A 53,746-nucleotide genomic window follows, 5' to 3' on the forward strand; every position below is an offset into this window, starting at 1 on the left:
CTAACTTGTTGCCAAGGCCGGCGATCTTTGTATATTCCTGGTGCAGGAAATAATCCTCAAACCCGCCCATATTTTTTCTTTCGATGTACTAAGATAAAAATCTAAGCCGGGTTTTTCGCTATTCTCTATAGTATCTCTCAAACCGAATTGCTGTAGCACAACCCGGTTTGGATTCCCGGGTACGGACACGGGGCCGGAATTGAGGCTGAAGGGAACCTTGTATAAAAAAACAGGGTATCATCGGGGATTTGCAGTTCCGGAAAAAATAACATTCCGGGAATTCACCAGCCGGATGACATTACCATCCCTGAAGGTATCCGGCAGGACGACATTCGTGAGATCAATCCGTATATGATCCCCGAGATCAAAGGTCCGGCTGCCGGTCTTCCCGTCATCGTCGACGAGCGAGAACGCCTCAATGTCGCTGGGTCTGATGGTAGTAGTATTTTTTCCCTGGATGATCAGGACCTGAAGACCGGACGTTTCCACCCAGTCCCCGCCTTTATGCCAGAGGAATATCCCGTCAGCACTCTCGTTATGTGTAATATCGATCGCTGAATCCCTGCCGGAAGGAAGGAGCCCGGCAAGCGAGAGCGAGAAGAGCGAGACCAGCAGCAGTGCAAGGACGATCATCATCATCTCTCCGATAACCGGTGAGAGGGCATCGTCATTGGTCATGCCGGAACGGTGACCCCCGGTTCGCCTGCAACACATAGTCCAGTCAATATAGGCGATTGCCCGTATTTTGTTCTTACGATGCGTACTGGGCCGGGGGGAGCCTGTATCCATGACTGCCATCAAGGGAATGGTATCTTCCTGTCCCGGGACAACGATCACCGGTATGATACACGGGAGAAGGATCTGCCGGGAATTGCCCGGGGAGGTTGAGAAGCGCAGGGCGGCAGGAGAAAATCGCCGGCAACATTTTATAATTTGATTTACAAAACCGGATAATAATAACCAGTACTCCAGGTACGTTCAGGAAAGATGACCATACACACTTCCGGTATAAGGACTGCCCATCGCACGGTAAGGGACCCCCGGTTATTCGAGATCGCATTCGGCACATTCCTGCTGGGGTTCCTGTTCTTATGCGATATCCTCTCTACCGAATACATCCTTTTTCTGGGTGGCCATGAACTCAACCAGTTCATGGCATTTTTTGTCGCAGACCCGGTCCTGCACGGCATGGTCAAATTCTTTGTTCTGTGCTTCATCGCTCTTGCTGCCATCTGCTGCAACAGGGCGGTTACCGGCTCCGGGAGTTATCTCCTCGTCCTCGTAATATTCCTGTACTCGGGTGTCCTCTTCTTCAACCTGCGGATGATCGTCCAGATGATGCTCTTTGGATCAGCGGGGTAAAGCCCGGTTTTTTCTCCGGGTTCCCACGCCGTTCCTGCAAGCCCTGTCGTATTGCAGGGGCATCCGGGTCTCTCCGGCCCCATTAAACAAATAGACTTGATATAACAAAAGTTAAGTTTACAAAACTGCAACAATAGTATTGAATGACGGGCAGAACCGGGCAGGATCCCGGGATACGGGAGGAGGCGGTCTCCCCGGTCATCGGTGTAATGCTGATGCTCTCGGCGACCATCATCATTGCAGCAACGCTCTCCGCGTATGTAGGAGGTTCGACCGGCGAACTGAAAACAAGTCCTCAGGTCAACCTCATGGTGAAAAGCGGAGGTGAGGGTGACGATTTCAATATCCTCTTCGAACATCACGGGGGAGATGCCCTCCGTACGCAAGATCTGGAGATCCATACCTGGGTGAAGGACAGCCAGGGTGCGGTCATCAAGCATGTGCAGGATGCACAGTCCACCCCTTCCACCATCAACGGGCAGGAAGTCAGGGTACCGTATATCTACGAATCCCAGTCCGGGATCAATGCGGACAACTCATTTGGTTCCGGGATATGGAAAACCGGTGCTGTTGCCGGTACAGGAACCCGGGAGGCAACGGCACAGTTTCTCGGGGTAAGCACAACTGAACTTGACGAACTCATCGCGAAAAACGCGGTTGCCGAGATCGATATTGTTTACCGACCTGCCGGGAATGTGCTGTACAAGGCCGATATTGTTCTGGAGGAGTAACGCCATGAAACCGGAACAAAGGGATCCTGACATTACAAGAGGCATATCCGAAGTCTTCGGCGTCATGCTCATCCTTGCCATCACCATCATTGTTGCCGGGATCATTGCAGCCTTTGCCGGGGGGTTCTCATTCGATTCATCGGAAGAAGCCCTGAGTGCCAATATCGTTGTCTCGGGTTTTGTCGTGAAGTCCGATCACGGCCATAACTATGCCTACATAATCTTTGATCACATGAGCGGCGATCCGGTCAATCTCAACGGTGTCGAGTTCGCGCTCGGGTCACGTTCGTCATCAACGAAACGAACCGTTATCAGTAACCGCCTTGAACCAACCGGGTGGAACGAGACCGGTTCCTCCTTGACACAATACATCCAGGGATATGGTGCGGGCTCCGTAACACGAATCGGCACCGGGGACCGGTTCGTGCTCTATGCCGATGGGTGGACTGATGAGGATGAGGACGGGGTCGTCACCTGGCAGAGCCACGGGTCATCCGGTGAGTTCTCAGTAAAGTTCAACGATCACCTCACCTACCAGATCATCGATACCCGGTCCAAAAGAGTGTTAAGCTCTGGCATGATTGCAGTACCGGAACCTTCGTAAGACATACCAGTACACGGGAGGGAATTTTAGCAGCACGAGAACGAACGCACAGCCCATTTTTTTGACAATCCTCCCGTAACGGGAGTGACGGAATCCCCGGTAAACCATTCGCATATTGTCTGGGGAAGAGCCATCCTTCTGCCGGGGAGATACACGATCCGGTGCCATTGAGGCGGGTGAATTACACGATTCCATTCCTGTAAACAAGTATGAGCCGGAAAAAATTATGGGGGTGGGTACCCCTCTCTGATGCCGGGCAATGATCTTCACGGCGCGATCAGGTCGTGGATCACGTACGCGAGTTCCTTGCTCTCCAACCGCTTCAGGAAATCCGTGAACTCCTCGTCCACGATCACGATCGCGCAGTCGATCCCGTGGAACGCCGCCTCAATCACCCCTTCCCGTGCGCCAAAGAACAGGTCCGGTTTCCTCCCTGCGGATTTCAATGCGACATAGGCTTCGAGCCCGACCGCCGCCACCATCCCGGCCGGTGAGACGATCTCCCTGAGCCGGTCCTTATGCACCTTCCGCGAACCGCCGTTCTGGATCCGGGGCACCTTGCAGATGTGGATAGTGCCCTCGTGATGGTCGATGATCCCGCTCAGGTCCGTAATACCGACATCCGCGCCGGTCTGTGCGTCTGTAAGGACCGAGCCGGTCGCAGCAGCCGGCTTCTTCGCTGCATACAGGAACCCGTTCTTCATGTATACCCCGACTTCATCTCCGGCTTTAAGATTCCCGGCAGCAATCGCCGTCCAGACCGAGACCTGCTGGATGATGTCGCGCCGTATGTGACGGGCATAGGTTTCAAGCGATTCGGCATTCGCCAAAACCCATTCGATGCCCTTCTTCGTCACTTCATAATTGCTCCGGCTGCTTGCTGATACCATGCCCTCATCGACGAGCTCGCGCATATATTCCGATATCGCCTGAGCGGTCACGCCGATCTTATCGGCAATTTCCTGCTGGCGGATGCCCGGCTGGTGTTCCGTGATCTCTACAAGGATCTGGAAGCGCGAGACCTCCCGCTTGCTCCGCAGGATAGAGTTGATAGGATCCCTTGCATCCTGTGTCAAATCGCATCAGCTCCGGTTCCTTTCATGATAAGAAAGACAATGGCAACCAGACAGTGATTACCTTTTCGACTTATCGCAGCTGTTGCCGGGATCTTTTTACTTCGGCTCTGCCTGCAAATTCTTCTGTTTTCAGGTTATCGGTACATCCGGTTTCCTGCCACTCACGGATTCTTTATTCAGGTGCTGGATAATGATCTTCAGGGTACGATCAGATCATGGATCACGTATGTCAGCTTCACACCGTCCAGACGCGTTGTAATATCCGTGAACTCCTCGTCTACGATCACAATCGCGCAGTCGATTCCGTGGAACGCTGCTTCGATCACGCCTTCCCGGGCTCCAAAGAACATGTCCGGTTCCCTGCCTGCAGATTTCAGTGCAACATAGGCTTCGAGCCCGACTGCTGCCACCATCCCGGCCTTTGCAACGATCTCCTTCAGCTGGTCCGATTGTACCTTCCGTGAACCTCCATGCATGATCCGGGGCACCTTACAGAGATGGACAGCACCTTCGTGATGCTCGATGATCCCGATCAGGCTCTCGATCCCGACATCCTCATCTTTCTTTGCATCCGCGATAACCGAACCTGTTGCCCTCATTGGCTTTTTTGCTGCATACAGGAATCCATCCTGCATGTACACCCCGACGCCGTCTCCGGTTTTGAGGTCCCCGGCAGCGATCGCTGTCCAGACCGAGACCTGCTGGACGATGTCCTCCCGGATATGCCGGGCATAGGATTCAAGGGACCCGGCGTTCGCCAGCATCCATTCGATGCCGGACCTGGTTACTTCGTAATTGCCCCGGTAACTTGCCGAGACCATGCCCTCCCCAACAAGCTCACGGATATATTCCGAGACCGCCTGCGGAGTGATGCCGAGGTTCGCGGCAATTTCCAGCTGGCGCACGGCGGGCTGGTGTTCAGCAATTTCTGCGAGGATCTGGAGGCGTGAGACAGCCCGCTTGTTCCGCAGGATAGACTTGAGAGGATTCTTGCTGCTCCGTGTCAAGCAGCACCAACACCGGATCGTTCCATGATGTGCATGATAATACAGGATCAACCTTATTTGTTTTAACTAAATAAAATTTGCTTATTTGTTGCACAAATAAAAATTGGAATGCCCGTTGGCGTGACAATCCCCGACGTTATGCCGTGGTTTACACCCCCATCCCTCTAATCACCCCGACAATCTGCTGCGCTGTCACCGGGTCCACGATCCGTGCCAGGACCAGCCCGGCCAGTGCAAGGAAGATGATCCAGAAGACTTTCTTCACTTGCTTGTTCTTCCCAAATATACCGATGAGCACATCCGCGTCCGTTTTCATTGCCCGCCGGATCAGTTTTTGCAGGAATACGAAGAGCGACCGACACACTCTGCGAATTTAAAATGTTTTTACAGGATCATTTTTGATAGTGAATAAACGTGACTGGTTGATTTCAATCGCTGGTATTCGGTTACACCGGGAGCCCGGGTAGGATAACATCCGGATTGTTGACAAACATGATGACATAGAGCGTGAGGAGGAAATGGTAAAGCAGGGGGTAGTCCCCCCTCCCTCAGTGGCAGGCACCCTCCTCCACCCCATTTAGAATCCGGAGGGGGGGTTCCCCTACCCACCCCTCCATGGCCCGTAGGGGTACCTACCCCCCTTACCTGCATGAACAACCGTGATAGTTCCACTGGAGTTTCCGACGGAGCGATAATTTTCCAGCGCTTCCGGAAAAATGGCAGAGGGGGGTACCCATCCCTCCCGTACTAAGAGGGGTAGCTACCCCTCCCATCAGTGGCGGGGGGGTCCCTGGCGCCGGATCCGACCAAAATGAATGGGAAGGGGGGGTACCACCCCCCATGCACTTATGACCGGCTCAGTGCGAATGTACCGGCAGCCCGTCATGGTCGTGCTCCGCGATATGGTGATAGTCCTGTCCCGATGCGGACACCGGATCGACATGGATCGTGGCATCCGACAGGTATCGGAGATGGTGAAGGAGTTCGTGCCGGAACTCTTTTGCAATCGCGTGGCCGGATTCCACGGAGAGCGATGACCCGACCGTGATGTTGATCTCCGCGTGGAGCCGGTGGCCCAACCACCTGATCCTGACCTCGGTAATCTCCACAACACCTTTAACATGCCCGGCAGTATGGCGGATCTCGTCGGTAACTGCCGGGTCAACGCCATCGAGGAGCCGGGTGAAGATCATCTTTGCCGAATCCCAAACAATCCAGAATATCATCACCGTGATTATGAGGCCGATGACCGGGTCGGCAAGCGGAAAGCCGAGATACACCCCGGTTGCACCGATCAGGACCGCAAGGCTCGTCCACCCGTCTGTTCGTGCATGGTAACCATCTGCAATAAGTGCGGCACTGCCGATCTCCTTTCCTACCCGGATGCGGAGCTGTGCCACGCCCTCGTTCCCGATAAAACCGACAATTGCTGCCGCCGCCACCGCCCAGAGAAAGGTTACTTCCTGCGGGTGGAAAAGCCGGTCAATGGAGACATAGCCGGCGACAAGGGCCGACACCAGGATCATCAGCACGACAAAGACGCCGGCAAGGTCCTCGACCCGGCCATACCCGTAGGTGAACCGTTTCGTTGGTTTCCACTTGGCCAGCATGAATGCGAAGAGGAGCGGGATCGCGGTGAGTGCATCACCGAAATTGTGGATGGTGTCAGCGAGCAGGGCGATACTGCCGGAATAATAGACAATGATTACCTGAATGGAGGCGGTGACGAACAGGCCGGCAAACGACCACTTGACCACACGGATACCCTGTTCGGTGGTGAGAATGGATGGGTCCACAATACCGTGCGTGTGGGTATGGCCGTGGTGATGATTGTGATGATCATGGTCGTCATCTTCATGATGTTCATGGTTTTCAGTAGGAAGGATCATCCTTTTTCATCTCTTCATTCGTCAACCCCGTTACGGGAGGCTGGTTTGCAGTGTTCAGGTTAACCACCCTGATCGTATTCCCGCTCTCCTTGCCATACGCTTCCACCCGCTCGGAGACCCGGCCTACCATGTTTCCTGTAGTGAGAATAAGCGAGTCCTTCCCCCGCAGGGCCCGAAGGATGCACTTATCGATGACGCCGTAGGTGAACTCGAGTGCAATCTGCTCCGTTGCAGCACACTGCTTGGCCCGCGTCCCCATGGCACCGACTGCAATGCCGGGCCGTTCCTGAACCCAGGCGGGGATAGTACCATCAGGGATCATGTCGACGTTGCAGATCGTGATGGTGCCGGGTGCTGAGTGGCAACAATGACCGTGAGAGTGTTGGTGCTCGATGATGTGGACCATGTCGAGCACGCTCCGGGGCTTGCGCTCAGGGATAGTAAACCCGCGTTTCTCCAGTTCCACCGAAAGTTCCAGCAGCACCGGGATCGAGAGGTGCGCCATGCGGACATAGGTCGGGTTCCCGAACGCCACATCCGGCACATCCTCCCGGATGATCCGGCCATCGGCGAGAAGGATGACCCGGTCCGCCCACGGGTACGCGAGTTCCACATCATGCGTGGAGATGATGATCGTCTTGCCGTCATGGTTCAGCTCATCGAGCAGTTCCATTAAGTCTTCCGAGCCTGACGGGTCGAGCCCCGTGGTTGGCTCATCAAAAACCAGCACATCCGGGTCCATCGCGAGCACACCGGCGATGGCCACGCGTTTCTTCTCCCCGCCCGAGAGATGGTGGGGAGGCCGACGCTCAAAACCTTCAAGGCCGACCTGCCGGAGGGCCACCGCCACAGCCTCCTTCACGGCAGCTTCATCATACCCGAGGTTCACGGGCCCGAATGCCACATCCTGGTACACGGTCGGCGCAATGATCTGGCGGTCCGGGTTCTGGAGCAGGAAGCCGACCCGGCGCCGGACCTGGCGGAGCGAGCGGGTGTCGTACCGGATCTCCTCATTGTCAAAGAGCATGACGCCGGAGTCCGGGCGGATCATGCCGTTGAACATCTGGAGGAGCGTGGACTTGCCGGCGCCGTTCGGGCCCACGAGCGCGATCTTCTCGCCCCGCCGGACATGGAAACTGATCCCGGTGATCGCCTCCCGGCCCCGGGGGTAGCGATACCGGACATCCCGTGCTTCAAGGATAATGCTGCTCATGGACTGGTCTCCTATAACAGGGTCATTCCCTGCGATACGTACACTGCTGCCGAACCAGAAGCGATGAAGAGGCAGAGGGCCGCAACCGACCGGAACCCGGCCGGCCGGCTCTCCCCCATCAGCGCAAACTTCCCGTCATAACACCGGGCATCCATGGCCCGGATCAGGTCGTCCCCTTCATCCCAGCTCGCAATGAAGGCCGCCCCGCACATCGAGGCAAAGGTAGTGATCGACTCGCGCCACGTGGAGTACCCGAGGCGCATCACCTGGGCATGGTAGATCTGCCGCACCTGGTCCATGAGGATGAAGATCGTGCGGTAAATGATCATAGCAAGGTCGATCACGAAGTCAGGCACGCAGGCCTTCCGCATCACCGCGAAGAGATCGGTCATGGGGGTGGTCAGCGCAATGAAGAGCAGGGCCGACATGCCCCCGATCACCCGGCAGAAGATAAAGAAACCCGTATTGATACTCTCGCGGGTGATGGAGAGCGAGAGGAATGACAGGGGGTTCCAGCTCCAGAAGATATGCTCCCCGCCTGAGATCAGGACAATGACGATTGCACTCAAGAATGCAAACCAGAGCGGGACAAGGAAGAGTTCCGCGTAGGTCTTTATGTCAATCCTGGCGAGCAGGAGGATGGCCGCGGAGAGGACGAGGGCAATAAAAAGGGGGGAAAGGTAGCTGGTGGAGAGGAGGCAGAGGACGATTGCCCCGAGACCAACTGCCAGCTTGACGGTCGTATTGACCTCGCGCAGGCCATTGTTCTGGGCCACATCCTCCAGCAGTTCCTCAAACATGGATCACTGGTTGGTCGTTGACTCGGTTAGATTTTTCTTCTGGCCCAGCCAGAACCCAAACACACCGCCGATCAGGATACCCCCGAATGCAGCCTGAAGAGCAAAGAGGCAGGACTCGATCTCACCGCTGGGTGGTTCATACTGGGGGATGAGCGGGGTAAAACTGTCCACGGATTTACCGGACAATTCCGCAATCATACCGGAACCCACGTTATCGGACCCGGCAAATTCTGCCCCCGTCATGGTCGAACTGGTATAGAGGAAGACCGCGCAGAATGCAAGGATGGCAACCACGGTAAGGATCTCCAGGAGGTAATTCTTCGCCATTATGCCTCACCCCGGGCTGCGTTGATCTGCGATTCAGAGAAGATCTTCATCCGGATCAGGATGTCGGGCTTGAGGGCCACTATGTACTTGAAGACGAGCGCAAGCACAATGCCTTCAACAATTGCGAGCGGCACCTGCGTGACCGCAAAGATCCCCATGAACAGGATGAACGAGCTTGCAACACCGCCGACTTCTGCCGGGTAGGCCAGTGCCAGCTCAAGCGAGGTGGTGACATACGTGAACATATCCGCAAGGGCTGTTGCCAAAAAGACGGTCAGGTAGATGTTGACGGACGTGTCTTTCAGCAGCCGGTAGATCGCATACCCGATCACCGGGCCGACAATCCCCATTGAAACGATATTCGCCCCAAGCACCGAAAGTCCGCCGTGGGCGAGGAAGAGGCTCTGGAACAGGAGCACGATTGCACAGACAACCGATGTGATCCATGGTCCGAAACAGATGGCGGAGAGGCCGGTACCGGTTGGGTGGGAGCAGCTCCCGGTGACCGAAGGGAGTTTCAGGGACGAGAGGATGAAGATGAACCCGCCGGTCACTCCCAGCAGGGGCAGGGCCTCGCGGTCTTTCTCCATCACTTTCTTCAGCTGCCATACACCAAATGCCAGGCAGGGTAGGGCGATGAGCCACCAGACAATGCACCACTGCCAGGGTAAGAATCCTTCCATAATATGCATAATAATACGGATCAAATTTACTTGCCTTAAGTAAATAAAAGTTGCGCAATGTGTTCACATCAGGTAAGCAGAACCCCCCGGCTCATGAGAAAATATATGCAATTCCGGAATTCGCCGTGCAGTCGCGCAGAATCCTCACATTATATTTCATCACGTGCCAACCTGATCAGCATGCAGCGTAAATCGGCCGGCAAGGGAAAGACCATGCCGGCACAATCCCCGGGAACGTTCTTTGCCACCCACCCCTCCCGGGCCGACACCTTTTCCGAATCCGTGATCCGCGAGATGACCCGGCTCGCGCTGAAACACGATGCAATCAACCTTGCACAGGGATTCCCGGATTTCCCCTGTCCCCCGGAACTGAAGACCGCGGCGTGCGAGGCGGTTAAAGACGACATCAACCAGTACGCGATCACGTGGGGGGCAAAGGACCTCCGTGAGGCGCTCGCAAAAAGGGTGAAGACGTTCAACGGCATGGACTTCAATCCCGAAGAGGAGATCACCGTCACCTGTGGGTCGACCGAGGCGATGATGGCCTCGATGCTTGCAATCATCCAGCCGGGCGATGAGGTAGTCGTGCCGGAGCCGTTCTACGAGAACTATGGGCCGGACGCACAGATCTCAGGAGCAACACCACGGTTTGTCCCGCTCGCGGACAACTTCTCCATCGATGAAGAGAAGTGGAAGGCCGCGTTTTCCAAAAAGACCCGGGCGATCATTCTCAACACGCCCAACAACCCGACCGGCAAGGTCTTCACGAAGAAGGAACTCTCGTTCATCGCGGACCTCTGCATCGAACACAACGTGGTGGCGATCACAGACGAGATCTACGAGCACATCGTGTACGACGGGCACAAACACATCTCCATCGGCTCGCTGCCGGGGATGGAGGACCGGACGATCACGATCGGCAGCTTCTCCAAGACCTACAGCGTCACCGGGTGGCGGGTCGGCTATGCCCTCGCAGATGCTTCCCTGACAGACCGCATCCGGAAGATCCACGACTTCCTTACGGTCGGTGCCCCTGCCCCCCTCCAGCGGGCCTGTGTTGCAGCGCTTGAGCTGCCGGAATCCTATTATAAGGAACTTGCCGTGGAGTACGACCGCAAGCGGCAGATCCTCTACAAGGGCCTGAAGAAGGCCGGGTTTGCCTGTGAGCTGCCGGAAGGGGCGTATTATATCTTCACCGACATCGGTTCGTTCGGTATGAGCGACACGGAGCTCGCCTGTCATCTCGTGGAGACGGCCGGTGTCGCTGCGGTTCCGGGCAGCTCGTTCTACCATACCGGTGGCGAGACGAAGCTCCGGTTCACGTTCTCGAAAAAAGATGAAACCCTCATTGAGGCCTGCAAAAGGTTAGAGACTGTAGACGGTTCACATACCTGAAGGTCGGCTTTTGCCTCCCTTCAGGTTGTCGAGGTCTGCGACCTCTCCAATCTCCAAGAAGGACGAGACGCTCATCGAGGCGTGCAGGCGCTTAGAGTCACTTGGTTAATCACCGGCAGATCGCCCAGTCCGATATTACCAAGTAATACTTTCTCCGGTTTTTTTCAAAACGTTAAAAAACAATCAGCAATCATACACTCATCACTGATAGTACATGCCCATGGACGACGACCTTTCCCGGATAGGCATCTCGCTGCCGAAAAACCTGCTCGAACGGTTCGATGAAATCCTGAACTACCGGGGGTATTCCTCCCGGTCGGAAGGTATACGGGACGCGATCCGTACCTACATCACCTACTACAAGTGGATGAGCGATGTCAAGGGCGAGCGTGAAGGTGTCATCACGATGGTGTACGACCACGACCAGCGCAACCTCTTAACAAACATCACCGACATCGAGCACGAGTACCACGCGCTCATAAAGGCCTCGCTCCACTCGCATGTCACCCATGAGCGGTGCCTTGAAGTGATCCTGGTCCATGGCGACGGGTCGCAGCTCAAGGCGCTCGCCGAGCGGCTCATGTCCCAGAAGGGTGTGGAGTCCGTGAAACTGACTACGATCCAGATCGGGGAATAAACCCCGCCTTTTTTCCTGATCTTCCCGGAACAGGTTTTTTATCCCGGCATTCCCGCGTCGTAATGGTGCGGGCCCGGGTGCACAGCTGCGATCAGCGAACGGTCGAAGATCTCGTCCTCGCTGATCGGCCGGGATATATACCCGAGCGCCTTCAGGGTCCGGACAAACTTCATCGTCGAGTCAACATACTCGCGGGGGAGTGCAGCGCAGTATTTCGGGGATATGCGGTACGTATCCAGGACAAAGTCAGGGTCCACCATGCCGGTCGTACCTGCCACGACCCGGGCGGCAGCATGGGGGTTGTTCCGGATCATCTCGCAGGCAGCCTCGTGGGCATACAGGAACCGGACAAGGAGGTCGCGCTCTTTTAGCATTTCCCTCATAACGATAATGCCATAACTCGGGTTGAACGGCCAGAGCCGGTCCGGTGGGACCACAAGCCGGCCATTACCATACCGATGGGCGGTTGCAGCAAGGGCCGGTGTCCCGGCAGCGGCCGCGATCTCCCCCTCGCGCAGCGCATCGGGAAGGTAATCCGCCCACGGGTAGTGTTTCACGGCCACGTCACGGATCCTACGCTCCCGGAGGAGTTCGCTTACGATAACATCATGGATGGAGCCTTTCGGGGGTGTTCCGATCGCCGTTCCCGTAAACTGCGAGAGGAATTTCTCCATGCCCCCGCACTCGTCAAGCGTCCGGACATCCGGGCCGGCGACCATCACCGTCCCTTCTACGTGACCTCCTGCAATACAGGCAAGGGAGAGCCCGCGGTCGATCCCGATGATCACCGGGGGGAGCCCGATATACCCGAGGTCGATCTTCCCGGCCTGCATCGCGTTGATAATATCCGGACCCGAGGGATAGAGCGCCCATGTCGCATCAATGCCCTGGTCCGCGAGGATCTGCGTCCCCCGTAGGAGGAATGCGGTGTGGTATATGGTCGAGAGATGGCCGATCCGGAGGGGAGCGGTGCGGGACATGCTTCACCCAATCCTTTTTGCCACGGCAGTGATTGCCTCGCTCATCACGGAGAGGTCGGGACGGAGCATGACAACCGGGACATCGACGATCTTCTCCACGATGGATGCAAGGATTGGGGCACAGATAATGCCGGAAGCACGGTCTTTCTCTGCACGGGTTGCGGCCACGATACACTCCTCAAGGGAATTGGCCGAGTATCCCCGGATACCAAAGGTCTTCCCGTTGAACTCGATCTCACGGGTCTCGATCGATTCAAGGAGGAATTTTGCTGCAATCACCGCGATGAACTGCCGGTGCTCCGGTTCCAGGACCGAGACGATCTTTTTTACCGTGGAGAGGCGCGGGTCCCGTTCTCCTGTCGTGACCTTATACAGGGTGGAGACAGGGATGCCGGTGAGGTCAGCAAGGTCCTTCACGCTCATGTTCTTCCGCTCCAGCTCTTCGTTCAGTGCGGTGGTGAAGTTGATCTCGAATATCCTCTTTGACAGCATATTAACCCTTAAGTGGTATTTTAAGGATTATAATTATTACTATAAGGTTAATTTTTTAGGAGATTTGGAAAACTATTTGAATACTGGTGCGATCATCCTTGAGTATGCGCAGCGAACAGTTCATGAGCCTCACAGTCCTTCCCGGCACCAACCGGGGTGGTGAACGGGAAGGGTTCGACCGGATCAGTCTCTGCCCGGGGGATACCCTGTCCATCGTCGGATCAACCGGTTCCGGCAAATCGGCATTCATCAATGACATCGAGGTGCTTGCACAGGGGGATACCATAACAGGCCGTTCCATCCTGATCAACGGTGTGCCTCCATCGGATGAAATGGTCCGCGACCCGTCGAAAAAGCCCATTGCGCTCATCACCCAGAACACGCGGGTCATCGCCGACCTCACGGTCTGCCGGTTCCTCGCCCTCCATATCAGAGCCCGCGATACCGATGCGCTCGAACTCGTAAAACGGACTGTTACGCTTGCAAACGAATTCACCGGTGAGAAGATCGCCGAGTCCATGCGCATGACTGAACTCTCGGGCGGGCAGACCCGGTCCCTGCTCATCGCTGACGCCATCCTGATCGGGCAGACCCCCATCCTCCTTCTCGACGAAGTGGAAAACGCCGGCATATTCAAGGAGAAGGTAATCCGCTGCCTCAAGCACTACAACAAGGCCGTCATCTTTGTCACCCACGACCCGCTCCTTGCCATGATCACTGACCGGCGGATTATCATGAAGAACGGTGCGGTGACCGGTGTGCTCGAACCGGGTACTGCCGAACGGGAGATGGTCTCGCACATCTCCGGGATTGACGCATTCCTTGGGGAACTCCGCGAAAAAATACGTGCCGGCGACCTGATTGAAACCGATCCCCTGCCCGGGAAAAAACAGGTCGTCACCGCATGAAACTCATCATCGTTGCCGGGCCACCCAGTGCGGGGAAGACCGCGGTGATCCGGCAGATCATCCGCGAATTCCAGAAAACTGAAGCCCCGGCCTTCCTCAAGATCGATGTGGTCAGGGCATTCGAGGATGAGGAACTCAGTACGGAGTTCAGTATTCCTGCCCGCAAGGTATATTCGGGCGACCTCTGCCCGGACCACATGGGCATCATGATCATGCGGGATGCGATCCGTTGGGCTGACGGGCTCGGTGCCGGAATCCTCATCATCGAGAGTGCCGGCCTTTGCCTCCGGTGCACCCCCTACACCACCCAGTCGTTCGGTATCGCCGTCCTCTCCGCGGTCTCCGGGAGCAACACGCCCCTCAAGATGGCCCCGATGATTGCTCTCGCGGATGCAGCGGTCGTCACCAAGACAGACCTCATCTCGCAGGCGGAGAAGGAGGTGTTCCGGGAGTGCATCCGTATGGTCACACCGGATATCGATATCATCGAGACGAATGCGATCCAGGGGACCGGGATGCGGTACCTGATGCAGGCAATTGCAAAACACCCGGACATCGCCAATGCTGATGCGATCACCCTCCGCGGGACCCCGCCGCTGGGGGTCTGCACCATCTGTATCGGCAAGAAAGAGATCGGGTGGCAGCACCATTTCGGCGTCATCCGCCCGCTCGATGAGGCGGACAACATCTACCGGGGCGACTGAACATGGCGTGGGTTCCCCCGGGCAAGGACTGTGGCGCCTGCGGATCCGCGAGCTGCGGGCAGTTCGAAACGTTGGTTGCTTCCGGTAAAAAGGCATTTGCAGACTGCCCGTTCTACACTGCCGGAGAAGTGAGTACTGCAGGAACCGCAGCATACTCCGGTAGTGACGCGCTGGGAAACCATTACGATTTTGTCCTTACCGCTTTCCCGGGTGAACCGTCAGCCCGCAAGTTCGTGGTACCGTTCCGGGCAGACCTGGTGGAACGCTGGGATATCCGTCCCGGGGAGATCGTTACCGGACGGCCGGCGGGACCCGGCTGCCCGGTATACCATGCGCTAAGGGTGCTCTCCGCCAATCCGGTTACGGGAGTCCTTGAGTGCCACACGGTCGGACCGCTCGAGGCCCGTAAGGAGAGGGGAAACGTGCACGATGTCCAGGCCTACCACGTCCATGCATTCGAGGGCATTGCCCGGACAATCACGAGGCCGCCGGTACTGGGAGCACGCCAGCGGTTCCTGCCGGGATACTGTATGCTGGACCTGTCGCACACGGCAGTCGTGAACATGGTGCTGAAAAAGAAGGGGGGCCTCCATGTCAGGCTCGAGGACATCAGGATACAGTGAGGGAGCAGCATGATACCCAAGTACCGGATCCGGTGTGTTGGCGGGGGCGAGACACTGGACGATATTTCTCTTCTTTCCTGCCCACAAGGCCATGACTCCCTGCTCAGGACAGAGTACTGCAGCAGGAAACTGCACCTTGCACCCCACACGGGGATCTACCGGTACCTTGCATGGCTGCCGGTCAATGCCCCGCTCCTCCCTTCCGGCGGGCCGGTCACGTTCACCAGCAGCGAGCTCTCCCGCGAGCTCGGGCTTTCACATCTCTCCATCTCCTTCTCCGGGTATTTCCCGGAGATCGGGGCAAACCTGACCACGGGTTCCTTCAAGGAACTGGAAGCATCCCCCACGATGCAGCGCCTGAAGGAACTGGGTAATTCTGTTCCCGTGATCGCATCGGCCGGTAATACCGGCAGGGCATTTGCGGAACTCTCAGCCCGGTGCAGGAGGCCGGTCGTCATTGTCATACCGGAAAAGGCGGTCCACCGGCTCTGGACAACGGAACCGGCCCCGAAGGTATTCCTTGTCGCCGTGCAGGGGGACTATTCGGATGCGATCGCGGTCAGCAACACGCTCGCCACCGTTCCCGGATGTGTACCGGAAGGAGGCGCAAGGAATGTTGCACGAAGGGACGGCATGGGCACGGTTATGCTCGATGCGGCAGTAACGACCGGCCGGATCCCCGACCACTATTTCCAGGCAGTGGGAAGCGGCACCGGGGCGATCGCTGCATGGGAAGCAGCGATGAGGCTCATCAGGGATGGGAGATACGGGAACCGGTTCCCCCGGCTCCACCTTGCCCAGAACCTGCCTTTCACTCCCATGGTGTCGGCGTGGGAGGCGAGACGGCGGGAGATCGTGCCCGCAGACGATATGCCCGATGCAACAGAGAATATCGGGAAGGTCATGTCCGATGTCCTGACAAACCGGAACCCGCCATATGGTATCCGGGGGGGTCTTTTCGATGCATTGCAGGAAACCGACGGGCGGATGTACGGTGTTCCGAATGCGGCAGGGGCAAAGGCGATGAGACTGGTAGAGGAGACCGTGGGAATCGACCTGGACCCTGCCGCAGCGGTTGCAACGGCCTCCCTTGTTCAGGCGTTAGAGAAAGATATTATCGGCCCTGATGATCATATTCTCCTGAACCTCACCGGTGGCGGATACAAACGGATCCGTGAGGATTTCACCCTCCACCCCGTCCCCCCTACCGCAACCATAACACTGGACGAGTCCCGGGACGAGATAGTAAGGATGCTTGAGGAGTGGATCGCACACCATGGATGAGAACAATGTAATTGAAGAACTGAAAGAGCAGGAGATCGATCTCGTCTGTTCGATACCCTGCGATAAGGCAAGAGGCCTTTTCTTCCGGTTGCCCGAGGAGTTCCGGCATATCGGCCTGACCCGGGAAGAGGACGGTGTGGGCATCTCCGCCGGGGTATCCCTTGCCGGTGCCCGGCCGCTGGTCGCGCTCCAGAGTTCGGGTCTTGGGAACATGCTCAACGCGATCCTCTCGCTTTCGACAACATTCGGCCTCCCGCTCCCGATCCTTGCCAGCTGGCGTGGCGGGGATGACGAGGTGATCCCGGCCCAGGTCCCGTTCAACCGCCCGCTTCCCGCGATCCTGTCAGCGGCAGGGATCCCGCACACCATCCTCTCCGGCCACAGTACGCCGCACCGGATTGGCGATGCCATTGTGGCGGCGTTCCGGGCTAATACGCCCCACGTTATCCTTGTCCCCCCAGGCCTTATCGAAGAACGTGAGTGTTTACCGGCATCGCCCGGGCCAGGCATCACCCCATGTCACCCGGTAAAAATTGCGTATACACGGGAGTGGAAGAGACCGGTCATGACACGGTTCGATGCGATAGAGACCATTGCAGCCCGGGTAACGGACGAAGTGCTGGTCTCCAACATTGGCGTCCCTTCAAAAGAACTGTATGCAGCAAAAGACCGGCCGGAGAATTTCTACATGCTGGGGAGTTACACACAGGCATCAGCCATCGGCCTTGGTATCGCCACCGTTCGCCCGGACAAGCGGGTGATCGTCATTGACGGGGACGGGAGCCTGCTCGGTTCGTCGATCCTCCCGGTGATCGCCGCTACAGCTCCAAAGAACCTCACGGTCATCGGTCTTGATAACGGCGTCTTCGGCAGCACGGGTAACCAGCCCCGGCCGGGGTGTGAAACCGCCGACCTCCGGCTGCTCGCGATGGGGGCGGGTTTCGAACACACGTGGACCGTGCATGACCCGGGGGAACTGGAGTCCGCACTTGCCGCATCGGCGCACGGCGGACCTGCGTTTATCCATGCCCGGATAATGCCGGGCAACAGCAATGTCCCGAATATTCCGCTCAGCCCTCAACAGATCCGCGACCGGTTCATGAATGCACTGATCGATGGTTCACCGGGAAACCGCTGACGTAAAAAAATTAAACGATTATGTGGGTTTGCCCGACCCGTGTGCATGGTCACCCGGCACCCACCGCCCGCCATCCTTCGTGAGCTCCTTCTTCCAGATCGGGACGCCCTTCTTGATCTCTTCGATGATGTAGCGCGAGCCGGCATAGGCCTCCGGGCGGTGGCCGGCACTGACCACGATGATGAGGATGTTCTCGCCAACTGATAGCCTGCCGATCCGGTGGATGATATCAACGTGGAGGAGGTTGTGGAGTGTCGTTGCATCCTCCGCAATCTTCTTGAGTTCCTTGAGTGCAACTTCCTCATATGCTTCGAGTTCCATCTCCCGGATGTCATCGTCGCGGACCACGCCGTCAAAGATAACGACCGCTCCGGTGCCGGAACTCTTCGCATCGTTGATCAGTTTCCCGATATCCACATCTTCATGCTGGATGGAAATCATGGCAACACTCCTGTATCAGCCGCCGGCAACCGGCGGGAATACGGCGATTTCATCGCCATCTGCAATGACCGTCTTCCCCGCGTCGGCTGTCTCGACCCGTTTCCCATTCTGCATCACGATGACGAACTCGCGGAAATTACCGTGTTCGTCAAAGATCGCATCGTAGCCTTCCTTCTTTTCCTGTGCGATGTCCCTGACAAGGGTACTTATGGCGGCGCCCTTCCCCGGCTCTGCGAGGATATCCGTTCCGAGCAGTTCCCGGAACCGGGCAAAAAAACGTACTTTGACGGTCATTTCATCTCCTTAATTGTCCCGGTGCCACAGGCAGGGCAGGCCGGGTTCTGTGCAATGGCGATCTCTTCGGCAGTTGCACACAGGCCGTCCCAGGTGAAGAGCCGGCCGGAGAGCAGCTTCCCGCTCTTCGTGAGATACTTGACCACCTCGGTTGCCTGCACCGTGCCGATAACACCCGGCGTTACGCCAACTACCGGGAAGACCTCCTTTGGCGGGGCCTTCGGGAAGATGCACTCAAGGCAGGGGGTCTCTCCCGGGATAATCGTGGTGGCCTGCCCGTAGAACCCGCGGATTGCGCCGTGGAAGAACGGGATCTTCTTTTCGAGCGCAACCCGGTTCAGGAGGTAGCGGACGGGGTAGTTGTCCATTGCATCAACGATCCCGTCAGCCCTGCCCACGAGCCTGCTGGCGTTGTCAGCACTGATGGTGGCATCGATCGCGTTGACCGTGATGTCCGGGTTATATGCCTGCAATTTTTCCAGGGCCGAGATGGTCTTCTTCTTCCCGACGTCCCGATCCGTGTGGAGGATCTGGCGGTTCAGGTTGGACTGATCAACGGTGTCCATGTCCACGATCGTAATCGTCCCGACACCGGCAACAGCGAGATAGATGGCGATGGGGGAACCAAGTCCTCCTGCCCCGGCAATGAAGATATGCGCCTTCTTGAGCCGCTCCTGCCCTTCTTCCCCGAAGAGGAGGATCTGCCGTTTGTACCGTTCAAGTTCCCGTCCTGATAACATGGTTCACCTGATTGCCGGTTATCCCGGAACCGGCATCCATACACAACCCGGTGTATCGTTGATCTCTTGTTGGAGAGGCGATTATATATGCAGTTTCGTTCCGGCAGGATTTGCCGATACCCGGTACCTGTCTCCGCAGTTAATGCTCGCAGGTCGCACTTTCATGTTCGTGGGAATGCGGGTTCTTCTCAACCCACGGTTCAAGGCCCTGCTTCTTCCGGTAATCGTTGATCGCCTTGTGGATGCCCTCTTCGGCCAGCACCGAGCAGTGCATCTTAACCGGGGGCAGGCCTTCGAGCGCTTCGGCCACGGCTTTGTTGGAGACCTCCCACGCTTCTTCGAGTGTCTTGCCCCGGACAAGCTCCGTTGCCATGCTGCTCGACGCAATCGCGGCACCGCAGCCGAAGGTCTTGAACTTCGCATCGGTGATGATGTTGTTCTCGATCTTCAGGTAGATATTCATAATGTCGCCGCAGACCGGGTTCCCGACCTCGCCAACGCCGCTCGCGTTCTCGATCTCACCCACGTTCCGCGGGTTCTTGAAATGATCCATGACCTTGTCACTGTACATTGCAGCCTCCATCCTTTCCGCTCTTATGATACAAGGGAGACATCTCCCGCAGGCGGGTGACCACCTTTGGCAGTACTTCAAGCACGAAGTCCACGTCCGCGTCCGTGTTCACATCACCCAGCGTCAGCCGGAGCGACCCGTGCGATATCTCCACCGGCAGACCGGTCGCGAGCAGGACATGGGACGGCTCAAGGGAGCCGGAGGTGCAGGCACTGCCGGTAGATGCGCAGATCCCCTCGTCATCCAGCCAGAGGAGCATCGACTCGCCCTCGATGAACTCGAAGCTGATGTTGATGTTGCCGGGCAGCCGCTTCCCGGGATGGCCGTTGAGGTAGGCATCCGGGATCTTCGCAACGATCCCCGAGAGGAGCCGGTCCCGCAGGGCACGGATACGCTTGTTGTGCCCTTCGATATCGGCAGTCACCAGCTCAATCGCCTTACCACAGCCGACAATGCCCACGATATTCTCGGTCCCCGCACGGCGCCGCCGCTCCTGGCCCCCGCCATGGACCAGGTTGTCGATCTTTGTCCCTTTCCGGATATAGAGGACGCCGGTGCCCTTCGGGCCGTAGAACTTGTGGGCGGAAAGGGAGAGCAGGTCGATGTTCTGGGCCTTCACATCGATTTGGACATTGCCGATCGCCTGCACAGCATCGGTGTGAAAATACACCTTGTGCTTACGGGCTATTGCACCCAGTTCCGCGATGGGCTCGATCGTACCGATCTCGTTGTTGGCGTACATGATCGAGATGAGAACAGTCTTGTCAGTAATGGCCTTTTCAAGATCGGCAGGATCCACGAGGCCGTACTTGTCGACCGGGAGGTAAGTGACCTCAAAGCCATTCTTCTCCAGGTACTCGCAGGTATGGATGACTGCGTGGTGCTCGATCTTCGTGGTGATGATGTGGTTGCCCTTCTTCTTGTTCGCGTATGCGACACCCTTGATCGCCCAGTTGTCGGACTCGCTTCCGCCTGAAGTGAAGTAGATCTCGTCCGGTTCGGCGCTTAAGGCCTTGGCCACCTGTGCCCGGGCTATATCGATCGCTTTCTTCGAGTCGCGGGCAATGTGGTAGATGGACGAGGGGTTGCCAAAGTGCTCGGTGAAATAGGGAACCATCGCATCCAGTACGTCTCTCTTGACGTACGTGGTGGCGGAATGGTCCATGTAGACGGTGCGTTTCTCTCCCATGCTCATCACTATATACCTGAATATGTGCGCTGGTCGTCTGATTATCCTTTCCTTAATGCCATTAAAATCCGCCATGATGCAGGAGTGCACCGGCCGACATGACGGGACTGCGCTAAGGTATTTGTGCTGCCACAACCAATTCACAATTGTGAATGCAATCTATTATGTCGGGAATGTAACAAAATAAAGGTTGTGTTGTGATGGAAGCTCCCTGTCAGAAGATCGTGTGGGACGTCCTGCCGGCCATCCGTGCCGCAATTGCGGTGGAACTGGTCAGGTGCGGGGTATCCCAGGTGGAAGCGGCGCGGATGCTCGAGATAGCACCCTCCGCAGTATCGCAGTACCTGTCAGGTAAACGCGGGTACAGGATTGAATTTGAGAACGATGTGAAAAAAACGATTGAACTGCTGGCACAGGACTTAAAAGAGGGAAAGGACCTCGACCTTGTCCAGCGCACCTGCGATATCTGCCATCAGCTGCGTGAAGGCGAGGAAGACCAATGTGGTGGTTCCATTGCCCCCCGTGAGCGGTGCGGTTCGTAAACCATATCATCCCCATAACCCCGTTTTTTCGTTCGTGATGTGACCATGAGTATTCCCGGGAAAAAACAGGCGCTTCTGGAGAATATCCGGAAGCACGGTTCCATGCTGGTCGCTTTTTCCGGAGGAACCGACAGCACGCTCCTTGCCACCCTTGCCCGCGAAGCATTGGGAGAGAAGAGCAGCTGCGTCCTTCTCGACAGCCCCGTGGTCCCACGTGCAGCGGTCGAAGATGCGAAAACGATCGCTGCGGAGCTCGGGCTTGCGCTCGATATCATCGCAGTCCCTCACCTCGAGGACGACACATTCTGCAGCAACCCGGAGAACCGGTGTTATCATTGCAAGAAGATCTCGGCATCATATCTCAGGCAGCGGGCAACAGAACTCGGCCTTGCCTGTATCGCCGACGGCATGAACGTCTCTGACACCCGCGAGCACCGCCCGGGCCTTGCCGCCTCCACGGAGGAGGGAATTTTTCACCCGTTTATCGAGACCGGGTGCACGAAACTGGACATTCGGGATATCGCGAGGGAGTGTGGCCTCGCGGTCTGGCAAAAACCATCCGCAGCCTGCCTCTCTTCCCGCATCCCGTACGGCGACCCGATCACGCCGGAGAAGCTCCGGATGATTGAGGAGGCCGAAGCATACCTTGCAGATCGTGAATTCGGGCAACTCCGCGTACGCCTGCACGGGAATATTGCAAGGATAGAAGTACATAAAGAGGTGAGGGGAAGAATACTGGAGCAGATGGATGACATATCCGCACGCCTCCGGTCACTCGGGTTCTCCTACGTCACGCTCGACCTTGAGGGCTACCGCAGCGGCAGCATGGACGAGGTGCTGAAATGACGCGGTCATCAGGTCCTCCGGGAAAACAGAATATGACGGGCAACACCATGTTCAGGAGACTCCCCTGTATCAAGGTCGATGGCGAGAAAACAAAATCTGACCTCCACGAAGTGATCGAGGAGGTCCCGCTCGCCCTGTTCGTGAACGGGCGGCACGCGATGACGGCGATGATGAGCCCGGTCCAGCTCGAGGACTTCGTGACCGGCTACCTCTTCACCGAGCAGATCATCAAAGGCGTGGACGAGATCGAGTCGATCAAGATCGATAAGAACAGGATGAGCGTCATCACAAAGAACCTCTTCAAGGTGCTGGGCCCTAAGAAGACCATCCTCTCAGGCTGCGGCGGGAGCACATCCTTTATCGACACCGAAAAACTCCCGAAGATCCATTCCGATTATTCGATCAGCACCGCAGATATCTGGACAATGGGAAAGGCAGTCCTGAACTCCGAGCTCCACATTACAACGGGAGGGATCCATATCGTAGCGCTTCTTGACCGGCAGAAGGTCATCTCCGTATCCGAGGACATCGGGAGGCACAATGCCCTTGACCGGGTGATCGGGTACGCACTCAGGTACAAAATCGACCTCTCCCGGACCTACGTGATCGTCTCCGGGCGGATCTCTTCAGAGATGGTGCGCAAGTGCCTTATTGCAAATATCCCCATCATCGTCTCCCGCGGGGCGACAACCACGCTTGCGGTGGAAACTGCAGAAAAGACCGGGCTGACCGTGGTCGGGTTTGCGCGGAGCAGCAAGATGGTGATCTACACCCACACGGAACGCATCGAAGGGGCAGTCCCCGCCCCGCAGTGATTATTGAGATAGGGTCTTTTTCAGGGTGCAGAGCTGGCAGATCTCCCCGCTGCACGAGTCCCCGCATTCCCTGCAATGACGGACCGGTTCCTCTTCCAGCCTGCCGGCACACTGCGCCTCGATCCTGGTTTTACTCTCCATCAGGTGCAGCATCGTGCCGGGGTATTTCGATTCGAGCGATGCAAGCATACCCCGTACCTCTCCGCGGAGGGCGTGGACCGCATACGGGCATTCGGGAAGGTCTGCCCATGCCCCGTGCAGCATGAGGTACACGGCAATTTCCTTCTCTGATATGAACATGAGGGGCTTGATGCGGGGGATGAACCGTCCTTTTGAATCGCTGCCGGAGTCCCGCACGAGCCGGGGCAGGTCGCCCCGGAGCACGTTCATGAAAACCGACTGCGCCTCGTCATCAAGGTTATGTCCGGTGGCAAGTTTTGTTGCGCCCGCCCGGTCTGCCGCAACATTGAGCGCCTTCCGCCGCAGGATCCCGCAGACGCTACATGCCTCGGGTTCCCGGCCCTTCAGGAACGCATCGAGCGTTCCTCCAAAGAGTTCGGTAAAAGAGATGCTGGCATGATCCAGCCCGTACTGCATGACCAGCCGGTCTGCTGAACGGATCGTATCCTCGCGGTAGCCGGCAATCCCTTCATCGATGGTGACCGCAGAGAGGCGGACGGAATCCCATGAGGGCAGGAGCCGGGCGAGGATCATCAGGAGGGCCGTGCTGTCCTTGCCGCCGCTCAGAGCAATGACCACGTGGTCGCCCGGGATGATCAGGTTCTTGGACCGGATTGTGTCTGCAACGCGCTTCTCGATATCTGCGATGAAATGCTCCCGGCAGAGGTGACGGCCGGTCTTTTTGTCATGGAAGACTGCAGGTCCACTACAGCGGTCGCACCGGGGTGTTTTTACCGGAACGTCATCGCAGGCCACAGCCTCATCCCCCGTGGGCGATCCGGATGATCCGGACCTCATCCGTGTTCTCCACAACGGCATCTTCCGTAACCAGCGTTCCGTTCCGTGCAACGATCACCCCGACTGGATCGAACCCGAGATCGCGGACGAGCGTTTCAACCGTCACCGGACCGGGTCCGGCATCGCGGCAGCTCTTGTCCGGAAGGATGATCTTCATACAATAGTCAGGTACTGGGAGGGCTTTATGCATAAACATCCGCTTGGAGGGCGCTGCCCGGGAGCGTCGGTTTAATAAAAACCTGCGATGAACTGGATACAGGATTATGGACAGGATGACGGGTTCTGCGCATATCGTTGAGGAGATCGCGAGGCTCAAAAAAGAGCAAAACGCGATCCTCCTCGTCCACAACTACCAGCCGGCGGAGGTCCAGGACATTGCTGACATCACCGGCGATTCGCTCGAACTCTCCCGGGCTGCTGCGACCATGGAGGGGGATGTCATCGTCTTCTGTGGCGTGGACTTCATGGCCGAGACCGCCGCGATCCTCTCTCCCAATAAAACCGTCCTGCTCCCCGCGGAGGAAGCCTGCTGCCCGATGGCGCAGATGATCTCAGCAGATGAACTGAGGCTTGCAAAGGAGCGACACCCGGACGCGGCGGTGGTCTGCTACGTGAACTCTTCGGCCGACGTGAAGGCCGAGAGCGACATCTGCTGCACGTCATCGAACGCAGTGAAGGTCGTCAACTCCGTCAAGGAGGACACCATCATCTTCGTCCCCGACCGGAACCTCGGGCAGTACGCCCAGCGGTTCACGAAGAAGAAAATCCTCCCGTGGGAAGGGTTCTGCATTGTCCACGACCGGATCACCCCGGCACAGGTACACGAGGCACGGGCTGCCCACCCGGACGCCGTCCTCCTCGTCCATCCCGAGTGCCGGCCGGAGGTAATCGACCTCGCCGACCATGTCGAAAGTACCTCCGGTATCATCCGCCAGGTATGTGCATCAAAAAAGAAGGAGTTCATCATCGGGACAGAGAACGGGATCCTGCACCGGCTCAAAAAAGAGTGCCCGGATAAGTGCTGTTATCCCCTCTCAACAGATGCAATCTGCCGGAACATGAAGAAAACAAACCTTACCAAGGTTCGCGATTCCTTACAGACGCTCCGGCCCCGCATCACCGTGCCGGAAGATATCGCAGACCGGGCACGGGGCGCGATCGAGCGGATGCTTGTACTCTGACCCCCATAAAACACCGGAGGCTTTTGACCATGACAGACAGTGAACTTATAGAGATGTACGGAAAGATGGTTCTCGCTCTCGACCAGATCGAGCGCTGCCGGGAATTTGCAGCAATCATCCCGGAAGTACGGTCGAACCTCGTCTTTGCCCGGGAGAATGCAAAGACCCGCGACGATGTACTTGCCGTTGATGGCAGGATCACCGTTGTTAAGGGCATGCCCCATGCGGCGGGAAAAACAGTGTTCGGTGCATCCAGCCACATGGCACGGCTGATCGTCGAATACCGGAAGTATGACCCATCGGTACGGGCAGGGATTGATTTTGCCAATAACCCTGACTTTGCCCGGTGGCTCGAGCAGTATTGCGCAAAGAACGGGTGGGCGTTCAGTGTCATTGACCGGAGGAACGAACCGGACGAGATCAAGGAAGCGGAAGGTGCATCCATGCCATGGAAAGTGAAGGAGGCCGTACGGGCGGCGGGAGGCAGGCCCCCGAAGATCTTCTACGAGACCGGTGCAATAGGGAAAGAACCGGTCTCGGTCCTGGTTGGCCGGGACCCGCTTGAGATTGCCGGACAGATCTGCACAATCGCGAAGTTATACCATGACCGCAGGTAACCCCAAGATCGGGAAGATCGATCACCGGCTGTTCACTGAATTCCTCCTCCACCGCCTCGGCAAGAGCGACCCGTCGGTCATTGTCCCCCCGAGGACGGGGATCGATGCGGGGGTCGTGGATATCGGCAACGGGAACGTACTGATTATTGCCGAGGACCCGATCTTTGCGGTACCGAAACAACCGCTCGATATGTTCGGCTGGTATACGGTCCACATCGGCGCAAGCGACGTGGCGGTCATGGGTGTAAGGCCGCAGTACATGACCTATTCGCTCCTCCTCCCGCCGGAGACCAGCGATGCTGATTTCCGGACCATCGTTGATTCGATCCACCGGACCGCCGTTGAACTGGGAATCGCCATTGTCGGGGGGCATACCGGGTACTACCCCGGGTTTGCAGCCCCGACCATCGGGGGAATTACCGTCTTTGCCATTGCGGCGAAGGACTCGTACGTGACGCCCGCGGGAGCACGGCCGGGCAATGACGTGATCCTGACCAAGGGGCCGGCCATCGAGACTGCCGGAATTCTCTCGGTCCTGCGCGAAGCGGATTTACAGAAGAACTACCCGGATGAGTTGATCCGCAAGGCACAGGCACTCTGCCGGCAGATGACCGTGGTTGAAGATGCGCTCACGGCAATGGCTGCCGGGGGAGTCACCGCCATGCACGATGCCACCGAGGGGGGTGTGATCGGCGGCCTCTTCGAGATCGCCGATGCAAGCGGCGTCGGGATGATTATTGACGAGTCGCGCTTCGTATACCCGGAAGAGGTGAGGATGGTATGCAAGACGTTTGGCATCGATCCCGTAGCCGCAATCGCCGAGGGATCGCTCCTTATTACTGCGGACCCGGCCAGTTCAGGAAAGATTATCGATGCGCTTGCCCGGGCCGGTATCCTATCCTCGGTGATCGGGACCGTTACTGCCGATCCATCGGAACGGATCATGAAACGACGGGACGGCACGAGCATTCCCCTCGCGATACCTGCACAGGACCCGTTCTGGCCGGTCTTCTTCGAGAGCGTTGTATAATCCCGTTACACCTGCTTTTTTTGCGCCATTATCTTGTTGTATGTCTCCTCGCCCACGCACTCTTTCGCGTACTTGCACCACTGGACGCAGGATATGGTATCGTTGTATACGACAAAACCGCAGTTGCTGCACTTCACCAAGATATCGTTTGAGAAGAGTTCGACTTCCTCACCGCACTGCGGGCACTTTTTAATAGCAAGCGTCGGGGTGCGGAGGTTTGCGGCACCGGGGCAGTGGTCGAGCATATACAATAATCACCGTTCCGGTATTTTGAAGTACGGACAGGCGGTCATGCAGGCAGTGCAGGTTCCCCGGATCTCAACGCAGGAGACCGCCGTGTTCAGGAGCACCGTGATGAGCCGTGCACTGTACCTCCCCCGCATCAGCCGCCATGCAAGGGGACGAAACAGGGTGGGGACGTAATCGGTGAGGTTACGGCATAAGGTCTGCGTCACAACCCCGTCATGGATCGCTCCCGCTTTACAGGCAGTGACGCACCGGTTGCAGTGCGTGCAGGCCGCAGTGCCGTCCGAAGTCGGGAAGGGTCCGATGACCTCGTCCGTGAGAACGGCGGCGAGTGCGAGCCGGTTGCCATACCGGGGATGGATCAGGAGCCCGTTATCACCAAGGGTGCCAAAGCCGGCATCCGCAGCGCAGTGCTTGAGCGAGAGCCGGCCCCGGAGGATCCCGTCTTCCACAACAAGGTGGTGGAACGGGACGATCGCAACGGATCGCGAACCCCACCGTTCGAGCAGATCGCGGAGAGCATACGTCGTGGATTCAAGGGCATGCTTGATCGCGTTCGTCTCTTCGGACTGCTCCCGCTCCGTGCCGGAGAAGAAGCGGTCCGGCATTACGACCCCGAAGATGATGATCGTCCGGCAGCACGGGAGAAGGTCGCGGGGGTGCCTGCCTGCCGGTGCCCCGATAGCTGCGACATCGGCGACACAATAGGCCGTGATGTGCCGGCCGGAAAAGAAATCCGCAAGAGTGTCGGGGCTGACGGGAACGGATGCGGGGCTGCTCATGGGATACCGTACCGTCCGTCACGCAAGCCCATAAAGGGGGCGGATCAGGCCCTCGTCGTCTGCGGCCGGGTTATTGACCCGGTCGGAGACCGCCGTTTTCTCCATCGCAGATGCAGGGTAGGGCGCAAGGATTCCGGCCAGCTCCTGTGGGGCGAGCGGCTCGTGGGAAAGCCAGCGCTGCTCGTTCTCCCGCGAAAGGATCACCGGCATCCGGTCATGGACTTCGCCCACCAGGGCGTTCGGGCCGCAGGTGATGATGGTGTAGGTCAACACGGACTGTCCGTCCATACCCTGCCACGTATCATACAGCCCGGCGAATGCAAAGAGCGGGCTCTCCGGCAGGTGAAAGTAAAACGGGACTTTCCGCTTCCCTTCCTTCTTCCACTCATAGAACCCGGACGCCGGCACGAGACAGCGTCCCGTTGTCAGGAGGGCCCGGAACACCTGCTTCTCCGCAAGCGTCTCTGCCCGGGCATTGATCGGTTTCTGTGCAGGTCCCGGATCATTTGTCCAGCGGGGGACCAGTCCCCATCGCATCAGGGCGATCTCATCCTCCTCCTTCCGGACAATGACCGGCATCTCGCTCGCGGGACTGACATTGAAATGCGAGCGGGCGCCGATCATCGGGTTGTGCACCCGGAACCGGTTGCCGAGGTCGTCGATACAGACGAGCGAGTACCTGCCGCACATCATTCACCTTTTCTCCTCCACCCGTTCATCAATCTTGCGATAGACCCCGGCCACTTTCACCCCCCGCCAGCCTGAGCCTTATCCATATCAGTGCAGCAGGGATCTGGTGCCATGCTGATAGAACTCTCGCGAGGGGTGACCATCCACCCGGGCTCATTCACCGCCGTGATCGCACCGGAACGGAGGATCCTTCTTGCCCTCAACGGCAACAAAGACCTCCAGCGCTTCCTCTTCCTTTACGTCAGCGGGAACTACTCGCGCCTCCTCACCGGGATCAGCCGCACGTCCGGCAACTTCGAGGTACGGAGGCCTTTTACTGCCGACCAGCTCCTCTCCGTGATCAACGAATCGGGCCACACGATCCTCTTTGTCGAGCACGACCCGACCCTCTTTGACGGTGCGGAGCGGCTGTACGAGCCGGTGGCATCGGCACTGAAGCAGGCCGGGCGCGAGGCGCTGGTGCTCCTGTGGGCACCGGCAAACGACCGGTCGTTTGCGGCACTGGCCCGCAGGGCAGACCGGATCATCGAGATCATTGCCGAGGACACGGGTCCAAAAGGGTACGGGCTTCCCGGGCGCAGGCCCGGCCGTGCGGGCAGCGGTGCTCCCGGGGCACAGCGGACGCTGGAGGTGTCATGAATGGGCAGGAGTTTTGCGAGTATACGGCAGGGCGTGAAGGGCCTCTCAGAGCACTGGGCCCGGGTCCCGCATGCGCTCAGGCCGGAGGACCGGGCGCCGGCGGAACACCTTGTGGCAATCACAAAACGGCATTCGAGTGCAGCGTTCTTTGGCTGTGACGACCCGCTGGAGGCGGCGGTCTTCTCATCGCTGGTCGAGATCGCCCGTCACCACGAGAAGATCACCCGTGATGGGGAGGAGGCGCCCGGTGTGGGTCCTTGACTCGGCATACCGCAGCGGGGGGGTCGATCTCTGGGGTAAAGAGGGATCGGGCAGGGTGCAACGGGTCCACCACGAGTACAACCCCCCGTTCTTCTTCTGCCTTCCCGACCCGGACGCCTACCATGAGATGACCGAAGCGCTCGAAGAGGCTTACCGTGCGGAGCCGTGCACGTTTGCAACCATCTTTGGTGAATGCGAGGGATTCAGGGTCTTTGCCGGGCGCCCGGTGGCAGAGGCGATCGAGCAGCAAACGGGATTTGCCGCGCAACTTTTCAACGTGGATGTGCGGCGCGACCAGCGCTTCATGGCAGAAGAGGGGATCATTCCCTGCAGCACGGAGATGCGCACCCGGTTCTCTCCGGAGATCCCCCATAACCTGGAGATCATGGAGATACGGATCGCTGGTGACCCCTCCCTCTCCCGGACCTGCACGGAGATCTCGGTTGTCCACGGGCGCACCGAACGCCTCTTTGGGGATGAGCGCGAGGTGCTCTCCGATCTCTTCTCCCTTGTTTCAGCGTATGACCCCGATGTCGTCCTCATGGCCCATGCCGACCGCTGGATGACCATACTGCAGGAGAAGGGGCGCAGGGCCGGGTTCACCCTCCCGTTCAGCAGGAACGGGAAGTACCGCACCATGGGCTCGCGTTCATACTGGAGTTACGGCAGGGTCGAGCACAAGAACGCGGCACTCATCCCAGACGGCAGGATCTTGATCGACACCGAAGAGTCGTTCGTGTACAACGAAGGCGGCCTTGGCGGTGTCCTCATGGCTGCCCGGCTCTCGGGGCTCTCCCCGAGCCTTGCATCCCGGCTCACCCCGGGCACGCTCATCTCCTCGTACGAGACCTACGAGGCGGTGCGGCGGGGGATCGCGGTGCCGTTCCGGAAGAGCGACGCAGAAGCATTAAGGAAACTCGCTTCGCTCAGGACCGGTGACCGGGGCGGGATGATGTTCCAGCCGGAGCCCGGCATCTTTGAGGACGTGGACGAGATCGATTTCACCTCGATGTACCCCTCCATCATTGTCAGGGCAAACCTCTCCCCGGAGACCATTGCTGACCCGGAGACGGCGGAGCGGGGCTTCCTCCCCATTGCCCTCGAACCGCTGCTGAACATGCGGATCGCGATAAAACAGCAGAAGAAGACCGATCCCTCAGTTGCCGGCATCGATGCAATCCTCAAGTGGATGCTCGTCACCTGCTTCGGCTACACCGGCTACAAGAACGCAAAGTTCGGCAGGATCGAGGTGCACGAGGCAATCACCGCCCGGTCCCGCGAGATCCTGCTCCAGGCAAAAGCGGCTGCGGACGAGATGGGCTTCACCGTGCTGCACGGTAACGTGGACTGCCTCTGGGTGCAGGGTCCGCGGGCCCCCGCACTGCAGGAGCGGATCACCCGGCAGTCGGGGCTCCTCACCGAGGTCGAGCACCTGGACTGGATCGTCTTCCTCCCGCAGAACGATGGCTCCGGGGCATACACCCGCTACTATGGCAGGCATCCGGACGGCAGCGTCAAAGTGCGGGGCATTGCCGCACGCCGGCACGACACGCCGGAGTATATCCGGAAGATGCAGGCCGAGATGTTTGCCGTCATGGGCAGGGCAGGGTCGATTGCGGAACTTGAAGGCGTGTGGGATGATGTCCACCGCATTTACCGGGATGCCGCGGCACGGCTCCCGTCGGCACCCGTACAGGAGATGGTCATCAGTCGGAGGATCAGCCGGCTGAAGTATGCCCACCGCTGCATCGAGGGGGCAGCGGTCGTTGCGTACCGCCAGAGGGGGACTGATATCGCGCCTGGCATGAAGATCCGGTATGTTGTGCGGGACGCCCGTACGTACCAGGTCGACCCGGCAGGGGATGCAGAGAACTTTGACATCCCATACTACCGACAGCTGCTGGAGAAGGCATGGAAAGAAGTCGCGTACGCGTTCACAGCAGGAAGGGAGCCCGGGAACCGGCCGTTTATCTGCCCGGATTACGGGCAGGTGGCAACCGGCCCGTAGCCGCTACGGGCAATGCATTCAGGCAAAGATGTATGTGGGCAGGTCACCAAGTATCCGGCAGGCTATGGCCGGACACTCCCTCATCACTACAGTAAAATACGTTGCCGGAACGAGACCGGCTTTTCATCTTTCAGAGATTATTCCTTATCTCGACGACCCGGTGTCGGTCGACGAGATCTACCGGATTATCTCCCCGGAATTGCCCCGATTGGGCCTTACCGCAAAAAAGACCGGCGATGATGTTGAGATCTCGCGGGTCCTTCCCGGTCCAGCATATATCCTGAATGACCGGGAGCAAAAGCGGATCGATACATTCCTTGCCGGGCGGGAGATACCGGTCACCCTTGCGGAAGCGATCGAACGGTACATCACCAAAAAGGCAGCGAAGGACTGGAATGATCCCACGGTCATCGAACGGCTCCGCAAGGCGATCACTGCGCAGAAGGACGACTACTGGAAACCCTCGCACAAGCGGTCCCTGCGGTACACGAAGGGGTACCGCGTGCTCGGCTACCTCGCGTACCACTTCCCGGTCTATTTCATGCAGACAGAGCACCTGCTCGCGGGGCTTGCCCGTGACGGCCTGCTTAAGAAGAGCATGACCATACTCGATGTCGGTACCGGACCGGGGGTTGTCCCGCTCGCTATCGCCGATCTCTGGTCGCGGCTCGATGGTGCCCGTGCTGCCGTTTATTCCATCGAACGCTCGGAGGAGCATATCGAGGCGTTCCTCTCCCTGCGGGACGCGTTTGTGCCCCGGGGAGGACCCGTCTCGATTAAGCCTCCCGTAAAGGCGGATATGCTGGAACCGCTCCCCTCCACCCTGCCGGAAAAGTTCGATCTCATCATCTTCTCCAACGTTCTCAACGAGTTGCCGGAGAGTCCGGTGGAGACCCAGGCAGGGATTGTGGAGAGGATAACGGAACGGCTGGCCCCCGAAGGGACGGTCCTGATCATTGAGCCCGCTGACGAAGATAATTCCACCCGCATGCGGACCCTTACCGCTGAGCTGCACCAACGCGGGATTTTTATCCATGCCCCCTGCTCGTTCATCCGTGGAACCCCCTGCACAGCCCCCCGTTGCTGGAGTTTTACCACAGCCCCGGTCATCCGGCCGACACGGCTGATGGAGGCGCTCGCCCGGTGCGAGGAGTCATACCGGTACGTGAACATCGATATCAAGTACAGTTATGCCATGTTGCGGAAGGACGGTGTCCGCAGGGACGGGTACCGGGTCTCCCCCGGCTCGAAGTTCCTTCGGCTCTCAAAACTGCACAGTGCCGTTGAAAAACGGGTCAATGTCGCGGTCGTGAAGATGAGCGGGGAACTGGGGGATGTAAAGAACCACCTCTTCAAGGTCTGCGACGGGACGGCAAAGACGCCGGTTTATGCGGTCCTCCCCGCATTCCATATGACACCCGGCAACGAGGCGCTCAGGTCGGCACCGTACGGCACGGTGCTGGAGATGAGGGGCGTGCTGGTCCGGTACAACAAGGCGCATGATGCCTATAACCTTCTCGTGAGCAGGAACACGGAGATACAGATACCGGGTGCGGACGACCAGTAACGGTTCTGGCGTGAAAGCGGTTTTAGGGGACTGTAGTGATTATTATCAGGGAGCCCTACAGTAAATACAAGTATACAACAGTGGGGCCCTATGGATAACCTGAACCTGGACAGTGGTGAGTCCGCCATTTATACAACACAGGAACTCATCATTGATGGCATCGGCTACGTGGCCATCCTTACCGGCAGCAGGCTCATCCTCATCGATAACGATTCGGGCATCCCGCGGGAGAGTATCCCCTATGCCGGTATCACCCTTGCGGTTGCAGGCACGAACCGGCTGCGTGAACCGGTGATACAACTCACGGTCAGTGCGCCGGACGGGAGTGCCCGCGAGATCGAGCTCATTTTTATCTATCAGGATGCCCACAGGAATTTCCAGAACCGGGACAGGTGCATGGCGGTCATCAGGGACCAGGGGGTCCCGGCCCGGCTGGAACCGTATCGTGCCACATCATCGTCAATCAGCAGGAAGGAGAGCATGGATGCCGGGACACTGGAACTTGATCAGCCGTCAGGCCGCCCGGCTGTCCCGGAATGGACCATCTATGGCATGGGGCAGGGCAGTAAAAATACCCTGCCGGAAGAACCCCCTCCGACGTCACCGCTTGTTACGTTCATTGTGGTGATCCTGGTTGCCGCCATCTTTATCGCGGCGATGATCGTCCCGATACCGGGGCCAGGCGGGAACCCGGGGGAGTCGCAGCAGGCCCCGGTAAAAACCAGTGTTACCGCGATACCAACCCCTGCGCCAACCGTGACCTCCACCCCGGTGGCAACTCCCGTACCGGTTGCTACGCTTCAGCCCGGTGCTGTACCGCCAAACGGCATCTGGGTGAAGATATCGTACCCGGGGAGTTATGCGGGCTCTCTCTCTGCCGGGGGATGGCGAATGGATGTGGACAGTGATGGGACACAGATGTACCAGCTGCCGGTTCAGGACACCGTTGTTGACGGCTTCATTGAGAAAGCGGATGGGTCAGGGGATACCCTGGAAGTGGAGGTCTTTAACGGGGGCATACTGGTCGAGAGATATGTGACAACCAAACCCCGGGGCCTTGTTGAGATGCATGTCGCGGTAGGGCCGGCGATTGTAAACACGACCCTGCCCGCGCCACCATCCGTGCCTGTCGTGCCTGTCGTGCCTGTCGTGCCTGTCGTGCCTGTGATGACTACCCCGGTCCCGGTTGCTTTCCCGTCCCAATATGAGATACCTGCGACTGGCGTCTGGGTGCATGTTTCCTACCCGGGGAATTACACCGGCTCCATCAGTTCAAACGGACAGCGGCGGGAGATCGACGCCTCCGGGGACCAGAGGTACCAGTTGGTGATGAAGAGCGGGATGATCGATGGTGTACTGGAGAAAGCGGACGGATCCGTGAATACGCTGGAAATCGGGGTCTACAAAGACGGGACGCTGCTCGATCTCGCCAATACCTCCACACCACGGGGAGTTGCGGAGATCCATACGACACTATGAGGGGAGTGCCGGTAATAATTCGGAAAGAAAAAAATTAGGTGATTGTGTAACATCCACCAAAAGTTCGATAAACCTGAAACAAAAATTTTATTACCGCTCTTGGGGGCTCCGGCAAGCCTCCGCCCCCGCCGCTCGGGCATCCCCCGGTTGCGATAGTGCCGTATTACCACAACCTGTGTGTGCCCCCGATAGAGGTAATACCGAGGCATCGCAATGCGCCCCGTCCCCCCTCGGGGGACTGGCGGCGCAAGAGGGGGGCTGCATTTTTTGTGTTCTCCGGAGCGCAAATCTCAAAAAAAATCCTGAATTGGCTCAATACTAACCATGGGTTAGTGGTGGACTTTACCTAATCACCAAAAATTAAAACGGGTAATCATCAGCGCTGCTGAAATACGTTTCAAGATTCTTGAATGTTACCGTAGTCCCGCCACTGGTGACATCGAAGCCATCGCGGGCGATCACGACGCCCTCGAAGAATCCCCCGTTAAAGGTCACCTTCCCGTTGGGCGCAAATAACACACCCCGGATGCCACTGCCGCCAAGTCCGGTAATTGAGATATCGCCCGTGCTCGCGATAATGACTACATCATTTACCGAGGATGTCCAAGAACCTGATGCATAACTGTTGGCAAAAATTTTCAGGTTGTTTGTCAAAGGTCCGCTTGGGACATATCCACGCGCCGTATACCAATCTGCAGATTTTACCGAAGGTATCGCCGCGTCTGGCATGGTGAACCCTGGTACGGTATCCTGGTGGACGCATTTGTCTAAAATTGCCTGACTGAAGTATGCGGGGGCATGGAGCGTGCCGGTGTAGTAGATATGTGCACCATCGGCAAGCCATGGTGTCCAGTCTAAGGTAAGGTCACCATCAACGTACACGTTTCCATGAATCCGTGCATCTTTCAGTCTGAAATTCCCCCGGACGTACACATCGCCGTAGATATCCCGTGATCCGCTCAGCAGGTTCATATCGCCGGTGACATAGATATTCCCGGGATTGCTTGCCGATCCCAGACCTGCACTCCCGCCGTCAAGGATAACGTCCCCGTCAATGTAGATGGTGTTGACTGCGATTGAGGTACCTCCATTCAGGTCACTGGTTGTCAGGGATTTTGTGAGGACAACGGTGGCATCAGGCCCGGCAACATTGGCACCGGAGAAGCTTAACTGACTTCCGTAGACAAAGACATCCTCCTCGATGACATAATTTACAAAAGGAATATCTGTTATCTGGATGTAGTCCATCCTCATCATCGTATTGGAACCGGCGGTATTTGTCGCATTCAGGATTACGGAATAATTTCCCGGCGATACGTAAGTATGCTGCGGGTTTTGCAGGGAGGATACATTGCCATCGCCAAATGCCCACGACCATGATGTCGGATTGTATTCAGAGAGATCCGTGAACTGCACAGTCAGCGGTACGAAACCGGATGAGACATTAGCGGTAAAATTGGTGACAGGAACAGGGGTGCTCGATACCGTAATGGTTTTTGTTGCGGTGCTGTTGCCAAGGCTGTTCTGAACGGTCAGCGTCACTGTGTAGGTCCCGGATACGGTATACGTGTGTGCCGGGTTCTGGACAAGGGATACGGATCCATCGCCAAATGCCCATGACCATGAGGCAGGACTGTTTGTTGAGGTATCGGTGAACTGCACTGCCAGCGGGGCGGTACCTGATGAGACATCGGAAATAAAGGAGGCTACGGGAGCTGACGGACCTAAAGAGCTGCCCGGTGTACTGTTCGAGGCAAGAACAGATGTTGCGGACCCCCCCAGATACATTACCTGGACGTAGGATGAGGGCGACAGGTCGTTCATGGCAATAGTGAGTGTGTCTCCGATTGCCCAGTTGCCGGTCGGCGATGGAGATTTTATAACGGAACCAGAGGGTATTGTGTTGCCGTTTACCCGGATCTGGTAGTATCCTTCCGGTATGGGATCTCCACCGTCGTGAAAAATAGTGATAACGTTACCGTTTGAAGCGAACTGAAAATTTACCGCTGGAATCTTATGGGGCTGGGGCTGGGAAAACATGAAGACGCCGATGAGGGCAACTGCGCTGACAAAGATTGCAACAAGGACAAGCACACCGATCATTTCGGCAGCGGCAGAATCATCGTTTCGGGCTGGGATCAAGAGACGTTTGCCGGACATCCTGCGATCACCAGGTCACGCTCTGTGCATTGCCCATGAAATAGACACTGTTCGAGTTCGGATCGTATTCCAGAACGAATAATCCGACACCGACAGGCCTGATGTTCTGGACGACAACGGTATTGGAGCTTACTCCATCAATTATTATTGTCCCATTGATAACGAGTCCCGTATAGTAGCCCCCCTGGGTGGTCCGCAGGGTCAGCGTTGATCCTACATCGTTATAGCCGGTGATCCAGGTATGATATAATCTCGTGGAAGAAGTATTTGACCAGAGTCCGGTACTCTTATGTCTCCAGTACACATCCACACTATTGGAATCCGGGGCCGTAAATTCCCAGATCTGGTTACCGATCCCGAAGATCTTCCATGTCCCGGGATTGCTGTTTCTCTGTGTGATGAGAAGAGTATCGCCAATTCCAAGATTTTGGGGGGTTGTAGTATCATACGCGATGGTTGATCCTGAACCGGTGATATTGAGCAGGAGATAGGTGTTTTGATCGATAGTTGCCTTCCCATCGCGGTAGAAATTTATCGAGTTTGCCCCCACAACATTCGCAATCACCGGTCCGACTGTTGACGGGGACTGGTTCATCGCAGCGCCGATCACGGATACATTGCTCAGGACCGCGCCCAGTACCTCCTGGGGGTCCGAACCATTGATACAGACAATGGGGGCTGACGTAGTTCTGACAATAATATCCGGGGCAACATTCCCGGAAGGTACTGAAACGTTGGCCGATGCAGAGCCAATCACCGAAGAGCCCGTTCCCGTCTGGTTGTAGACAAGGTAAATACGCTGCGGGGCCTCCCCGGACGAGAGGGGGACTAACAGGTTCTTTCCGAGCGACCACTGGTTCCCGCCGCCCGCAACCGAATACGACTTTATATTCCCGTCGACATAGACCGAGAAACTGCCGGCCGTGAGGGTGTCACCGCCATTGTGCGTGAGGTAGAGGGTCGGGGGAACATGGTTGTCGGTGCCGACCATGAAGTTGACATTCGGGACCTTCACGGGGGTGGACTGCGAGAAGAGGGCTACCGCGACAACCGCCACTGCGGCTACGACGAGGCCGACCAGCAGGATCGCCCCTATCACTTCGGAGACCCCGTCAGCGCCACCATATCCGGGATGTACCCGTATCTTCGGGACTGCGATTTTCCGGGATGTCATGATATTCCCGAGGCGATATTGTTGAGGGTCACAACGTAATCGACCGTCTGCAGGGTCAGGTAGACGTCAGGGTTTGAAGGGGATGTGTAAGGCCCGTTAATCAGCATGAACGCCTTCCCCCGTTTGGTCACGGGGTCCTCGACAACTTTGAACGAATACCATGAACTATCGGTGATGTTGCCCCGGATCCGTGTCTCATTCAGCACGCCCATCCACGTCAATGCCGTCGGTTTATCGGCAACATCGACCGAGATGTTCACCCACGTGTTTGCCTGGAGGGTTGCAATCCGTGTCGGGGTCCGCACCTGGGAATCGACACGGACGGGGCCCTTGCCGCCGATCGAACTCCCACCCAGCACCCGGATCGGGACAAGGTTCACGGCAGCCACATCGACCGTTCCGTTGTTTGCCTTCGCAAGGGTAAATGAGGGAGAGATACGGCACACCGAGCCGTTATCCTGCGAGAGGAATATCCCGCCGGTCTGGTAATAGTACCGCTGCTGGATCCAGTAATTGTTCATGGACTGGTATTCCAGGGTGCTCAGGTTGACCACCGTTGCCGTTGTTGCGGTACTGCTGTTGATGGTCAGTGTATCCCCGCCATCCCTGACGGCAAGGGTAGCCGAAGAGGCGATGGGATTGAGCATTGGTAAAAAGAGACCTCCTGCCTGTGAGTTCCCCCCACCCGTACCGAGATTGAAGGTGGTGGAGAGCGTGACGCCGGACTGGTTGTTTATCCAAAGGGAATCAAGGCTCATCTTGTAATCCGTGAACCGGTCCTTGACGGCATTCATCTGGGTGATCTCCCCTTCCCGTCCGTTTACCGGGACAACATAGATCGCCCAGACAGAAAACGCGGCAACGACCAGACCAAGAAGCAGTACAAACCCGATCACTTCAGACAGGGCACAATCCCCGTTCTGCCCCGTAGCACCGTCTCTCATAACCTAATAACCCGTGTATGGTTATACCATAAAGGTTTTTAGTAACCGGTATATCGTGAAAGCCAGAAGAGGGAAAATCAGTGCGCAGGAAAAGACACGGACACCATACGTACCGGCTTTTCCGGGCTGCGGGGGTCGGGCGGTGTACTTCCGCATGGCAGGAGTGTGCACGGCATTTCTGAAATTACCCGACTGCTTCGAGGAAAATTCCCCCAAAATCCGCATTCCCAAAAGGCACAGGATTGGTCCGGAAAACACGATGTACACCGTCCGACCCCCGCACACCTCCATCGCGATTCCGTAAAAAACCTGCCATTTTCCTGTCGTAAAGATGTGCCGGGAAGGGGTCCTGCCCGGTGCGGGGGTCAGGCGGTGTACTTCCGGACGTGAGAAACGTCCCGGTATTTCCCAACATTGCATGGCTGGCAGAAGAAGAGTTTTGAATCACACGCACCAAATAGTATGATCGCTTTTCACAACCGGACCCTTCCGGTCAGCAAACAGGTGCACATACAATGACACTCTCCAAAGGCTGCGTGCTCTGCAACCAGGGCGCAAAGATGGTGCTCTTTGTTACGGGACGCTGCCACCGCTCCTGCTGGTACTGCCCCCTTTCATCGGAGCGAAAGGGGACGGACACGGTCTATGCCAACGAAGTGCCCGTCGATGTCCCGTCCCAGATCATCGAGGTGGCGGAGATGATGAGCGCACTCGGGACCGGTGTCACGGGCGGCGAGCCCCTCCTCGTCCTCGACAAAGTGACAGAATACTGCCGGAGGCTCAAGGACCATTTCGGCAACGACCACCAGATCCATCTCTACACTGCAAAAGCACCGGATGAGAACGAACTGGAGCAGATAAAGGGGCTCGTGGACGAGATCCGGTTCCACCCGCCGCGTGAGAGTTGGGACACGATCCTTGATACGGACTATATCCGGTCCGCAAAGAGGGCAAAGGAGATGGGCTTTGACATTGGGATCGAAGTGCCGGCACTGCCGGGTCTTGAACTGCTCATCCCGGCACTCCCGCACCTTGACTTTCTCAACATCAACGAGCTCGAATGGGGCGAGACCAACGCGTACCAGATGCGGGAGCGGGGCTACGAACTCGCCGATGAACTGCACAATGCGATTGACGGCGCAAAAGGGTGGGCTGAGGAATTGTGCCGGCACGACAAGGTGCACTGGTGCTCCTCGGGCTTCAAGGACTCCGTCCAGCTCCGTGAGCGGCTGAAGCGGATCGCCCGGAACACCGCCCGGCCATTCGACGAGATTACGGATGACGGCACCATCGTGTACGGCATCCTCGAACCTGTACAGGAACAAAAAGAGGCGGTCGCCCGGTTCTGCGGAGAGAGACTGGAACCGGACAGTTTCGAAGAGCACGGCGACCGTATCGAGATGGCCTGGTGGTTCCTCGAGAAGTATGCCGATGAACTGCAGGGAAAAAAGTACGTGATCGAGCGCTACCCGCACGGCGGGATGGTCGTGGAGATGACCCCGTTATGAACCTGCGTAACCTCATCGAACCGTTCTACGAGGGGCACCTCAAACGGCAGTGCAGGCATATCCCCAACCACATCGCGATCATCATGGACGGCAACCGCCGGTATGCGAAGATGCTCGGCCTCGACACTGCCGATGGCCACCGCGCCGGTGCCGACAAGACGGAGCAGGTGCTGGACTGGGCGCAGGAACTGGGCATCCGCCATATCACGCTCTATTCGTTCTCGACCGAGAACTTCTCCCGTAAGGATGATGAGGTGGGGTATCTCTTTTCCGTGTTCAAGGAGAAGTTCATCGGCGTGCTCACCGATGAACGGGTCAACCGGTACAGGATCCGCGTCCAGATGGTCGGGGACCCCTCAATGCTCCCGGAAGACCTCCGTCAGGCGGTCTGTGATGCGGAGGAAGCGACAAAAGACCACACCGGTTTCCACCTCAATATTGCACTCGCCTATGGCGGGAGGAACGAGATCGTCCTTGCCGCACGGCAGATCCTTGAGGAAGTCCAAAAGACCGGCACCGATCCGGAGAAGATCGATGTCCGCATGGTCGAGGAGCACCTCCACCAGGGAAAGGGCATCCCTCCTGTCGACCTGATCATCCGGCCCGGCAATGAATGCCGCACCTCGAACTTCCTGCCGTGGCTTGCCAACGGGCATGAATCGGCCGTCTATTTCTGCGCCCCGTACTGGCCACTCTTCCGGAAGATCGATCTCCTGCGTGCCATCCGCACCTATGACCAGAGGATGGCCACGAAGACCGTGTAAATTCCCTTTTGTGCACCCGGTGCCCGATCGCGTACTATATTTCTCTTGAACAACAGATCAACCACTGACCGTTTATGACGATAAGGAAGGGACAGGGTGAGAAATGGCGCCAGACCACCGTGGTCCTGAGGGCGGACATTCTCACAAAAGCGCAATCAGCCGGTATTGATATCAATGACCTATGCAACCGTGCGCTTGCGGATGCCACCGGGATACACTATGTCGTCCCGCAAAAACCTGATGCCGGATTTCCTGCGGCACCCGTCATCATCGCCCGCGACGGGGCTCACGCGGGAGGGGGGGCCATCCCCCCGACGGTCTTACCTGATGGCATCCACCCGGTCATAAACGCCGATGACCCCCGGGCGGCCACAACGGTAAAAGAGGTGCCAAGGTTACCGGTACAAAAAGTGCCTGTGGCGTTACCCGGCAGAATTTCCTCACCGGAAAAACCACGGGAGAAAGCGCCAGCGGTGCCGGATGTCTCCGTTCCTGTTTCACGCAGGGAGAAGACCGGAAAACCGGAGACAGGGCCAAAGAAGAAGGCGAAGGGCACCCCGATAAAAAAATTCATGGCAGATTGCGTTGTCCGTGAGGATACCGAAAACTGCCACGTGACAAAAGATCTCCTGTACCAGGCCTTCACCCGGTGGTGCCGGGAACACCGGATCACTCCGGTCCCCGACCGGAGGGCCGTCACGGTTACCCTCAAGAACCAGTTCGCCATGACAGAGAAGACGATCGGGGGAGAGCCCTCTTGGACGAACCTCCGCTTAAAATAGGGCGTTATTTCCCGAAACGCCGGATCCGCGCCTGGTAATCGCGCAGTACCCGCAGGAAATCGACTTTCCGGAAGAGCGGCCAGTTCACATCGGAGAAGAAGAGTTCCGAGTAGACCGACTGCCAGATCAGGAAGTCGGTGAGGTGGTCCCCCCCGCTCTTGATTACCATGTCCGGCGTGTACTGGAAGGTCAGGCAGGACTCGATCAGTTTCTCGTCAACGGCATTGGGGTCAACGTGGTCGCGTGCCATCTTCCGGATGCACGCGGTGATCTCTTCCCTCCCGCTTTTTCCGATCGCGACAATCACTTCCATTCCCTTACCGGAGACCTCTTCGTGGTCCCCGACATGCAGGCTGAGCCGGGCGATCGTGCTGATCTTCCGGATCGCCGGGAGGAACTGTTCGAGATCCTTTGGCGCCGTGGTCGCGATATGGAACATGAGGCCGTGGATGCCGGAGAGCGGGGGAGACCGTTGCCCCGAGACGTACGCATTGATCGTGTTGCACCAGGATGTGACCCGATAGAGCGAGTCCGGTGCGTCTGCAAGGTCCTGTCCGCTGATCATGAAACAGACCTGCGCAGGGAGTTCCGCAATCTGCCGCCTGAGCAGATGCGCATAGAGCCAGTAGATCATTCTTCACCCATTATTGACGGTTTAAGGTAAATATCCTTGAGGGTATGACGGGCCTCCCCCGACCAGTTCATGGTACCGCCATGTCCGGTCACATGAATGGACTGAGCACCCGGAATACAATAGCCCCGAGCACGATGGCAAGGCCGGTCTCCAGTGCCGAGATGGCGAGCGCCTTCTTCCAGCCGAACTCCTTTGCAAGGGCAAGGATGGTGGAGAGGCAGGGGACATACAGCATCGTCACGAGCGCAAAGACGATCAGCTGCACGGGGGTAAGGACCGTTGAGAAGACGGTGGTGCCGAAGAGTGCCGCGAGGGCGAGGATCGTCATCTCTTTGCGGATGATGCCAAAGACGAACACCACGCCGGTCATGACCGGGAGGCCGAGAAGGAGCACGGTAATCGGGGAGAGGGCGGTATTGATGGGTTCAAGGAATCCCATGGCGTACGCGGCGGTGATCACAATACTGCCGACAAGGTACGAGGGGAGCACGATCCCGATGAGCGAGCGGGTCCGTTGCCAGGTCTGCCCGATCACGCCCGGGATATGCGGGACATGGTAGTCCGGCATCTCCATGATCATGCCAACGGATTCTCCGGGCAGGAGCCGGAATGCGAGCCGCCCGAGGATGACGATCAGGACAAAGTCGAGGAGGTAGAGCGCGAGCGCCCACCAGATGTTCACGAATGCTGCAACAACGCCAAGGATCACGATTGTCCGGGCCGAGCAGGGCACAAGCGTGACAAGGAAGGCGGCAAGGAACTTCTGCTTGGGGGACTCGATAATCCGGCACGAGAGGCAGGCCGGGACCGTACAGCCGAACCCGAGGACGAGAGGGATGATCGCCTTGCCGTGCAGCCCCATCTTGTGCATGCCCCGGTCGAGCATTAAGGAGAAGCGGGTGAGAAAGCCCGAGTCCTCGATAAGAGCGAGGATGAGGTAGAACGGGATCACATATGGGATGATGAGCGTGAGAGCGGCAACGAGGCCGGTCCAGGCACCGTTAAAGACAATATCCGCAGCTGTGCCCTTGATCAAGGGATTGAGGGGGGCGATACCGGAGAGGAATGCCGTGAGGATCTCTGATATCCATGCACCGATAATGAATGTCCAGACCAGCAGTCCCCCGATCATGAGTGCAAGGAGGATATACCCCAGCACCGGGTGGAGTGCGATGCGGTCGATACGTTCCGTGAGCGAGATATCGTTGTCTCCAGGAGGGCGGATGGTCATCACTTCGGCAACCAGCTGTTCAGAAGCATGGTATCGTTCGGCGCTCATAACGGTGGCCGCAGGTTCCCCGTGGATCTTCTCCAGTTCCCTGCCGAACTCACCGGCAGCAGCAACGGCATCGGGCGCCAGTTTCCGTGCTTCCCAGACCGCGTCGGAATCGCCTTCAAGCAGCTTGATCGCCGTCCAGCGGGAGGGGTAACCTCCCGCACCACCGGGGAGCAGGTCCACGATCCGGGAGATCCGGTCTTCGACTTCCTTCCCGTAGGTGATGAGACGGGGGTGCGGGCGCGACCGTACCGCCCTGATAATCGCGTCGGAGAGCTCGGCAATCCCTTTCCCCTGGATCGCCACGGTAGGGATGACGGGTATCCCAAGCAGATCCGAGAGCCGGGGGAAATCGAGGACAATGCCTTTCTGTGCAGCCAGGTCCATCTGGTTCACGGCAAGGATGAGCGGGCTCTCCAGTTCCATGAGCTGGAGCGTGAAGAAGAGGTTCCGTTCAAGTGCGGAGGCATCGACCACGTTCACGACAACGTCAGGGTGGTCGTGGGCAATGAACTCGCGGGAGATCTGCTCTTCGGTCGAGAGGGCCGTGATCGAGTAGATGCCCGGGAGGTCGATAACCCGGATCCGCTGGCCACGGTGCTGGAGGAGGCCCTCCGCCCGTTCAACGGTCTTGCCCGGCCAGTTGCCAATCTCCTGGTCAACACCGGTGAGCTGGTTGAACGTGGCGCTCTTGCCAACGTTTGCATTGCCGGCAAGGGCAACAACGTATTCATCTTTTTTGGGAGACGGGAGTGAGTGTGTGCTGCACCGGTCACAGTCAGGGCACCCGCTCATCCGTGCTTCTCCCCGCAGGAATGTACAAAGATATGGTCGGCGATCGCGTGATCGATTGCAAGCCGGGTCCTGCGGACAGCGATCTCCACCGGCCCGAGCAGGGGGGCCTTGCGCACCAGCTGGATCTCGGTCTGTAAGGTGAGACCGAGGTCGGTCAGGCGCTGTATGACACTGTTGTCACCCCGGATAAACGCGATGGTGCCCTTCTGGCCGGGGCCAAGGGAGGTGACCGGTATGAGGGGTTCATCACGGCTGCAGGAAGCGGCCGGTTCCGGTTCATCAAGGCATGCAGAACAGCTCTCCACGTCACGGTCACAGGCTTCGATCAGGCTGCCATGGGGGCAGCGTGCCGGGGCCTTGAGCAGCTTACAGAGGGCGCATTCCGTCTCATCGGAGAGCGTGTGTTCCATCTTGCAGGCTTCATCGTGCACATTCTCCTCGCTGATATGGAGGACATCGGTCAGAAAGACCTCGAGGAGACGGTGGCGGCGCTTGACCTTCCGCGCCATTTCAAGGCCCTGATCCGTCAGGGTCGCACCCCGGTACGGTTCATAGTTCACGTACCCTTTTTCCGAGAGCACCTGGAGTGCTTCGGTGACACTGGCCGGGGAGACCTTAAGGCATTTTGCGATCGCCGAGGTCTTGGCTACCCCATGCTTCTCCTCGATATCGAGAATATTCTCTAAATACTCTTCCAGCTGCTCTGAAGCCATTATCCTATATTTAGGTCACCCTAAATTAATAAATTTTGGGCTCCCTAAATATCCGGGAGGGGCGGGAGACTGTGCAGTATAAGAAAAATCAACAGAACGCCCCGTATTCGGCCGTAACAGGGAAAAAAAGTGCCGGTGCGGCATTTCCTGCCAGACCAGACAGGAGAGATTATAAGTATTCTGGCGAAATTATCAAGCGATAGATGTATACGTATAAGTCAGGGATTGCGCAGATCGACGATATATCCGGGGGGTTTGATGCAGGCACCAACATCCTCATCCTTGCCCCGCCGATGAGTCAGGCCGATCAACTGGCATATGCACTGACAAGACCGCTTACGGGAGAATACGCAATCGTCCTCTCAACGAACGAACGGGCCGCAGAAGTAGTTGATGCCTTCAAAGCCGCCGGTGCCGACAAGCGGTTCATCGGGGTCATCGATGCGATCACCAAGAGTTCAACACCGAGTATCATCGACACACCCCGACTGATGTTCGTATCGAGCCCCACCGATCTTACCGGTATCGGGATAAAATTTTCCAATATGATCGAGACCATCTTCGAAGGTAACTTCTCCGAAGGCGAAGCCGGGCTCTTTCCGCCGCCCATACGCTTCTCGGTGAACTCCATCTCCACCCTCCTGATGTACCGCAGGCTCGAGGTCCTTTACCAGTTCCTGCACGTCCTTACTGCAAAACTGAAGAAGATCGAAGGTGTTGGCATCTACCTTCTCAACAGCGAGTCATTCGATGACAAGACGCTATCCCTGATCAAACAACTGATGCAGTGTGTGATCGAGGTCAAGGTTGAACAGAACATCAATTACATGCGGATTCGCGGGCTCCACGGGGTCAGCGGAGACTGGATGAAATTCACCATCTCAAAAGGACAGGTGGCCATCCTTCCATGATGCCGGTGTGGAACTAACAGGTGCCGGGGACCATGCTGACGTTTATCGGGCTCGGGCTCTTTGATAAAACAGATGTCTCGGAGAAGGGGCTCCGTCTCATCTGGTCTGCGGACCGGGTCTTCCTTGAGTGTTACACCTCGCGTCTCGGGGGCACGACCCGTGAGGAACTCGAAACGTTCTACGGGAAACAGGTCACCCCCCTCTTCCGGGACGATGTTGAGCAGCACCCGGATGAACTGCTTAAGGAGGCCCAAGAGAAGGATGTTGTCTTCCTCTGCGCCGGGGACCCCATGGTCTCGACCACCCATGCGGACCTCCGGATGCGGGCCGCTGCCCGGGGCATCAGGACGGCGATCGTGCATGCCGCATCCATATCGAGTGCTGTCTGCGGCCTTTCCGGCCTCCAGAATTACCGGTTCGGAAAGTCCTGCTCGCTCCCGTTCCCGCAGAAAAACTGGTTTCCGACAACACCGCTCGACGTCATCCTCCAGAACCTTTCACTCCGCCTCCATACCCTCGTCTTCCTCGACATCCAGGAAGAGCGGTACATGACGGTACCTGAAGCAGTCGGCCTCCTGGAACAGATGGCTGCAGAACGGAAGGCAGGGATCCCGCTCTATGTCGGGATCGCACGGGCAGGGTCTCCTGAACCCGTGGTCCGGGCCGGAACGGCTGATGCGATCCGGGCCGTGGATTTCGGCCCGCCGCTCCACATCCTCGTGATCCCGGCGGAACTGCACGATATGGAACGCGAATACCTGGAGGTATTTGCCGGCCTATGAACCTCCACGAGTGCCAGGCCCTGCTTGCGGGATCTCTCGCTGGCACGCGGTGCAATGCCCTGGAGGGGTCCCCCCTCTGGCACACCGGGCAATCTGTGCTCAGGATGGCATCCGCGTACGAGAGTGATGGCAGGACGTTCATGACCGGGGAGGATCCGGTCAACGCAATGGCCGCATTCCTGTATGGCCTTGGGTGGCTGCACTGCGGGATCGCATCCGGTCTCCTTGTCCGCCAGGAGGCCCGGAACATATGCCCGTTTACCGGGACGTTTGAACGAGTACCGGTTGATCAGAGCGCCAAGCTTGACGAGAAAACAGGAAGGTATGCACACCTGCTGACCACCGCCATCGACTCGGTTTCCACGGCCCCGTACCGTGGCACACCCGCACATGCATTTGCCGTGCAGGTCACTTTCATCGCCGGGGTTTACCTGGCCCGGGGGAACCGGGTGGCGTCCGACGGGAGTCTTGAGGAGGCACTGGCCTGCTTCAGTTACGGTCACGGGTGGATCGATGCCGGGGTCCAGGCCGGGCTCTTCTCTATCCATGCACACCATGAGATCTTCACGGTCGATTAAGGCAGGGAACACCCCGGAATTTACTGAATAAAAAGGTATATACTATGCCCCATAACCTGTTAAGATAACAGCCGCTGCCATAAAAGACAGCCGGAGAGTATGTGCAATGGACAAATCACAGGTTAAATGGCTCTACATTTCCGTTGGTTTCTCCCTTGCCGTCCTCATTGTCATCCTCGCACTCACCATCAACGAGAACACCGTTATCTACCTGCAGGAGATCAACCCCTGGTTCCTCCTCCTCGCCTTCCTTACCCACCTGCTGACCATGTGTTTCTGGGCAATGCGGGTTAAGATGATGTCCGGTTCACTTTCTTATCGCATCGGGTTCTGGTACAGCCTGAACCTCGTCTTTGCCAACCTGCTTGCTTCCGCCATTACACCGGCACAGGCGGGGGGTGAGCCGGTCAGGATCCACGAACTTTACAAGGCAAAAGTTCCCCTCGGCGATGCGACTGCAATCGTGATCATGGAGCGGGTGCTCGACGGCATTGCCCTTGCAGGACTTGCGGCGTTTTCCATGATCGTCCTGACCGACCAGTGGACGCAGCTCGGGACGGTCTCCGAGATCATGGTCGTGGTCACCTGGATCTTTGTTGCAGGGTGCCTCTTCCTCTTCTACCTTGCCATCCGTCGCCCCGACGTCGTAAAACGGGTGGTGAACCGCTGCACGGTCTGGCTGACAAAGACATGGGAGAACAGCCGGGTCGAGGCACTCCTGAGCCGTGCGGACAAGGAGATCGACAACTTCCAGGGTGCGACGCTCCGGTTTGTCCATACTGCCAAGGGGGGCCTTGCCTGGGGGATGCTCTTCACGCTTCTCTACTGGGTCTCCGAGATCCTCACGGCATCCCTTATCCTTGTCGGGCTCGGGCAGCCCCCCCTGATTCTTGAATCGTTTGTGATCCAGCTCATCCTTGCGATCCTGATGATGATCCCGCTTACCCCGGGCAGTTCGGGCATTGCCGAAGTCGGGGCCACCTCCATGTACGCCCTGTTCTTACCGGCCGGGGTCGTGGGGATCTTTGTTGTCCTCTGGCGCATCGTCCTCTATTACTTCAATATCGCGCTCGGTATCCTTTCCAGCATCATCATCGTGCGCCGGGAAGCCAGGAACTGTGAGGACGAGAAGGCCTGACCACCTGAATGCTTATCAACGATAACGGCAATCACTGTGCACAGGCATGACACAGGTCAGGTGCGAGGTCAAAGGCGTCTTTATGGCCACGAGCGACGCGGCCACCGTCCCCCTTGTGATACTCTCGGACAGCAACGGCCGCCTCCTGCCGATATTCATCGGCATCTGGGAAGCCGTCTCCATCAACAGTGCCCGGAACAGGGAGGTGCTCCCCCGTCCGTTCACCCACGACCTTTTCCTCGACCTGTGCGGGAAGTTCTCGATCACCCTGCGGTCCCTGCAGGTTGACAGTATTGAAGACGGGATCTATTACGCCCAGCTCGTCTTTGTCAACAACAAGCACGAGGAGTATCTTGACTGCCGCCCGAGCGATGGCATTGCGTTGGCACTCAGGGGGGATGTCCCGATCTTTGTCGAAGAGAGCGTGCTTGCAACATCCGCACAGAAGACCGAGGACCTGCCGCAGATCGTCGATCTTACGTCTTTCCTTCAGAAGTAAAACAGGATTATTTCCTGCGGTGTTCCAGCTCTGCCATCACGTCGGACAGGTCCACACCCGCTGCCCGGAGGGCGACAAGCATGTGGAAGAGGAGGTCCGCCGCTTCACTCGCGGTACGCTCGGGAACCCTGTTCTTCACCGCAAGGATGAACTCGGTCGACTCCTCGCCCACTTTCTCCAGCACCTTGTCGATCCCCTTCTCGTCGTTCAGCAGGCGGGTCGTGTAGGACCCTTCCTTCGGGTTATCGGCACGGTCGCAGATCACGGCCCAGAGCTCGGCAATGATCGTTGGATCGGCTGTTGGTTTCATCAGGCCTCCTTCTCCAGCAGTACTTCTCCGACTTCGAGACCGTAAAACCTTCTGCAGAGTATGCGCGCCTTTTCGATATTGCACCCGGCCTTTCCGATGGCAATTCCAAGGTCGCTCCTCTGCCGGACAAGCACGTTCACCGGCCCGTCCTCTACGGTCCGCTCAACACCGGTGACCTCGGCGGGTTTGAAGATATTGGCAATGAATGCATCCGGTGTATCGGCAAATTCAACCATCTCGATCCGTTTGCCAAGCACGTTCTGGAGCCTCCGGATGTTCTCGCCCTTCTTCCCGATCGCGAGCCCCATATCCCCCAGCCGGATCACATAGATCACCCGGTCAAAACGTTCGTCGATCACGCAGTCAAGCGCCGTTGACTTGGTGAGAATCCGCAGCTCTTCAATATACCTTCGCTCCTTAAAGCCGATATTGCGCTCCATGGTAAAATCAATCCTATTGTATCCGCTGATTCTGGATATTCGAAATTTGATATCTGGATGGACCCAGGAAAACCCGGTCCCGTTACAGTGAATTTATGAAATGATCACACTGCTATTTTAAAAAAGTTGTGAAGAGAGTACGGGAACAATAAAAAAAAGGGTAAGATTAGTTGTAGGTATAGGTGACCGATACCTGTGCAGTCACGGTGATATCACCGGACTGGATGGGGGTAGCGACAGCGGATTTGGCTCCCATTGCGGAGTCTGCCTGGTAGTTTGAATACGCTACCGGCATGTAGCCCTGGTAGATGTTGACGTTCCCCGTGCCGGTGATGTTGACACCCATTGCTCCGGCCACGGCCTCTGCATCAGCACGGGCATTTGCCACTGCCTTTTTCAAGGCCTCGCTGCGGAGCGCAAGGGACTGCGCATCGGAAAGCATGAACTGGATGGAGTCTGCCTGGTTGACACCATTTGCGACAGCGATATCGATTACTTCCCCGGTCCTGCTCACATCATGGAGCGTGACAGTCAGGGTGTTGGTTACCCGGTACGCCTTGACCTTGGGGTTCAGGATGCCGCTGGAGTAATCCTCGTACACCGTGTAGATGTTATATCCGGTGGTTTTAAGAGCGTCCCTGGGTATGCCAGCCGCAACAAGGGCATCGATCACCTTGGTCATCCTGGCGGCGTTGTCTGCCTGTGCAACCTTCACATCAGCGTTCTCGGTCTGGACGGAGAACGTGACCTGGGCACGGTCAGGTGTGCCGATCACGTTGCCGCTGCCGGAGGCCTGGATCACTTTATCCGTCATCGAATCAGCCGATGCAGCGGAGACGCTGCCAACAGTTGCTATCATGAAGATAGCAGCAAGGGCCAGAAGGATTGGAAGTCTTCTTATCATGATACAATGGTTTGGCCTGAAACGGGGTTAAATCTTACTTTGACTGCGAATCCGGTCGCAGTTATCGGAAGTGGTGCAGGTGGAGTGGTGCACGAGAAAATACAAGACACCCGGAAGACAATAGTAGAGACGATCGAGCATGACAGCGACAATCGTAGAGAAGATCTTCTCACGGAAGTGTGGCAGCGATATACGGGCAGGCGAAGTGGTCATGGCCCCTCTTGACGGGGCGATGATCCATGACATCACCGGCCCGCTTGCCATCCAGAAGTTCTACGAGATGGGCGGAAAGAAGGTCTTTGACCCGAAGCGTATCATCATGCTCTTTGACCACCAGATCCCTGCGGACTCCATTGAGGCTGCAAACAACCATATCTACATGCGGAAGTTTGCCGCGGAGCAGGATATCCATAACTACGATATCAACGAGGGTGTCTGTCACCAGGTCACTATTGAAAAAGGGCGTGCAGCACCGGGCGAGATCGTGGTGGGTGCGGATTCCCACACCTGCATGTACGGCGCAACCGGGGCATTTGCTACCGGTATCGGGTCGACCGACATGGGGTTTGCCTTAAAGTTTGGCGCCCTCTACTTCAAGGTGCCCGAAACAATCCGTGCTGATGTGTCCGGCAGGTTCCCAAAAAGGGTTGGGGCAAAAGACCTGATCCTCTCGATTGCGGCGGATATCGGCGCCGATGGCGCGACCTACAAGGCGATCGAATTTACCGGAAAGACCGTCAGGAAACTGGACATGCCGGGCAGAATGACGCTGTGCAACATGGCGATCGAAATGGGTGGGAAAGCAGGCATTGTCGCACCGGACAAGATCACATGGGAGTACATGAAGGGCAGGCGGAAGATGAAACCCTTCGAGCTTGACAGCGACGAGGGCGCGAAGTTTGCCGGGAAACGTTCCTACGATGTCTCGGACCTTGAACCCCAGGTGGCTGTTCCGCACAACGTCGACACCGGAGTCCCGGTCAGTAAGGTGGCGGGAACACATGTCGACCAGGTCTTCATAGGTTCCTGCACGAACGGACGTTTCGAGGATTTGAAAGAAGCAGCTGAAGTGCTGGGCAAGAATAAGTTCAACCCGAAGATCCGGGTCCTCATCATCCCGGCATCCCGGGACGAGTACCTGAAAACCTTAAAAGCCGGGCTCATCGAAAAGTTCGTGAAGGCAGGCGCACTCGTCGAGGCGCCCTGCTGCGGGCCATGCATGGGCGGGTCATTCGGCCTCATCGCCCCCGGCGAGGTCTCACTCTCGACCTCGAACCGGAACTTCAAGGGCCGTCAGGGCAGCACAGACGGCAAGGTCTACCTCTGCTCCCCGGCAACGGCAGCGGCAAGCGCAATCACGGGCGAGATCACCGACCCGAGGGAGGTGTGAACAATGGCTGCAAAGAAAACGGTGCCGGTCAAGAAAGTAGTTCTTGAAAAAAGCCCTGGATTAGCAACCGGGCGGGTCTGGAAGTTTGGCGATAATATCGATACCGATGCCATCATCCCGGGCCGGTTCCTCACCATCAACAACCCGGACGAGCTTGCGAAGCACGCCTTCGAGGGGACGCGGGACGAGTTTGCGAAGAAGGTGCAGGAAGGCGATGTCATTGTCGGAGGCCGGAACTTCGGTTGCGGTTCCTCACGCGAACATGCCCCGCTCGCCCTGATGGGTGCCGGCGTGAAAGTGGTAGTGGCAGGCTCGTTTGCCCGTATCTTCTTCCGTAACTCGATCAACGTGGGAGTGCTTCCGGTGGTCTGCCCGGATGCGGACAAGATCGCCGATGGCGTAAAAATTACCCTGAAACTCAAGGAAGGATTCCTTGAAGCAGACGGGAAGAAGTATGCAATCGAGCCGGTGCCGGTGTTCATGCAGGGCATCATCGATGCCGGAGGGCTCGTGGAATATGCGAAGTCACTAAAGGAGGTTCCGGCATGTACAAGATAGCGTCAATCGGTGGCGACGGGATCGGCCCGGAGATCGTGGCCGAGGGAAAGAAGGTACTCGAGGCAGCGGGAGAGAAGTATAACTTCGATATCCAGTGGACGGACTTTGATATCGGGGCTGACCGCTACCTTGCAACGAAGAACCTGGTCACCGAGGATGATTTAAAGGAACTTAAAAAGTTCAAGGCAATTTATTTCGGCGCGATTGGCGATGAGCGGGTAAAGCCCAGCGTGCTGGAAAAAGGGATCCTCCTTGCCCTCCGTTTCCACTTCGACCAGTACGTGAACCTCCGGCCCATCAAGCTCCTCAAAGGCGTCGAGACCCCGCTTGCCGGGAAAGGCCCAAAGGATATTGACTTCATAGTCGTCAGGGAGAATACTGAAGACTTCTATGTCGGTATCGGATCCAGGTTTAAGAAGCACCAGAAGATCGAGCTCGATGTAGTCCGTGACCTCTACAATGTGAAATTCGGGCTGGACGTGGAGAGCGATGCCGAAGAGATCGCGTACCAGATCGGCGTCATCACCCGCGAAGGTTCCCGCAGGGTCCAGACCTATGCCTTCGACATGGCAATGCAGCGGAAGAAGAAACTCACATCGGTTGACAAGGCAAATGTACTCTCTGATGTGTACGGCCTCTGGCGGGACGTCTTTTTGGACACCGCAAAGAAATACCCTGATGTCACTACCGAGTTCAACTTCGTTGACGCCATCACCA

At 57.5% G+C, this 53,746-nt stretch carries 62 protein-coding genes (1 of these 62 cut by a window edge); 32 read left to right on the forward strand and 30 right to left on the reverse strand.

Translation table 11 applies throughout. The features are described from left to right. Positions 1-237: 237 nt before the first annotated feature. The gene (locus M0R30_RS02280) at positions 238-678 is read right to left on the reverse strand and encodes a type IV pilin N-terminal domain-containing protein (RefSeq protein ID WP_292542800.1); all 441 of its coding nucleotides are present in this window, start codon (positions 676-678) and stop codon (positions 238-240) included. Between the two features lie 309 nt (positions 679-987). Here M0R30_RS02280 and M0R30_RS02285 point away from each other — a divergent pair, with 309 nt between their 5' ends. From M0R30_RS02285 to M0R30_RS02295, 3 genes are all read left to right on the forward strand, one after another. Further along, on the forward strand, positions 988-1,362 hold the full coding sequence (locus tag M0R30_RS02285) for a DUF5658 family protein (RefSeq protein WP_292542802.1): 375 nt from the start codon (positions 988-990) through the stop codon (positions 1,360-1,362). A 143-nt stretch (positions 1,363-1,505) separates the two neighbouring features. After that, positions 1,506-2,093 carry a type IV pilin N-terminal domain-containing protein gene (locus M0R30_RS02290; protein ID WP_292542804.1) on the forward strand — a complete coding sequence of 196 codons (588 nt, stop codon included), beginning with the start codon at positions 1,506-1,508 and terminating at the stop codon, positions 2,091-2,093. A 4-nt stretch (positions 2,094-2,097) separates the two neighbouring features. After that, a complete protein-coding gene (locus M0R30_RS02295; protein ID WP_292542806.1) occupies positions 2,098-2,697 on the forward strand; it encodes a type IV pilin N-terminal domain-containing protein in 600 nt (199 codons plus the stop codon). 266 nt (positions 2,698-2,963) lie between these two features. Here M0R30_RS02295 and M0R30_RS02300 read toward each other — a convergent pair whose 3' ends face one another. From M0R30_RS02300 to M0R30_RS02335, 8 genes are all read right to left on the reverse strand, one after another. Continuing rightward, a complete protein-coding gene (locus M0R30_RS02300) occupies positions 2,964-3,773 on the reverse strand; it encodes a winged helix-turn-helix transcriptional regulator (protein WP_292542808.1) in 810 nt (269 codons plus the stop codon). 197 nt (positions 3,774-3,970) lie between these two features. Beyond that, entirely contained in the window at positions 3,971-4,780 is an 810-nt protein-coding gene (locus M0R30_RS02305) for a winged helix-turn-helix transcriptional regulator (RefSeq protein WP_292542810.1), read from the reverse strand. Positions 4,781-4,928: 148 nt separating this feature from the next. After that, positions 4,929-5,096: a hypothetical protein gene (locus M0R30_RS02310; RefSeq protein ID WP_292542812.1), complete on the reverse strand. Its 168-nt coding sequence runs from the start codon at positions 5,094-5,096 to the stop codon at positions 4,929-4,931. Between the two features lie 541 nt (positions 5,097-5,637). After that, on the reverse strand, positions 5,638-6,669 hold the full coding sequence (locus tag M0R30_RS02315) for a cation diffusion facilitator family transporter (protein ID WP_292542814.1): 1,032 nt from the start codon (positions 6,667-6,669) through the stop codon (positions 5,638-5,640). Then, on the reverse strand, positions 6,653-7,882 hold the full coding sequence (locus M0R30_RS02320) for an ATP-binding cassette domain-containing protein (protein WP_292542817.1): 1,230 nt from the start codon (positions 7,880-7,882) through the stop codon (positions 6,653-6,655). The genes M0R30_RS02315 and M0R30_RS02320 overlap by 17 nt, the downstream gene beginning before the upstream one ends. A gap of 11 nt (positions 7,883-7,893) precedes the next feature. After that, entirely contained in the window at positions 7,894-8,682 is a 789-nt protein-coding gene (gene cbiQ, locus M0R30_RS02325; protein WP_292542819.1) for a cobalt ECF transporter T component CbiQ, read from the reverse strand. A 3-nt stretch (positions 8,683-8,685) separates the two neighbouring features. Continuing rightward, a complete protein-coding gene (locus M0R30_RS02330) occupies positions 8,686-9,009 on the reverse strand; it encodes a cobalt transport protein CbiN (protein ID WP_292542821.1) in 324 nt (107 codons plus the stop codon). Next, on the reverse strand, positions 9,009-9,701 hold the full coding sequence (locus tag M0R30_RS02335) for an energy-coupling factor ABC transporter permease (RefSeq protein WP_292542824.1): 693 nt from the start codon (positions 9,699-9,701) through the stop codon (positions 9,009-9,011). Before M0R30_RS02335 ends, M0R30_RS02330 begins: the two co-directional genes overlap by 1 nt. A 171-nt stretch (positions 9,702-9,872) precedes the next feature. On the opposite strand from M0R30_RS02335, the gene M0R30_RS02340 reads away from it, so the two are divergent. Together M0R30_RS02340 and nikR are read left to right on the forward strand one after the other, a co-directional pair. After that, a complete protein-coding gene (locus M0R30_RS02340; protein ID WP_292542827.1) occupies positions 9,873-11,087 on the forward strand; it encodes a pyridoxal phosphate-dependent aminotransferase in 1,215 nt (404 codons plus the stop codon). Between the two features lie 214 nt (positions 11,088-11,301). Further along, the gene (gene nikR, locus M0R30_RS02345) at positions 11,302-11,724 is read left to right on the forward strand and encodes a nickel-responsive transcriptional regulator NikR (protein ID WP_292542830.1); all 423 of its coding nucleotides are present in this window, start codon (positions 11,302-11,304) and stop codon (positions 11,722-11,724) included. A gap of 38 nt (positions 11,725-11,762) precedes the next feature. Here the strand turns inward: nikR and M0R30_RS02350 are convergent, their stop codons facing one another. After that, positions 11,763-12,704 carry an ABC transporter substrate-binding protein gene (locus M0R30_RS02350; protein ID WP_292542833.1) on the reverse strand — a complete coding sequence of 314 codons (942 nt, stop codon included), beginning with the start codon at positions 12,702-12,704 and terminating at the stop codon, positions 11,763-11,765. Between the two features lie 3 nt (positions 12,705-12,707). Then, complete coding sequence (locus M0R30_RS02355) at positions 12,708-13,196, reverse strand: helix-turn-helix domain-containing protein (RefSeq protein WP_292542836.1); 489 nt, start codon at positions 13,194-13,196, stop codon at positions 12,708-12,710. A gap of 104 nt (positions 13,197-13,300) precedes the next feature. On the opposite strand from M0R30_RS02355, the gene M0R30_RS02360 reads away from it, so the two are divergent. Genes M0R30_RS02360 through comE form a run of 5 tightly spaced genes read left to right on the forward strand, consistent with a single transcriptional unit; the run spans position 13,301 to position 17,853 of the window. Further along, positions 13,301-14,104, forward strand: a complete 804-nt coding sequence (locus M0R30_RS02360) for an ATP-binding cassette domain-containing protein (RefSeq protein ID WP_292542838.1) — start codon at positions 13,301-13,303, stop codon at positions 14,102-14,104. Beyond that, positions 14,101-14,808, forward strand: coding sequence for a GTP-binding protein (locus M0R30_RS02365; protein WP_292542840.1), 708 nt, complete (start codon positions 14,101-14,103; stop codon positions 14,806-14,808). The genes M0R30_RS02360 and M0R30_RS02365 overlap by 4 nt, the downstream gene beginning before the upstream one ends. A 2-nt stretch (positions 14,809-14,810) precedes the next feature. Next, the gene (locus tag M0R30_RS02370; protein ID WP_292542843.1) at positions 14,811-15,431 is read left to right on the forward strand and encodes a (Fe-S)-binding protein; all 621 of its coding nucleotides are present in this window, start codon (positions 14,811-14,813) and stop codon (positions 15,429-15,431) included. A 9-nt stretch (positions 15,432-15,440) separates the two neighbouring features. Continuing rightward, complete coding sequence (locus M0R30_RS02375; RefSeq protein WP_292542845.1) at positions 15,441-16,715, forward strand: cysteate synthase; 1,275 nt, start codon at positions 15,441-15,443, stop codon at positions 16,713-16,715. Beyond that, positions 16,708-17,853: a sulfopyruvate decarboxylase subunit beta gene (comE, locus tag M0R30_RS02380; protein ID WP_292542847.1), complete on the forward strand. Its 1,146-nt coding sequence runs from the start codon at positions 16,708-16,710 to the stop codon at positions 17,851-17,853. The genes M0R30_RS02375 and comE overlap by 8 nt, the downstream gene beginning before the upstream one ends. A gap of 18 nt (positions 17,854-17,871) precedes the next feature. Here comE and M0R30_RS02385 read toward each other — a convergent pair whose 3' ends face one another. From M0R30_RS02385 to nifS, 5 genes are all read right to left on the reverse strand, one after another. Then, a complete protein-coding gene (locus tag M0R30_RS02385; protein ID WP_292542850.1) occupies positions 17,872-18,294 on the reverse strand; it encodes a molybdenum cofactor biosynthesis protein MoaE in 423 nt (140 codons plus the stop codon). Positions 18,295-18,309: 15 nt separating this feature from the next. Further along, entirely contained in the window at positions 18,310-18,588 is a 279-nt protein-coding gene (locus tag M0R30_RS02390) for a ubiquitin-like small modifier protein 1 (protein ID WP_292542853.1), read from the reverse strand. Further along, the gene (locus tag M0R30_RS02395; RefSeq protein ID WP_292542854.1) at positions 18,585-19,328 is read right to left on the reverse strand and encodes a HesA/MoeB/ThiF family protein; all 744 of its coding nucleotides are present in this window, start codon (positions 19,326-19,328) and stop codon (positions 18,585-18,587) included. Before M0R30_RS02395 ends, M0R30_RS02390 begins: the two co-directional genes overlap by 4 nt. A gap of 139 nt (positions 19,329-19,467) precedes the next feature. Further along, a complete protein-coding gene (gene nifU, locus M0R30_RS02400; RefSeq protein ID WP_292542855.1) occupies positions 19,468-19,899 on the reverse strand; it encodes a Fe-S cluster assembly scaffold protein NifU in 432 nt (143 codons plus the stop codon). Continuing rightward, positions 19,889-21,088, reverse strand: coding sequence for a cysteine desulfurase NifS (nifS, locus tag M0R30_RS02405; protein ID WP_292542857.1), 1,200 nt, complete (start codon positions 21,086-21,088; stop codon positions 19,889-19,891). The genes nifU and nifS overlap by 11 nt, the downstream gene beginning before the upstream one ends. A 200-nt stretch (positions 21,089-21,288) precedes the next feature. Here nifS and M0R30_RS02410 point away from each other — a divergent pair, with 200 nt between their 5' ends. The 3 genes from M0R30_RS02410 to fdhD are packed head-to-tail and all read left to right on the forward strand — an operon-like array spanning position 21,289 to position 23,291. Next, positions 21,289-21,630 carry a transcriptional regulator gene (locus M0R30_RS02410; protein ID WP_292542859.1) on the forward strand — a complete coding sequence of 114 codons (342 nt, stop codon included), beginning with the start codon at positions 21,289-21,291 and terminating at the stop codon, positions 21,628-21,630. A gap of 45 nt (positions 21,631-21,675) precedes the next feature. Further along, on the forward strand, positions 21,676-22,476 hold the full coding sequence (gene larE, locus M0R30_RS02415) for an ATP-dependent sacrificial sulfur transferase LarE (RefSeq protein ID WP_292542862.1): 801 nt from the start codon (positions 21,676-21,678) through the stop codon (positions 22,474-22,476). Then, entirely contained in the window at positions 22,473-23,291 is an 819-nt protein-coding gene (gene fdhD, locus M0R30_RS02420) for a formate dehydrogenase accessory sulfurtransferase FdhD (RefSeq protein WP_292542865.1), read from the forward strand. The genes larE and fdhD overlap by 4 nt, the downstream gene beginning before the upstream one ends. Here fdhD and M0R30_RS02425 read toward each other — a convergent pair whose 3' ends face one another. Together M0R30_RS02425 and M0R30_RS02430 are read right to left on the reverse strand one after the other, a co-directional pair. After that, positions 23,292-24,269, reverse strand: a complete 978-nt coding sequence (locus M0R30_RS02425; RefSeq protein WP_292542867.1) for a TIGR00269 family protein — start codon at positions 24,267-24,269, stop codon at positions 23,292-23,294. It abuts the gene before it with no gap. Further along, positions 24,232-24,426: a MoaD/ThiS family protein gene (locus M0R30_RS02430; protein WP_292542869.1), complete on the reverse strand. Its 195-nt coding sequence runs from the start codon at positions 24,424-24,426 to the stop codon at positions 24,232-24,234. Before M0R30_RS02430 ends, M0R30_RS02425 begins: the two co-directional genes overlap by 38 nt. 106 nt (positions 24,427-24,532) lie before the next feature. Between M0R30_RS02430 and nadA the strand changes: the two genes are divergently transcribed. From nadA to M0R30_RS02445, 3 genes are read left to right on the forward strand one after another with little or no spacing between them, the layout of a single operon-like run. Beyond that, the gene (gene nadA, locus M0R30_RS02435) at positions 24,533-25,450 is read left to right on the forward strand and encodes a quinolinate synthase NadA (protein WP_292542872.1); all 918 of its coding nucleotides are present in this window, start codon (positions 24,533-24,535) and stop codon (positions 25,448-25,450) included. Between the two features lie 29 nt (positions 25,451-25,479). Beyond that, positions 25,480-26,067 carry a thiamine-phosphate synthase family protein gene (locus tag M0R30_RS02440; protein WP_292542874.1) on the forward strand — a complete coding sequence of 196 codons (588 nt, stop codon included), beginning with the start codon at positions 25,480-25,482 and terminating at the stop codon, positions 26,065-26,067. Beyond that, positions 26,054-27,097 carry an AIR synthase family protein gene (locus M0R30_RS02445; RefSeq protein ID WP_292542877.1) on the forward strand — a complete coding sequence of 348 codons (1,044 nt, stop codon included), beginning with the start codon at positions 26,054-26,056 and terminating at the stop codon, positions 27,095-27,097. Before M0R30_RS02440 ends, M0R30_RS02445 begins: the two co-directional genes overlap by 14 nt. 5 nt (positions 27,098-27,102) lie before the next feature. Here M0R30_RS02445 and M0R30_RS02450 read toward each other — a convergent pair whose 3' ends face one another. From M0R30_RS02450 to M0R30_RS02460, 3 genes are read right to left on the reverse strand one after another with little or no spacing between them, the layout of a single operon-like run. Continuing rightward, positions 27,103-27,342: a hypothetical protein gene (locus tag M0R30_RS02450; protein ID WP_292542879.1), complete on the reverse strand. Its 240-nt coding sequence runs from the start codon at positions 27,340-27,342 to the stop codon at positions 27,103-27,105. A 9-nt stretch (positions 27,343-27,351) separates the two neighbouring features. Continuing rightward, positions 27,352-28,125: a hypothetical protein gene (locus tag M0R30_RS02455; RefSeq protein ID WP_292542881.1), complete on the reverse strand. Its 774-nt coding sequence runs from the start codon at positions 28,123-28,125 to the stop codon at positions 27,352-27,354. An 18-nt stretch (positions 28,126-28,143) separates the two neighbouring features. Continuing rightward, positions 28,144-28,818 (reverse strand): SOS response-associated peptidase, encoded by a 675-nt coding sequence (locus tag M0R30_RS02460; RefSeq protein WP_292542884.1) that lies wholly within the window; start codon positions 28,816-28,818, stop codon positions 28,144-28,146. A gap of 108 nt (positions 28,819-28,926) precedes the next feature. On the opposite strand from M0R30_RS02460, the gene M0R30_RS02465 reads away from it, so the two are divergent. The 5 genes from M0R30_RS02465 to M0R30_RS02485 all read left to right on the forward strand — a co-directional run bounded on the left by M0R30_RS02465 (position 28,927) and on the right by M0R30_RS02485 (position 34,769). Beyond that, positions 28,927-29,454: a hypothetical protein gene (locus tag M0R30_RS02465; RefSeq protein ID WP_292542887.1), complete on the forward strand. Its 528-nt coding sequence runs from the start codon at positions 28,927-28,929 to the stop codon at positions 29,452-29,454. Beyond that, positions 29,455-29,715: a hypothetical protein gene (locus M0R30_RS02470; RefSeq protein WP_292542889.1), complete on the forward strand. Its 261-nt coding sequence runs from the start codon at positions 29,455-29,457 to the stop codon at positions 29,713-29,715. It begins immediately after the preceding gene. Further along, positions 29,702-31,723 (forward strand): type B DNA-directed DNA polymerase, encoded by a 2,022-nt coding sequence (locus M0R30_RS02475; protein ID WP_292542892.1) that lies wholly within the window; start codon positions 29,702-29,704, stop codon positions 31,721-31,723. The genes M0R30_RS02470 and M0R30_RS02475 overlap by 14 nt, the downstream gene beginning before the upstream one ends. Before the next feature lie 64 nt (positions 31,724-31,787). Then, positions 31,788-33,290, forward strand: coding sequence for a small ribosomal subunit Rsm22 family protein (locus M0R30_RS02480; protein ID WP_292542893.1), 1,503 nt, complete (start codon positions 31,788-31,790; stop codon positions 33,288-33,290). A gap of 90 nt (positions 33,291-33,380) precedes the next feature. Beyond that, positions 33,381-34,769, forward strand: coding sequence for a hypothetical protein (locus M0R30_RS02485; protein ID WP_292542895.1), 1,389 nt, complete (start codon positions 33,381-33,383; stop codon positions 34,767-34,769). A 360-nt stretch (positions 34,770-35,129) separates the two neighbouring features. Here M0R30_RS02485 and M0R30_RS02490 read toward each other — a convergent pair whose 3' ends face one another. From M0R30_RS02490 to M0R30_RS02500, 3 genes are read right to left on the reverse strand one after another with little or no spacing between them, the layout of a single operon-like run. Beyond that, positions 35,130-36,929, reverse strand: a complete 1,800-nt coding sequence (locus M0R30_RS02490; protein WP_292542899.1) for a PKD domain-containing protein — start codon at positions 36,927-36,929, stop codon at positions 35,130-35,132. Positions 36,930-36,936: 7 nt separating this feature from the next. Next, the gene (locus M0R30_RS02495) at positions 36,937-38,103 is read right to left on the reverse strand and encodes a type IV pilin N-terminal domain-containing protein (RefSeq protein ID WP_292542900.1); all 1,167 of its coding nucleotides are present in this window, start codon (positions 38,101-38,103) and stop codon (positions 36,937-36,939) included. After that, entirely contained in the window at positions 38,100-39,047 is a 948-nt protein-coding gene (locus M0R30_RS02500) for a hypothetical protein (protein WP_292542903.1), read from the reverse strand. Before M0R30_RS02500 ends, M0R30_RS02495 begins: the two co-directional genes overlap by 4 nt. A 515-nt stretch (positions 39,048-39,562) precedes the next feature. On the opposite strand from M0R30_RS02500, the gene M0R30_RS02505 reads away from it, so the two are divergent. From M0R30_RS02505 to M0R30_RS02515, 3 genes are all read left to right on the forward strand, one after another. Beyond that, positions 39,563-40,555, forward strand: coding sequence for a radical SAM protein (locus tag M0R30_RS02505; RefSeq protein WP_292542906.1), 993 nt, complete (start codon positions 39,563-39,565; stop codon positions 40,553-40,555). Beyond that, on the forward strand, positions 40,552-41,319 hold the full coding sequence (uppS, locus tag M0R30_RS02510) for a polyprenyl diphosphate synthase (RefSeq protein ID WP_292542909.1): 768 nt from the start codon (positions 40,552-40,554) through the stop codon (positions 41,317-41,319). The genes M0R30_RS02505 and uppS overlap by 4 nt, the downstream gene beginning before the upstream one ends. A gap of 74 nt (positions 41,320-41,393) precedes the next feature. Beyond that, positions 41,394-42,101 carry a hypothetical protein gene (locus M0R30_RS02515; RefSeq protein ID WP_292542911.1) on the forward strand — a complete coding sequence of 236 codons (708 nt, stop codon included), beginning with the start codon at positions 41,394-41,396 and terminating at the stop codon, positions 42,099-42,101. Positions 42,102-42,105: 4 nt separating this feature from the next. On the opposite strand, the gene M0R30_RS02520 is transcribed toward M0R30_RS02515, so the two are convergent. The 3 genes from M0R30_RS02520 to M0R30_RS02530 all read right to left on the reverse strand — a co-directional run bounded on the left by M0R30_RS02520 (position 42,106) and on the right by M0R30_RS02530 (position 45,519). Continuing rightward, on the reverse strand, positions 42,106-42,735 hold the full coding sequence (locus M0R30_RS02520; RefSeq protein WP_292542913.1) for an undecaprenyl diphosphate synthase family protein: 630 nt from the start codon (positions 42,733-42,735) through the stop codon (positions 42,106-42,108). 88 nt (positions 42,736-42,823) lie between these two features. Further along, positions 42,824-44,806, reverse strand: coding sequence for a ferrous iron transport protein B (feoB, locus tag M0R30_RS02525; RefSeq protein WP_292542916.1), 1,983 nt, complete (start codon positions 44,804-44,806; stop codon positions 42,824-42,826). Next, positions 44,803-45,519, reverse strand: coding sequence for a metal-dependent transcriptional regulator (locus M0R30_RS02530; protein ID WP_292542918.1), 717 nt, complete (start codon positions 45,517-45,519; stop codon positions 44,803-44,805). The genes feoB and M0R30_RS02530 overlap by 4 nt, the downstream gene beginning before the upstream one ends. Positions 45,520-45,722: 203 nt before the next feature. Between M0R30_RS02530 and M0R30_RS02535 the strand changes: the two genes are divergently transcribed. The 5 genes from M0R30_RS02535 to M0R30_RS02555 all read left to right on the forward strand — a co-directional run bounded on the left by M0R30_RS02535 (position 45,723) and on the right by M0R30_RS02555 (position 49,427). Then, positions 45,723-46,430 (forward strand): hypothetical protein, encoded by a 708-nt coding sequence (locus tag M0R30_RS02535; RefSeq protein WP_292542920.1) that lies wholly within the window; start codon positions 45,723-45,725, stop codon positions 46,428-46,430. 32 nt (positions 46,431-46,462) lie between these two features. Next, positions 46,463-47,212 carry a diphthine synthase gene (gene dph5 / locus M0R30_RS02540; RefSeq protein WP_292542922.1) on the forward strand — a complete coding sequence of 250 codons (750 nt, stop codon included), beginning with the start codon at positions 46,463-46,465 and terminating at the stop codon, positions 47,210-47,212. Further along, a complete protein-coding gene (locus M0R30_RS02545) occupies positions 47,209-47,790 on the forward strand; it encodes a DUF357 domain-containing protein (RefSeq protein WP_292542924.1) in 582 nt (193 codons plus the stop codon). Before dph5 ends, M0R30_RS02545 begins: the two co-directional genes overlap by 4 nt. A 106-nt stretch (positions 47,791-47,896) precedes the next feature. Then, complete coding sequence (locus tag M0R30_RS02550) at positions 47,897-48,928, forward strand: flippase-like domain-containing protein (protein WP_292542927.1); 1,032 nt, start codon at positions 47,897-47,899, stop codon at positions 48,926-48,928. Between the two features lie 46 nt (positions 48,929-48,974). Continuing rightward, positions 48,975-49,427, forward strand: coding sequence for a bifunctional nuclease family protein (locus tag M0R30_RS02555; RefSeq protein ID WP_292542929.1), 453 nt, complete (start codon positions 48,975-48,977; stop codon positions 49,425-49,427). 7 nt (positions 49,428-49,434) lie between these two features. On the opposite strand, the gene hisE is transcribed toward M0R30_RS02555, so the two are convergent. From hisE to M0R30_RS02570, 3 genes are all read right to left on the reverse strand, one after another. Beyond that, positions 49,435-49,737 carry a phosphoribosyl-ATP diphosphatase gene (gene hisE, locus M0R30_RS02560; RefSeq protein ID WP_292542931.1) on the reverse strand — a complete coding sequence of 101 codons (303 nt, stop codon included), beginning with the start codon at positions 49,735-49,737 and terminating at the stop codon, positions 49,435-49,437. Continuing rightward, complete coding sequence (locus tag M0R30_RS02565; RefSeq protein WP_292542934.1) at positions 49,737-50,177, reverse strand: NusA-like transcription termination signal-binding factor; 441 nt, start codon at positions 50,175-50,177, stop codon at positions 49,737-49,739. Before M0R30_RS02565 ends, hisE begins: the two co-directional genes overlap by 1 nt. A 166-nt stretch (positions 50,178-50,343) precedes the next feature. After that, positions 50,344-51,081: an SIMPL domain-containing protein gene (locus tag M0R30_RS02570; RefSeq protein ID WP_292542937.1), complete on the reverse strand. Its 738-nt coding sequence runs from the start codon at positions 51,079-51,081 to the stop codon at positions 50,344-50,346. A 139-nt stretch (positions 51,082-51,220) separates the two neighbouring features. Here M0R30_RS02570 and M0R30_RS02575 point away from each other — a divergent pair, with 139 nt between their 5' ends. The 3 genes in view from M0R30_RS02575 to M0R30_RS02585 are tightly spaced (at most 3 nt apart) and all read left to right on the forward strand, a layout consistent with a single transcriptional unit that may run on beyond the window. Further along, on the forward strand, positions 51,221-52,471 hold the full coding sequence (locus M0R30_RS02575; protein WP_292542939.1) for a 3-isopropylmalate dehydratase large subunit: 1,251 nt from the start codon (positions 51,221-51,223) through the stop codon (positions 52,469-52,471). A gap of 3 nt (positions 52,472-52,474) precedes the next feature. Further along, positions 52,475-53,029: a 3-isopropylmalate dehydratase small subunit gene (locus tag M0R30_RS02580; protein WP_292542940.1), complete on the forward strand. Its 555-nt coding sequence runs from the start codon at positions 52,475-52,477 to the stop codon at positions 53,027-53,029. Further along, positions 53,017-53,746 carry the 5' portion of an isocitrate/isopropylmalate family dehydrogenase gene (locus M0R30_RS02585; RefSeq protein WP_292542941.1) on the forward strand. Its footprint extends 392 nt past the window's final position, so 730 of the gene's 1,122 nt are visible here — the first part of the coding sequence; its start codon is at positions 53,017-53,019; the stop codon falls past the right edge of the window. Before M0R30_RS02580 ends, M0R30_RS02585 begins: the two co-directional genes overlap by 13 nt.

The sequence above is a fragment of the Methanoregula sp. genome (assembly GCF_023227875.1).
In the GTDB taxonomy this organism is placed as follows: domain Archaea; phylum Halobacteriota; class Methanomicrobia; order Methanomicrobiales; family Methanospirillaceae; genus Methanoregula.

What these genes read in the sequence shown, in the direction of transcription:
- M0R30_RS02280 (WP_292542800.1), bottom strand. Translation starts at nt 678, where the DNA reads ATGACCAATGACGATGCCCTCTCACCGGTTATCGGAGAGATGATGATG.
- M0R30_RS02285 (WP_292542802.1), top strand. Translation starts at nt 988, where the DNA reads ATGACCATACACACTTCCGGTATAAGGACTGCCCATCGCACGGTAAGG.
- M0R30_RS02290 (WP_292542804.1), top strand. Translation starts at nt 1,506, where the DNA reads ATGACGGGCAGAACCGGGCAGGATCCCGGGATACGGGAGGAGGCGGTC.
- M0R30_RS02295 (WP_292542806.1), top strand. Translation starts at nt 2,098, where the DNA reads ATGAAACCGGAACAAAGGGATCCTGACATTACAAGAGGCATATCCGAA.
- M0R30_RS02310 (WP_292542812.1), bottom strand. Translation starts at nt 5,096, where the DNA reads ATGAAAACGGACGCGGATGTGCTCATCGGTATATTTGGGAAGAACAAG.
- M0R30_RS02315 (WP_292542814.1), bottom strand. Translation starts at nt 6,669, where the DNA reads ATGATCCTTCCTACTGAAAACCATGAACATCATGAAGATGACGACCAT.
- M0R30_RS02320 (WP_292542817.1), bottom strand. Translation starts at nt 7,882, where the DNA reads ATGAGCAGCATTATCCTTGAAGCACGGGATGTCCGGTATCGCTACCCC.
- cbiQ (WP_292542819.1), bottom strand. Translation starts at nt 8,682, where the DNA reads ATGTTTGAGGAACTGCTGGAGGATGTGGCCCAGAACAATGGCCTGCGC.
- M0R30_RS02330 (WP_292542821.1), bottom strand. Translation starts at nt 9,009, where the DNA reads ATGGCGAAGAATTACCTCCTGGAGATCCTTACCGTGGTTGCCATCCTT.
- M0R30_RS02335 (WP_292542824.1), bottom strand. Translation starts at nt 9,701, where the DNA reads ATGCATATTATGGAAGGATTCTTACCCTGGCAGTGGTGCATTGTCTGG.
- M0R30_RS02340 (WP_292542827.1), top strand. Translation starts at nt 9,873, where the DNA reads ATGCAGCGTAAATCGGCCGGCAAGGGAAAGACCATGCCGGCACAATCC.
- nikR (WP_292542830.1), top strand. Translation starts at nt 11,302, where the DNA reads ATGCCCATGGACGACGACCTTTCCCGGATAGGCATCTCGCTGCCGAAA.
- M0R30_RS02350 (WP_292542833.1), bottom strand. Translation starts at nt 12,704, where the DNA reads ATGTCCCGCACCGCTCCCCTCCGGATCGGCCATCTCTCGACCATATAC.
- M0R30_RS02355 (WP_292542836.1), bottom strand. Translation starts at nt 13,196, where the DNA reads ATGCTGTCAAAGAGGATATTCGAGATCAACTTCACCACCGCACTGAAC.
- M0R30_RS02360 (WP_292542838.1), top strand. Translation starts at nt 13,301, where the DNA reads ATGCGCAGCGAACAGTTCATGAGCCTCACAGTCCTTCCCGGCACCAAC.
- M0R30_RS02365 (WP_292542840.1), top strand. Translation starts at nt 14,101, where the DNA reads ATGAAACTCATCATCGTTGCCGGGCCACCCAGTGCGGGGAAGACCGCG.
- M0R30_RS02370 (WP_292542843.1), top strand. Translation starts at nt 14,811, where the DNA reads ATGGCGTGGGTTCCCCCGGGCAAGGACTGTGGCGCCTGCGGATCCGCG.
- M0R30_RS02375 (WP_292542845.1), top strand. Translation starts at nt 15,441, where the DNA reads ATGATACCCAAGTACCGGATCCGGTGTGTTGGCGGGGGCGAGACACTG.
- comE (WP_292542847.1), top strand. Translation starts at nt 16,708, where the DNA reads ATGGATGAGAACAATGTAATTGAAGAACTGAAAGAGCAGGAGATCGAT.
- M0R30_RS02385 (WP_292542850.1), bottom strand. Translation starts at nt 18,294, where the DNA reads ATGATTTCCATCCAGCATGAAGATGTGGATATCGGGAAACTGATCAAC.
- M0R30_RS02390 (WP_292542853.1), bottom strand. Translation starts at nt 18,588, where the DNA reads ATGACCGTCAAAGTACGTTTTTTTGCCCGGTTCCGGGAACTGCTCGGA.
- M0R30_RS02395 (WP_292542854.1), bottom strand. Translation starts at nt 19,328, where the DNA reads ATGTTATCAGGACGGGAACTTGAACGGTACAAACGGCAGATCCTCCTC.
- nifU (WP_292542855.1), bottom strand. Translation starts at nt 19,899, where the DNA reads ATGTACAGTGACAAGGTCATGGATCATTTCAAGAACCCGCGGAACGTG.
- nifS (WP_292542857.1), bottom strand. Translation starts at nt 21,088, where the DNA reads ATGGGAGAGAAACGCACCGTCTACATGGACCATTCCGCCACCACGTAC.
- M0R30_RS02410 (WP_292542859.1), top strand. Translation starts at nt 21,289, where the DNA reads ATGGAAGCTCCCTGTCAGAAGATCGTGTGGGACGTCCTGCCGGCCATC.
- larE (WP_292542862.1), top strand. Translation starts at nt 21,676, where the DNA reads ATGAGTATTCCCGGGAAAAAACAGGCGCTTCTGGAGAATATCCGGAAG.
- fdhD (WP_292542865.1), top strand. Translation starts at nt 22,473, where the DNA reads ATGACGCGGTCATCAGGTCCTCCGGGAAAACAGAATATGACGGGCAAC.
- M0R30_RS02425 (WP_292542867.1), bottom strand. Translation starts at nt 24,269, where the DNA reads ATGAGGTCCGGATCATCCGGATCGCCCACGGGGGATGAGGCTGTGGCC.
- M0R30_RS02430 (WP_292542869.1), bottom strand. Translation starts at nt 24,426, where the DNA reads ATGAAGATCATCCTTCCGGACAAGAGCTGCCGCGATGCCGGACCCGGT.
- nadA (WP_292542872.1), top strand. Translation starts at nt 24,533, where the DNA reads ATGGACAGGATGACGGGTTCTGCGCATATCGTTGAGGAGATCGCGAGG.
- M0R30_RS02440 (WP_292542874.1), top strand. Translation starts at nt 25,480, where the DNA reads ATGACAGACAGTGAACTTATAGAGATGTACGGAAAGATGGTTCTCGCT.
- M0R30_RS02445 (WP_292542877.1), top strand. Translation starts at nt 26,054, where the DNA reads ATGACCGCAGGTAACCCCAAGATCGGGAAGATCGATCACCGGCTGTTC.
- M0R30_RS02450 (WP_292542879.1), bottom strand. Translation starts at nt 27,342, where the DNA reads ATGCTCGACCACTGCCCCGGTGCCGCAAACCTCCGCACCCCGACGCTT.
- M0R30_RS02455 (WP_292542881.1), bottom strand. Translation starts at nt 28,125, where the DNA reads ATGAGCAGCCCCGCATCCGTTCCCGTCAGCCCCGACACTCTTGCGGAT.
- M0R30_RS02460 (WP_292542884.1), bottom strand. Translation starts at nt 28,818, where the DNA reads ATGATGTGCGGCAGGTACTCGCTCGTCTGTATCGACGACCTCGGCAAC.
- M0R30_RS02465 (WP_292542887.1), top strand. Translation starts at nt 28,927, where the DNA reads ATGCTGATAGAACTCTCGCGAGGGGTGACCATCCACCCGGGCTCATTC.
- M0R30_RS02470 (WP_292542889.1), top strand. Translation starts at nt 29,455, where the DNA reads ATGGGCAGGAGTTTTGCGAGTATACGGCAGGGCGTGAAGGGCCTCTCA.
- M0R30_RS02480 (WP_292542893.1), top strand. Translation starts at nt 31,788, where the DNA reads ATGGCCGGACACTCCCTCATCACTACAGTAAAATACGTTGCCGGAACG.
- M0R30_RS02485 (WP_292542895.1), top strand. Translation starts at nt 33,381, where the DNA reads ATGGATAACCTGAACCTGGACAGTGGTGAGTCCGCCATTTATACAACA.
- M0R30_RS02490 (WP_292542899.1), bottom strand. Translation starts at nt 36,929, where the DNA reads ATGTCCGGCAAACGTCTCTTGATCCCAGCCCGAAACGATGATTCTGCC.
- M0R30_RS02495 (WP_292542900.1), bottom strand. Translation starts at nt 38,103, where the DNA reads ATGACATCCCGGAAAATCGCAGTCCCGAAGATACGGGTACATCCCGGA.
- M0R30_RS02500 (WP_292542903.1), bottom strand. Translation starts at nt 39,047, where the DNA reads ATGAGAGACGGTGCTACGGGGCAGAACGGGGATTGTGCCCTGTCTGAA.
- M0R30_RS02505 (WP_292542906.1), top strand. Translation starts at nt 39,563, where the DNA reads ATGACACTCTCCAAAGGCTGCGTGCTCTGCAACCAGGGCGCAAAGATG.
- uppS (WP_292542909.1), top strand. Translation starts at nt 40,552, where the DNA reads ATGAACCTGCGTAACCTCATCGAACCGTTCTACGAGGGGCACCTCAAA.
- M0R30_RS02515 (WP_292542911.1), top strand. Translation starts at nt 41,394, where the DNA reads ATGACGATAAGGAAGGGACAGGGTGAGAAATGGCGCCAGACCACCGTG.
- M0R30_RS02520 (WP_292542913.1), bottom strand. Translation starts at nt 42,735, where the DNA reads ATGATCTACTGGCTCTATGCGCATCTGCTCAGGCGGCAGATTGCGGAA.
- feoB (WP_292542916.1), bottom strand. Translation starts at nt 44,806, where the DNA reads ATGAGCGGGTGCCCTGACTGTGACCGGTGCAGCACACACTCACTCCCG.
- M0R30_RS02530 (WP_292542918.1), bottom strand. Translation starts at nt 45,519, where the DNA reads ATGGCTTCAGAGCAGCTGGAAGAGTATTTAGAGAATATTCTCGATATC.
- M0R30_RS02535 (WP_292542920.1), top strand. Translation starts at nt 45,723, where the DNA reads ATGTATACGTATAAGTCAGGGATTGCGCAGATCGACGATATATCCGGG.
- dph5 (WP_292542922.1), top strand. Translation starts at nt 46,463, where the DNA reads ATGCTGACGTTTATCGGGCTCGGGCTCTTTGATAAAACAGATGTCTCG.
- M0R30_RS02545 (WP_292542924.1), top strand. Translation starts at nt 47,209, where the DNA reads ATGAACCTCCACGAGTGCCAGGCCCTGCTTGCGGGATCTCTCGCTGGC.
- M0R30_RS02550 (WP_292542927.1), top strand. Translation starts at nt 47,897, where the DNA reads ATGGACAAATCACAGGTTAAATGGCTCTACATTTCCGTTGGTTTCTCC.
- M0R30_RS02555 (WP_292542929.1), top strand. Translation starts at nt 48,975, where the DNA reads ATGACACAGGTCAGGTGCGAGGTCAAAGGCGTCTTTATGGCCACGAGC.
- hisE (WP_292542931.1), bottom strand. Translation starts at nt 49,737, where the DNA reads ATGAAACCAACAGCCGATCCAACGATCATTGCCGAGCTCTGGGCCGTG.
- M0R30_RS02565 (WP_292542934.1), bottom strand. Translation starts at nt 50,177, where the DNA reads ATGGAGCGCAATATCGGCTTTAAGGAGCGAAGGTATATTGAAGAGCTG.
- M0R30_RS02570 (WP_292542937.1), bottom strand. Translation starts at nt 51,081, where the DNA reads ATGATAAGAAGACTTCCAATCCTTCTGGCCCTTGCTGCTATCTTCATG.
- M0R30_RS02575 (WP_292542939.1), top strand. Translation starts at nt 51,221, where the DNA reads ATGACAGCGACAATCGTAGAGAAGATCTTCTCACGGAAGTGTGGCAGC.
- M0R30_RS02580 (WP_292542940.1), top strand. Translation starts at nt 52,475, where the DNA reads ATGGCTGCAAAGAAAACGGTGCCGGTCAAGAAAGTAGTTCTTGAAAAA.